We start from the raw sequence: 57,671 nt of genomic DNA on the forward strand, positions 1-57,671 counted from the left end.
CCGAATGGGTGCGCGAACAGCTCTCCCCTTCAGCGTGATCAGAAACCACGACCTACCGGAGAGGCTGTCCTGTGCCACTGAGCCTTTTCCAACCTCCTGTGCGGGCTGGGCAGTTGGCCTGACAAACGGATGAAGCCCCTGGTAGATGGGCTTTCGACCGAGAGACCGTCTCCACCAGAGGCTTCGAATGCTTGTCTACCCGTCGTTGAGCGTGCCTTCGACTACAACGCCTCGATGGGCGCACTGGTTCTACTGACCGGATACCAGGCCCCCGCTGCCCTGCGGCGAATCGGGAAGAGCCGTCTTGCCGGCTGGCTCGCCAACCGCAGCGTGCGCAATGCCGCGGTGATCGCGGCTACTGCGGTCGAGGCTGCCCACGCCCAGCACACCCAGGTCCCCGGCGAGAAGACCGCGGCCGCCATGACGCACACACTGGCCCGCGCGGTCATGGACCTGGACGCCGAGATCGCGCGCGTTGACGCGCTCATCGAGGACCGGGTCCGCCAGCAGCACGCCAAGACCATCGTGAGCATGCCCGGCATCGGCACCCTTCTGGGCGCCGAGCTGATCGCCTGCACTGGTGGCGACCTGGCCGCATTCAGCACCCCAGCCCGCCTGGCCGGCGTCGCGGGCCTCGCCCCGGTTCCCAAGGACTCGGGCCGGATCAGCGCCAACATGCGCCGTCCGCACCGCTAGCACCGGCGCCTACTGCGGGTCTTCTACCTCTCCGCACGGGTCGCTGCCCGCTGCTGCCCCACCTCCCAGGCCTTCTACCAGCGCAAACGCAGCGAGGGGAAGACGCACAAGCAAGCCGTCCTCGCTCTGGCCCGACGCCGCCTCGACGTCCTATGGGCCCTTATCCGCGACCAACGGACCTTCACCACCGAGCCGCCCGCACCCCGCCACGCAGCGGCCTGACCACACCACAGAACGGCAACTCACGCCTTGACAAACCACATTGGGAATCACTGTGCCCTGCAGGGCACGCGGCCCCCGACTCGCGTCGGTCTCCGTCCTGGATACGAGACGGCCCGTACCGGTGCCGTGAACATCGGAACGGGCCTTGATGCGAAACACCTTCCGATCAAGGAGTCCAGATCATGAGCAGCACCGCACCCATCCCGGAGCAGTTGACGCCCGCGCAGGCGGACGACCGCGCCTGTCTCGTCTGCGGTAGCGAGGCAGCGGTCATGCGCCCGGTGGGCGACCGCGCCGGCGTTCAGCTGTTCGCGTGCGTCCCATGCATCGACCGCGCCAGGACACCCCACGACTCACGGCGGCCGACGGCCGTCGGTACTGTCCATTCGGACTCGTGACCTGCTTGCCGGTGGCATCGGTGTCCGACGGGGCCGAGCCGGGCGTGTGACGCGTCAGGGCCCATCCGCCGGACGCGGGGTGAGCCCTGTTATACGTGCAGGCCAGGGAGGGGAATGCGATGGGCACACGCGAGGACATTGCGCGGGCAGCGAGCATTTTTGCATCTCACGTTGGCGAGGTGCGCTGCCCGGCCGACCGGGTGCAGCTCAGGCGAGGGCATCGAGACGGTGTGACAGGAACCCCGCCATCGCGCGGACCCCGATACCGATCGCGTGCTCGTCGGCAGCGAAGTTCGGGGAGTGGGGGACCCCGTTGATGCCCGCTTCCGGGTTGGCGACACCGAGGTAGAACATCGCTCCGGACACCTGGTGCAGGAAGTACGCGAAGTCCTCGCCGTTGAACGGATACGCCGCGTGCAACACCATGACCGCGTCCGCACCCAGGGCGCCTCGCAGGTACGAGGCTGCCGCCGCGTTGAGCTCCGGCGAGCACACCATGGCGGGCAACGCAGGCTCGGTGAACTCCACCCGCCCACGGGGCAGCGCATCCACCCAGCGCCGCACCTCCTCACGGATCTCGGCGTACCGGCTCTCAGGCCAGGCCCGCAGATAGGCGTGCACTCGCGCGCCATCATCGCCCGAGCTCGAATGGGACAGGGCGTAGACAAAGCGCGCCAGCGGGCCGTCCGGGGTCTGCATGTCGTCCATGAGCTGCTGGAGCTGTCCGGGCGTCTGCGGGCGCCCGACAGTCGACAATCCGTCGATCATGGCGACGAGCCGCTTGGCGTCGTCGGCGGCGCCCGGCCCCGCCAGCTCGATCCGGAAGCGGTCTTGCCCCGGCTGACCCGGCCCGACCGCGAGCGTGCCGACTGGATTGGAGCCGCAGTGCAGCGCGTAGATCTCCCGTGGCGCGGTCCGCTCCAGAACCCCGTCCACGATCATCGCCCGGGCGCCCTCGCACGTCTCCTCGGCCGGCTGGAAGACGAAGTCGACCCGGCCGTTCAGCTGCTTCCGCAGCCGTGCGAGGACCAAGGCGATACCCACCCCGATCGCCGTGTGCAGGTCGTGGCCGCACAGGTGGGCCGCCCCCGGGACCTGCGAGGCGAAGGCACAGTCGAACAGTTCGTCGTCGTCGACCGCGTCCATGTCGGCCCGGTAGGCGACGGTCGGGCCCTCACCCGCACCGTCGAGCACCGCCACCACACCATGGCCGCCCACGCCGGTTACGACGGCCAGACCCGCGGCGCGAAGCCGCTCGGCGACCAGTGCTGATGTGCGCCGCTCCTCACCGGCAAGATCGGGATGCCGGTGGATGTCGCGGCGCATCCCGATCAGCTCATCGTCGATCTCGGCCGCAATCTTGTCGATCATCGCGTGGTCCAGCGCGGAAGACATGCGCCGGAGGCTACATGAGCCGATCTCCAACCCAGCCTTGAAGTTGAAAAAGGCTCAGTAGCTGCATAAGACTGAACAAGGCGTGGCGTCAGTCGGCGGAGGCGACGTCGTGCAGCCAGACGTTCAGGTCGGGATGATCGGCGTGTGGGGTCCGTCCGCCGTGCACCATGGTCCTGAGCCGGTTGTGCAGGCTGACTCACGTGGTCGGTTGATCGAGTTCGGTGTCGGTACAGGCGGTGAGGTCCCATCGCCAGGCGGAAGGCGAGGGTGGTGGTGCGGCCCGTGGTGTGGTCGGTGGCTGCGCCGATGTGACAGCCCACCGGTTCCGGTGGCGCCAGCAGCCCGGTCCAGCGCTGGATGACCTGTCGCCCAAGCCGGTCGTTCGTGTCGGATACCCACACCCGGTCCGTGCGCTCCAGGATTCCGTGGTCGATCCGCGCGCCGCCTGAAGAGCAGGACTCGATCTCCAACGCGGGATGCCGTGAGCGGAGTCCGTCGATGAGCCGGTAGCCAGCATCTGGGCGTGTGTTCCGGCGCTCCTGGCATGGACCGCTTCCCGTAGATCGCGGTTGTGGTCCCATTTCTGGCAGTCGAGGTCGTACTCGTCGACCAGTGCGTCCAAGCGGGCCAGGATGTGGGCGTACGCCTCGGGCCTGGCCAGGTCGAGCACTTGCTGGGGCGGTGTGGTGGGGCCGTACGTCCTGGCGCGGTCAGCACCCAGTCGGGTGGGCGCGGGCGAGATCGGAATGCGGATTCACCCTTTCCGGCTCGACCCATAGCCCGACCTGCATGCCGAGTGATCTGACGTCTTTGACCAGCGGGCGCAGCCCGTCGGGCCACGGTCGCGTCGACCGTCCAGTCGCCGAGCCCTGCCGCGTCGCGGCGCCCGCTGACCAGCCGTCGTCCAGAACGAGCATCTCCACACCGACGCGAGCCGCGCTCGGCGAGATCGACGATCCTGTCGAGCCGGTGGTCGAAATTGGACCGCCTCCCAGGTGTTCAGGGTCACCGGCCGAGGCGTCGTGGGATGGGTGTGCCTGCCACGCAATCGGCGATAGGGAAGCCAGCCGTGCCAGGGAGGCTCGGCAGCCGGTGCCGCCGTCAGTGTTGCAACGGTGGGCCATCCGCGGGTACGGGTGTTGCCGCCGCACAGTGCCCGCGGGCCGCTGCTGTTCACTTCCACTTGCGACAGCCGCCGCGGTTCCTTCCCCGGCAGAGACATCACGTGGGAGAGCCCGACGAGTGGCCGCGGTCACAAGAACCTAGGAGAATGAGGACACTTCTCCTTCTAGGAGGTCCAGCCATGCCTCGCTCGGAGGGCCGCCGCGGCTGGTCTGCCGGGCCAGTGCCGTTCGACTTGATGCCAACGGCTTCGGCAATGGTGGACGACAGTGGTATGGTTGTAGGCTGGTCGTCTGCGGCAGAGCAGCTGACGGGCTATGCCGCCTCCGATGTGCTGGGCCTGCCGATCGCCCGCTTCGTCGAGTCCATCGCCGATCTAGAGTCTGTCGATAGGGCGCTCGCATCTCCCGGAGCTTCGAGTGCGGTGCTGAGGGTCCACTCACAGGTCGGCAGAACGCTGACCCTCGGTGTTCAGGCGACGCCCCACGTCGGCGCTGCCGGGGTACGTCTGTGGCATTTGGCAGCGGTGGACCTGTCCAGGGCACCGTGGTGGGATGCCAGCCATGCGGTTCTGGGAGCCTTCCTGACTCGCTCCCCGTATGGCATTGCCGTCCTGGACACCGAGCTGCGCTATGTCTGGCTCAACGAGACCCTGGAGCGCATGGCGGGCGTGCCCCTGTCCCGGCGACTCGGCCGCCGTATGTCCGAGGTTCTGCCCCAGCTCGCGCCGAGAGGCGTGGAGCAGCAAATGCGGCAGGTTCTGGAAACCGGTGTTCCGGTGCTGGGGTTCGAGTACCAGGGGTACGTCCCCGCCGACCCAGGGCGTGAACACGCATACTCGACGTCCTTTCTGCGTCTGGACGACGGGGCGGGCAGAGTGCTCGGGATCTGCTACATGGGGGTGGACATCACCGAGAAGTGGCGCACCCGGCAGAGGCTGACGCTGCTGACTGACTCCGGCGCGAGGATCGGTACCACGCTGGACTTGTCGGTCACCGCCGCCGAGCTGGTGGAGGTCGCCGTCCCGGCCTTCGCTGACTTCGCCGCCGTCGACCTGCTTGAGACCGTGATCGACGGAGCGGCCTCCACTGCCGGTCCCGGCCTTCCACTTGCGTCGTCGGCGCTTCGGCGGGTAGCCCATCATTCCGCTCATGGGGGCGTGCCGGAAGCGGCCGCTGAAATCGGTGAACCCCCTGAGTATCCGGAGTCCTCCCCGATGGCGCAGTGTCTGTTGGAGGAGTCCGCGATCCTGGTGCCGGAGCTGGATGCCGACCGGGCCGACTGGCTGGCTGAGGATCCTCTGCGGGCCGAGCGAGTGAAGCGCTGGGGGATGCGCTCCCTGATGGCGGTCCCGTTGCGGGCGCGCGGAACCGTCCTGGGGATCGCGGTGTTTGTCCGTGCGGCATTCTCGGATGCCTTCGAAGACGACGACCTGGCCCTGGCCGAGGAACTGGCGTCCCGGGCAGCGCTCTGCCTGGACAACGCCCGCCGTTATGCCCGGGAGCGAGAGACCGCGCTGACCCTGCAGCGCAGCCTCCTGCCCGGCGAGTTCGGAGGATCAACATCGGTCGATATCGCCGTCCGGTACCTTCCGGCAGGCGCGGCCGGAGGCGTGGGTGGCGACTGGTTTGACGTGATTCCGTTGTCCGGCGCCCGGGTCGCCTTGGTCGTGGGGGATCCGGTAGGGCACGGGATCTCCGCCGCTGCAGCGATGGGGCGACTACGCGCCGCAGTCCATACGCTCGCTGATATGGACCTTCCGCCGGAGGAGCTGCTGGCACATCTGGACGACCTGGTCCTGCGTCTGGTCGATGAAGAGTCCTCCGGCCTCGCGGACCATGGGCCGGCCTCGAATGTGCAGGGAGCGCGGTGTCTGTACGCGGTGTACGACCCGGTGACGGTCTCATGCACAGTGGCGCGGGCCGGTCATGTGCCCCCCCTCGTCGTCACACCTGGTCGAACTGTTCTGACTCCTGAGTTGCCGGCCGGGCCGCCGCTCGGTGTCGGCACGTTTCCTTTCGAGGCAGCGGAATTCGACGTCGAGGAGGGCACGGTCCTTGTGCTGTTCACCGATGGGCTGCTCCGCGGTTCCGACCCCGCGCGTTCCTTGGAGACCGACCGTCTTGCAGCGGCGCTGTCATCCCTGAACGGCGATCTGGAAAGGGCCGCTGACGATCTTCTCGCGGCGATGCTCGACGGCAGTCCAGTGGACGACATCGCCCTCGTGCTCGCACGCACGCACGCGCTCGGAAGGGACCACGTCGCCACGTGCGATGTGCCGAACGAACCTGAACAAGTTGCCCGCGCCCGTGCCTTTGCCATGGAGCAGCTTTCCACGTGGGGGCTCGATGACCTCGCCTGGACTACCGAACTCATCGTCAGCGAACTCGTGACCAACGCCATCCGGTACGGGACCCCGCCGGTGCGGCTGCGGCTCATTCGCCACGCGGCGCTGATCTGTGAAGTAACCGACGGTTCCAGCACCTCGCCACGCCTGCATCATGCCCGGACCACGGATGAGGGCGGGCGCGGGCTGTTCATGGTCGCTCAGGTGGCCCATCGCTGGGGTACTCGTTACACCGCGCACGGGAAGATCATTTGGGCGGAGCAACCGCTTGACGGACGGTGAGAGGCCAGCCAAGTGACGTGTCGAAGTCACGGTTGTTGTGTCGCCGACGGTTACGGCGGAGTCAAGCGTTGCAGGTCGCGCCGCAGGCCGGAAGCCGCCTGGCGCCCGTATAGGCGAACTGCCGCGAACACGAAACGGAACACTGCAGGACGGCACGATTAAGTCCCTCGCTACGGGCCGGTAACCGATCAAAGCATGCCTAGCCTCCGGCCCCATGAACCTCATACGCAACGTGAGCGCGTTTGCCATCGCGCTGTTGCTTCTCGTGCTGGGCTTCGGTGCTCAGACCGCCTCGGCGCATGTCTCACCCCAGCACGCGGAACTCGCGATCACGTCCGGTGACCACGTAACGAGCGGCCGCCTCATCGTGAACCACACAGTGGTGACGCCCCAACAGGCCGGACACTGGGCGGCCGAGTTGCTCTCGGCTCCCTGCCCGGCCACCGGAACCGGCGTGCCCGGCGACGCCGGCGGCGTGCCCGGTGGTGTCGTCATCGAGCTGGCATGGCGCTGCCATATCGCCGCACTCGACCTGAGCTCGCTGATCGACAAGGCCGGCTTGACGCAGGTCGTGGTCGAGTTCGACGGCACGGTCGCCGACGCCTCCGCGGCCACGCCGCTCGTCGACATCCGGGGCGCGCACGCCCCGCCCTCGTTCCCCTGGCTGCCCGTCACGCTCCTCACCGTGGTCGCTGCCGCGCTACTGCTCGCAGCCTGGCGACTGCCGGCGCTCCTGCGCGCATCGCTCCGTACCCGGCGACGGTTGCAGTTGGCGACCGTCGGCGCGGTCGCGGCATCCGTCCTCGCGCCCCACCCAGCCTTCGCCGACGCCGGCGCGGCTTCAGCCGCCCCCGTGACCGTCCAGGGCACCGTCTTCGAAGACCGCAACGGCAACGGCAGCCGGGACTCCGATGACAAGCCACTGCCCGGCGTCGACGTCACCGACGGCGCCGTATGGACCACGACCGGCTCGGACGGCACGTACAGCCTGCCGGTTGACCCGCAGCGGCGAGAGACCGACCTCGTCAGCATCGTCTCGCCCGACGGATACACGCCCGTGCTGCGCGACGACTACGTCCCGCAGTTCTTCCGCAAGGTCCCTGAAGCCGGCGGCACGGGCGTTGACTTCGCTCTTGTATCTGACCACAACGCCTCGAACCCCACCGAGACGTGGATCATGAACTCGGACGTCGAGGTCTACAGCGGCAGCGATGGCGACCGGGCCCGGTGGACGAGCGAGGTCCAGGCGATGTCCGAGGTCGACGGTGCGACGATGCAGATCGCGACCGGTGACCTCACCGTCACGGACCAGATGGCCGAGCCGCGCCGTCAGGGCGGCTTCGACCTGTTCAGCGAGGGTCTCAAGGAAGGGCGGCTCGGCCACCCCTTCTATCCGGTGATGGGCAACCACGATTTCGGCGGCACGGCCACATCCCAGGGCTACGGCGGCAGCATGGAGTACTACCGTCGCAACCTTGGACCCGAGTGGTACAGCTTCGACCGCAACGGCCGCCACATCGTCGTACTTGAGGACAACTACGATTCCAGCGGGCTGGCACCGCAGCTGGAGTGGCTGCGTGAGGACCTGGCCCGCAACGCGGTAGGCAAGCAGGTGTTCGTCTTCGCGCACCGGTCCCTGTTCACCCAGTGGGGCCCCGGCGCGGGCATGCAACCGACGATCGACCTCCTCGCGAAGTACGACGTGCGGATGGTCGCTGCGGGCCACAACCAGCAGGCAGAGTTCCGGCGCGGCGCCTTCAAACGGTCCGTCGAGATCAACAACCAGGGCACGTACGGCATCGACGGTGCTCGTCCCGACTACAAGGTTCTCGACTTCAGCGCCATCACCGACAACCCGAACACACCCGGCAACGAGGACTCGGGCCATGTGGTGGGCACCCACCGTCAATTCGCCATCGATGACGACGCCGCGCTCGTCAGTCCCGCCCAAGGCGGCGTACACGGCGCCGGGACCGGAGTGCCCGTCGAGGTGTATGCGGAGGACAACGGCCGCCGGCCCGAGCGTGCCACGCTGACCGTGCGCGACAGCGGGGGCGGGGTCGTGCGACAGGCGCAGCTGAGCTTCGGCATCCCAGCCATTTGGCCCGGCATCGAGAACTGCTACACCCCGCCCGGTGCTCAGCCCGAGCCCTGCCCCGCAGCGCGCGGCTCGTGGACCAGGGCGAGTAGCCATCTGAGCGGGCTGAAGCCCGGCACCTACACGGCCGAGTCAGTGGCCTACGACACCCGGGGCAAGCCGTTTCCCGTCGTCAGGAACACCTTCCAGATCGTCCCCGACTCCGACCTGCCCGAGCCGAGGGCCGGACAGAACTGGCTGCGGCAGGGCCGCGACGAGACCGGGCGTTCTGCCAGTGGCGACAATCCGGGCGCGCTGCTCGCCCTTCGCTGGGCACGGCAGACCGGCGAGCAGTTCCATCTCAACGGCTCCGTCGTAGCGGACGGCAAACTTATCGTCTCAGCCCGCGCATTCGATTCGCCGAACAGCATGGTGCTCGCTTACGACATCCCCACAGGGCGGGAGATCTGGCGCACCTACCTCGATGGGGACGCAGAGTCCGCGCCGACGATCCACGGGGGCAAGGTCTACCTGACGACCGGTGTGGGCCGGATCTACGCGCTGGACCTGGCGAACGGCCGTGTCGCCTGGCAGGCCATCGACCGCGAGGAGACGCACGGCGACACCGTACGCCGCTACGGTCGCGCGGGCGGGCCGGTCAGTGTCTTCTCCCTCCAGGGCAGTGACGACCGCCCGGTCGCCGTCTACCAGGACGCGAACGTGATCCGCTGTCGTGACGGCAGGACCGGAGCGGTGCTCCCCGGAGGCTTCGGGGCAGCGCTCTCCTGGGGCCAGGCACATAGCACGGCGATCCGTCAGCCCGGCTCCAACACCGTCTACCTGCACTCCATGTCGAGCAACACCCTCATCGCGATGGACCTCAGCACCTGCACTCAGCTGTGGGTGAAGGACACCGGCGGCGGCATTGACAGCCACTCGTCACCCGCGCTGACCGACCTCGAGTCGGGCGATCCGAAGCTGGTGACCTTCACGGCGTCCGGCGTTCGCGGGCACGACCCGAAGACGGGCGCGGAAACCTGGAAGTCCGACCTTGGCACCAGTAGCGCGGGAGGCAACACGTGCGAGCCGGGACCTGCCCCGATCACCAGCCCGGCCGTGTGGGGGGACATGGCGTACGTCGCTGGCCGGGACGGTGTCGTACGCGCCTACAACACGAGTGCCGCAGATCCGTCGAAGCCGGTGTGGGAGTTCAAGGCCGGCTACCTGGCCGGGGAGAGCCCGGCGGACGACCCATCGCGGGTCGCCCGGGGCTGCACGGCTGGAGCGGGTTCGCCGACGATGCATCCGCTGGTGACGAACTCCCGTGTCTACGTAGGGACGTGGGACGGACGGCTGCTCGTCCTGAACCGGGCGACCGGCGCGTCGTCCGCCTCGTACGACCTCGGCGGGGGAGTGGCTTCGGCCCTCTCGGTGAGCGGTGACTGGGTCTTTGCCCTCACGGACGACGGCGCGGTCCATGCGCTCACCGCACGTCGGCGCTGAGGGGGGAAGCAGCACCGTGCGAGTACTACACATCAGGGTGTTGCTCCTGCTGATCGCCGTGTCCGCGCTGCTCTTCTGCAGCGCGGGCACGGCGCAGGCGCACCCATTCGGAACCCCGCCCGTCGTGAGCGTCGCGGCGAAGGGCACTGCCGTGGACGTGACGTGGTCCGCGCAGCAGGACGACGTTGCCGTCCTCAGGGAGGAGTCCGGCGGCGACGAGGCGGGCTATTTGCGCTCCCACATCGTCGTACGGCAGGACGCGCGCCCATGCCGTGCCGAGCCGGTTAACGATCCCGAACTGGGCCTGCACTTCGTCTGCCCGAAGCCGGTAGACCGCATCGCGCTGACTGTCACGGCACTGACGGACGTCAATCCGGCGTACCGGACGCTGTCGGTGACGGACAGCGGCAGCGGTGCTCTGCACACGGCCGAGGAACCGACGCGGTCGCTCGCGCTCACGTCAGCGGACGCTGACAGCGGTCCGGACGCGGAGATATGGTCGTGGTCCACCGACCTGACGTCACTGCTGGACCATGGGGCGGCTCTGCCGGTTGCGCTGCTTGTGGCGGCGGCAGTGGGCGCACTCCACGCCTGTGCGCCCGGGCACGGCAAGTCGGTGGCGGCCGGGTATCTTGTGGCCGGTCGGGGCAGACCGCGCGACGCGGTGTGGCTGGGCGGGATCGTCGCCCTCATGCACACGTTCTCGGTAGCCGCCCTGGCGGTCGGCTGGTGGCTGGCGGCGGATAGCTTTCCTGACATCGCAGCACTGACGCGATGGCTTCAGCTGACCGCGGCGCTGGTGGTGGTGGCGGTGGGGACGATCTTGCTTCAGCGGCATGTGCGCCATCGGAAGCACCACGACCACGGGCATGGACACACCCGTCGCATACCGAACGCCTCGTCTCTGCTGACATGGCGAGGCCTCCTGCTACTGGGTGTCTCGGGCGGCCTGCTGCCCTCGCCGTCCGCCTTCCTTGTGCTGGTCACCGGCCTGCTGACCGGCAAGGCTGCCGTCGCCTTGGCGTTGGTGGCCGCCTTCGGTCTGGGCATGGCCCTGACGCTCACCGGTGTCGGCCTGATCGTGCTGCGTGGACGGGACGCCTTGTTGGACCGGCTCTCGCACTCGCGGGTGCTGCGAACGTGGAGCCAGAGGACTCCGCTGTTTGCAGCCTCAGCCGTGGTGACCGCGGGGACCGTCGCCTCGGCCCTGGCAGCGGCGCGACTCACGGGCCCCTGACGCCAGTCCAGCAGACTACGTCCCTGGACAACTACCAATGGGGGCAGCTTCCGGACCACCTTCATCCTCAACACTATCGACCGCCTGACCTGTGCCCATACCTCCACAAGCCGAGTGCCCACTGGCTCGGCCAGGTCGCCGCATCCGGCCGGCACGCCACTGCTCTCCGGAGCCGGTGGCTTCGCAGGCGCCCGGACTTTCCAGACCCCGCTGTCCGGGCGCCGCCGTTGCCACCGGCTCCGACGCCGTCACACAGACCGAGGTCCCGAGGGGCACCGCCCCCACTGGCCGATGACGATTCCGGTGCGCCGTGGTGGCGCGACGACCCGCTCTCGATATCGTCCAGTGGGGGCGGTGCCCGCGAGCACCCATGGTTCTTCCGCGAGGCAGTTGAAGCGGGACCGGCGAGCGCCGCCCGTGCGAGGTTCCATTCTCGCCGATAGGCACGGCTCGAAGGGGAGTTGCCGCCGAACACTGGCGGGCCCTGTTCGGCGGCACACCTGTAGGCCACAGGTCCTTCGACGACGTACTGCGGTTCTGGCTGACCCTTGCGATGACGGCAAACTCGCGGCCAACAGCGCGGCGGCCCGGTGGCTGATGGAAGCCTCCCGGACTGACTTTCACGATTTCTGTTATGCCCTCCCGAGGCCAAGGTCCCCCTTGCACCGGGCGATCCGACTTCCGTACTCGGGCCGGTGCACGCGGCACACCCGCCGGGGCGGCACAGCCGCCGTCACCCGAGACGAATACCTCAGCGAAGCCGCACTACCGGCGTAGCCGCCGTAGTTGCCGTGCTGGTCACGGGAGGCGCTGTCGCATGCATGACCGTGTCGTCGGACGGAGAAGGGGACATGGTCCGCTCCGCGGCCGCTCTCTGGCCGAGACGCCCCCCGCCGCACACTCCTCCTCCCCGTCACCCACTGCCCCGGCGTCCGCCTCCCTTGGTAGGTACGTGCCTGTGGGTCCGACAGCATTCGGCTCACCTGGGCTCACCCAGGAGCGCGCTGTCCATGGCGCCGTGGCGCCTGCCCGCGAAGTGCCGCCTGTCTCACTGGTCGCAGCCCGGGGCGTTTTCAAGGGCCGTCAGCGGCCTAGGAAGCCGCCGCACTCCTCTGGCGATGCCTCACCCGCTACCTGCTCGGCCAGATAGGCCGCGCGCAGCCCTTGGCGGGCGCGGGCAACCAGGGACGTGACGCCGCTGGGACTGAGACCGAGCAGCGGAGCCATGGTGCCGGGGGCCTGGCCCTCTACGGCCGACTGCCACAAGGCGATCTGCCAGCGCTCAGGGAGTCTCCGGAATGCTCGGCGCACCAAATCCGCGTCCTCCTGCACCAACATCAGCTCCTCTCCGCTCGCTGCCATCGGAGCGTCGGGCAGTCGAGTCTCGAGGTCGGCGGCGAGTTCGGTCCGGCGCGCGGTTGTGGCCCAGTCAGCAGCTGTGCGACGAATGGTGGCAATGAGGTAGGGCCGCCAGGGGCCCGTGGGGCCTGTCCCACCTCGTACGGCCCGCAGTGTGCGGGCGAATGCTTCCGCGGCGAGGTCTTCTGCGGTGTGCGAGTCCTGGGTGCAGCTGCGTGCGTAGATCAGAACCGAGGTGCGGTAACGCCGGTACAGCTCCTCCAACGCAGCCGCGGCGGCAGCTGGCGGACCGCTGCGGATACGCGCGGTCAAGTCAGGGTCTGCGAGGGGTATTCGAGGGGCGATGTAGGCGGTGGCGCTTTCGGACATGGTGATCACCTGGTGGTGGTGCGGTCGGATGGGGCCGCGGGGAGGGAGCCGGCACCTATGCCGTCCGCTCGTGCGGTGTCCCCGAGACTCCAAGGGCAAGTGCGACTTCGGCCCTGGGATCGCCCTGCCGCGCGATAGTGGATCAGTCAGCCCGGTTCATCAAAACCGTCGGCCTTGTCGGCGACGGCGCAGCCGGTCGGCACGCCCCTGCATGCGGCGATGGTGGCAGCCGGTGTCGCGGTCCGCCATGAATGCCAACGGGCTTTCGATGTGCCGGTCCTGCGACGGGACATGTGCGTCGCCTCTCCGTGACGGTGTGCGTGGAGGAATGGTGGATTCGGTGCGCTTCGCGGGCTCGATGTGCACCGACGAATGGTGAGGCTCCGTCATGGCGTCTGGTTCGAAGTTTCGGACAAGAGCCTGCAACACATCGGGTCTATGAGCAAGACCTGGAGTTGAATTCCCGTGAGATTGAGGGAAAGAGTGGCGTATCATCGGATCTATCGCTCCGCGTGACGCCCGCCTGCCATGCGCTGAGGGCCCAACGGATTTCGGTCGGGTCAACGTGACGGCGCGCCCGGCACGTTGACCCGACCGGTGTCTTCCGATGTGCTGCCATCCGAGCGAGAGAACTGGGGCTGGAGAGTCATTCATCGGGCAAATCTTTCGGGATCACTCTCAACTATCGGGATATTCATGACGAATGTGACGACCCAAACCTCCGTGTGTGAGAAGTATTGATCCGATGTCTCGTCGACTCTATGGTGTCACCGCCACGAGCCTCCTAGAGCCGAGGAGATGCGCACGCGATGATCAGAAGATCTGGAACGCGGAAGTGGGGGCTTCTCCCCCCGCTTGCTGTGGTCGGGGTGCTGTGCGCAGCGTCGGTCACGAGTGCGGCCATGGCTGCACCTGAAACCGGGGCCATAGCCGCAGCAGCCGACCCCTTCACCCTGTGGTACGCCAATCCCGCCGCCGACTGGCACAAGGAAGCACTGCCCATCGGCAACGGAGCCATGGGGGCCACGGTGTACGGGGGAGTGGGCATAGAGAAGCTTCAGTTCAACGAAAAGACACTGTGGACAGGGGGGCCGGGGGCCGCCGGATACAACTCGGGCAACTGGACCTCGCCCCGTCCGGCGGCGCTACAGGAAGTCGTCGACACCATCAACCGCGACGGACAGGCCGGTCCGCCCTGGGTCGCCGGCAAGCTCGGCCAAGCCAAGACCGGCTTCGGTGACTATCAGACCTTCGGCGACCTGAACCTGTCGATGTCCGGAGGAGAGCCCTCGTACACGAACTACCGCCGCTCCCTGGACATTCGCAACGCGGTCGCCGGTGTCAGGTACGACGCGGGCGGCGCCATCTTTGAGCGGGAGTACTTCGCCAGCCACCCGGACAAGGTCATCGCCGGGCGACTCGGCGCGAACCAGGCCGGCAAGGTCTCGTTCACGCTCGGATACTCCTCGCCGCGAAGTGACTTCACCGCCACGGCGAACGGCGGGCGGCTCACCATTCGTGGCAAGCTCGCCGACAACGGTCTCGTCTTCGAGTCGCAGATCCAGGTCAAGACCCAAGGCGGCGCGGTCACCGACAGTGGTGGTCAGGTGACGGTCACGGGTGCCGACAGCGCGACCTTCGTGATGAGCGCGGGAACCAACTACGCTCAGAAATACCCAAGTTATCGAGGCGCAGACCCGCATGAAAGCGTGTCAAGGGCCGTCGACGCGGCGTCCGCCAAGTCGTACGACAGCCTCAAGAGCGCCCATACCGCCGATCAGCAGGGCCTGTTCGACCGGGTGAGACTCGACATCGGCCAGTCGATGCCCGGTCAGCCCACCGATCAGCTTCGCGCCAGCTACTCGGGTGGGGCGTCCGCGCAGGACCGGGCCTTAGAAGCGCTCTTCTATCAGTACGGCCGGTACCTGCTGATCGCCTCTTCGCGGCCTGGGTCGCTGCCCGCGAATCTGCAGGGGGTGTGGAACAACTCGACGTCTCCGCCATGGAGCGCCGACTATCACACCAACATCAACCTCCAGATGAACTACTGGCCCGCCGCCCAGACCAACCTGGCCGAGACCGCCGAGCCGTTCACCGCGTTCGTCGAGGACCTGAAGAACGCGGGCACTAGGTCCGCGACGGACATGTTCGGTTCGCCCGGTTGGGTTGTGCACAACGAGACCAACCCGTACGGCTTCACCGGCGTCCACAACTACGCCACTTCGTTCTGGTTCCCCGAGGCCAACGGCTGGCTCGCCTCGCAAGTCTATGACCAGTACCTCTTCAGCAAGGATACGGCGTTCCTGCGTGACCGCGCCTATCCGCTGCTGAAGGGCGCCTCGCAGTTCTGGCTGCAGAACCTGCGCACCGATCCGAGGGACGGCAAGCTGGTGGTGACGCCCAGCCTCTCGCCCGAACACGGGGACTTCACCGCCGGTGCTTCTATGGCCCAGCAGATTGTGTGGGGGCTGCTGACCGACACGCTCGCCGCGGCCAAGGAACTGAACGTCAGCTCTTCCTTCCAGGGCGACCTCCAGGCGGCACTGGGCAAGCTCGACCCCGGTCTGCGCGTGGGCAATTGGGGTCAACTGCAGGAGTGGAAGGCTGACAGGGACAGGAGTGACAACACCCACCGCCACGTCTCCCACTTGTATGCCCTTCACCCGGGCCACCAGATCTCCCCGGACACGACGCCCAGGTTCGCCGACGCGGCCGAGGTGTCACTGGACGCGCGCGGAGATGGCGGAACCGGGTTTGACTCCCCCGGCTGGAGCAGGGCATGGAAGACGAACTTCTGGGCGCGGCTGCTCGATGGTGATCGCGCGCACAAGTTGCTCGCCGAGCAGCTTAAGTCAAACACCTATCCCAACCTGTTTGACTTGCACCCCCTGGGCAACGACTCCACCTTTCAGATCGACGGCAACTTCGGCGCCACCTCGGGGATGACCGAGATGCTGCTGCAGAGCCAGAGCGGCGACATCCGCCCCCTGCCGGCGCTGCCGGGCACCTGGAAGAACGGATCGTTCACTGGTCTGAAGGCGCGCGGCAACGTCACGGTGGGCGCCTCGTGGAAGGAGCACGGGGCCGCCGAGTTCACTTTGGCACCGGCCAAGAACGGCCCGGTCGCCGTACGCAGCTCCATGTTCCTCGGGGCGTTCAGCGTGGTCGACACCACCACCGGCCGGGCCATCACCCCGACACGCGATGGGCAGCGCATCAGCTTCGACGGGGAAGCCGGTCACGTCTACAAGACCACCGGTGCCCTGTCCACGGCGATCGTCGGTGTCGCCAGCAGCAAGTGCGTGGACGTCCCCGCGGCCAATTCGCAGGACGGCAACGATCTACAGCTCTACACCTGCAATGGCACTGCTGCTCAGAAGTGGACCTTCTCCGCCCCGAGCGGTGAGATCCGGGCCCTCGGCAAGTGCATGGACGTCGAGGCGGCGCGGACGGACGACGGCACACCGGTGCAGCTGTACACCTGCAACGGCACCGCCGCCCAGAAGTGGATGTATGACCAACAGAATCAGGAGCTAGAGGCCTTCGGTAAGTGCCTGGACGCCAACGCAGCCGGAACTGCCGACGGCACCAAGCTGATCCTCTACGCCTGCCACGGCAAGACCAACCAGAAGTGGCGGCTCGCCGGCTGACCGGCTCCCGGTCGACGGCCGCCAAGGAACGGTCGCCGACAAGGGGAGAACTCTTGGCGGCACACGCCACTTGTGAGGGGCGTCCTGCTTCACGATGCCCACGACCACAGGGAGGTACTGCACATGTCCATGATGTTCACACGCGACAGGGCCATCGCCTTGACCGTCACGCTCGTCGGCTTGCTGACGCTCGCCCCCACGACGTCGTCCGCCCAACCGGACCAGGGAGCTGTGGCCGCCGCCCCTGGTCCCGGAACGAACTACGCGACCGACGACCCGTTCACGGCCGAACGCACGGCGTGGTTCCGCGACAACAGGTTCGGCATGTTCATCCACTTCGGCGCCTACTCCAATCTCGAGGGCGAATACACGCGTCCCGATGGCTCGACCTGCCAGTACTCGGGAGGCGCTGAATGGCTGCAGTACCTCTGCAGCATTCCGAAGGACGAGTACGAGAAGCAGGCGGCGACCTTCAACCCGAAGGAGTTCGACGCGAAGGCCATCGTCGCGGCGGCCAAGAGCGCTGGCCAGAAGTACATTGTGATCACCACCAAGCACCATGACGGTTACGCGATGTGGCCGACCAAGCAGAACACCTGGAACCTGCGCGACCACTCGTCCTTCGACAAGAACCGCGACATCCTCGCCGAGCTGAAGCAGGCCGCCGACGCCGAAGGCATCAAGCTCGGCTTCTACTACTCGATCTGGGACTGGCACGACCCCAATTTCACCGGCGACTTCCCCCAGTACAAGGAGCGGATGCGGGCGCAGCTCAAGGAGTTGATCGACGGCTACGACCCGGACCTGATGTGGTTCGACGGGGAGTGGACCGTCGCCTCGGACCGGCCGGTGAATCCGTGGTCCGCACGCGACGGCGAGGAGTTGGAGTCCTACCTGCGTGACCTGGATCCCTCAATGGTGATCAACAACCGGGTCGGCAAGCGGCGGGTCTCCGATGGCGACTACGGCACACCGGAGCAGGAGATCCCGGAGGCACCGGTGGACGGGCAGCTCTGGGAGAGCTGCATGACCATGAACAACACATGGGGCTACTCACGTCGGGACAACAATTGGAAGTCGGGTGCAGAGCTCACCCGGAACCTGCTGAACACCACGAGTAGGAGCGGCAACTACCTCCTCAACATCGGCCCCGACAAGCTCGGACGCGTGCCCGCTCCATCCATCGCCGCGCTCAAGGAGATCGGTGACTGGCTGGACCGGTCAGGGCAGGGCGCCGCGATCTACAAGGCGGGCTTCCCCGGCGTCGTCGCCGAACCCGACTGGGGTGTGGTCAGCCGGTCGGGCAACGACCTGTACGCCTCGGTCTACCACTGGCCCGGTGCGGGCAAGCCGCTGCACCTCACCACCACCACCACCGGGTTCACCGTCGGCAGCGCGAGCGTCCTGGGTAGCGGCCAGAAGGTCACGGTCACCAAGGCGGGCGACGGATACGACATCATTCCATCCGGCGACGACACGAACCCGGCCGCCACGGTGATCAAGCTGTCGATCACCCCGCCCGCTCCTACGGCCGAGGGAACCGGCACCGGCCTCAAGGCCGAGATCTTCGACAACGACCAGCTGTCGGGGAGCCCAAGGGCCACGCGCACCGATCCGACCATCAACTACGCCTGGCGGTTTGGTGGTTCACCGGCTGAGAGTATCCCCTCGGATCACTTCGGCACCCGATGGACCGGAACGATCGAGCCGCGCTACAGCGAGAAGTACGTGTTCACGACCGTGTCCGACGACACTGTCCGGGTCTGGGTCGACGGCAGACTCATCATTGACAACACCCGGCCGCACGCGCCGACTGTCGACAAGGGCGCCGTCGATCTCCAAGCTGGCAAGAAGTACGCCATCAGGGTCGAGCACACGGAGCAGACCGGGGAGGCGCACATGAAGTTGCTCTGGTCGAGTCCGAACACGCCCCAGCAGATCGTGCCGAGTAGCCAGCTTTCGCCGAACTGAGCCAGATCAGGCGTGTCTCACTGAAGTGCCTGGCGGCAGGGCCGCGGGAACTGATCCTCTCCGTGAGGGCGGGCAGCGTGCGGCGCGGCCTCGGTGAGATCGCGCCGAGGCCGCACTGCTCTGGTCAAACGGTGCTGTCAGGCGAGGACCTTCCAGGTAAGAGTCGTGCTGAGGGTCTTGGCGATGGCCTGGTCGCGGACGGAGTCGGTCGGGTCGATGACCACTGCACTCAGGCGATGGCGCTGCGCGTGGCCTGCCTCGAGTCGCAGCTCGGAGACCAGAAGGACATTATCCGCGAACAGGCCGCAGCTCTCCAGGAGATCGTCAGACAGGGCACATAGACCCCGGAGCCGTGCCGCGCCTCCAGGACGCCGAGGATGCTGCTGGCGTCCGCCGGCGGAAACCGGGTCCCGGTGATCGCGCAGCTGGTCCAGGCCGACGAGGACACGGCGCGGGAGGTGATCCACCGGTTCAACGAGATCGGTCTGGCCTGTCTGGACCCTCGATGGGCGGGAGGCCGTCCCCGACCTGCGCCGCGTGCACGGACGCGTCATCCGCATCGGCCGGGAAGCCTTACGGTGCCTGCTCCTGCGCCGCGGCATCACCTTCCAGCGCACCAAGACCTGGAAGGAATCGCCCGACCCCGGCCCCGACGCCAAGCTCTACCGCATCGAGCAGGTGCTGGACCGCTTCCCCGACCGCATCTTCGCCTTCGACGAGTTGTGGCCGCTGGGGATCAGACCCACCGCGGGCTCCTGCTGGGCGAAGCAGGGCAGGCCCAACCGGCTGCCGGCGACCTACCGCCGCACCCACGGCGTCACCTACTTCCACGGCTGCTACTCCGTCGGCGACGACCGCCTATGGGGCGTCAACCACCGCCGCAAAGGCACCGCCAACAGCCTGGCCGCGCTGAAGTCGATCCGCGCCGCCCGACCCGACGGCGCCCCGACCTACATCCTCCTGGACAACCTCTCCGCCCACACCGGCGCGACGATTCGCCGCTGGGCGAAGAAGAACAAGGTCGAGCTGTGATTCACCCCGACCTACGCCTCCTGGGCCAACCCCATCGAGGCGCACTCCGGCCCGCTGCGCCAGTTCACCCTGGCCAACTCCAACCACCGCAGCCATCCTGCGCAGACCTGGGCCCTGCGCGCCTACCTGCGCTGGCGCAAGCCAACGCCCGCCACCCCGACGTACTCGCTGCCCAGGGGAAGGAACGAGCCCGCATCCGCAGCGAGAAGGGCATCCGCTAGGGCGGACGTCCCAGATCCGTGACGGCGTGAATGAACGACAACCGGCACAGCCAGTCGCACAGCATGAACCGTAAGGAGGGTGCTGCATTGATCAACGGGACGTTGACGCCGCCGTGGCAGAGATGCTGCAGGTGCTCAGCCCTCATACCGCCGAGGACTGGACGGTGCCAGCGGGACCGCTTGAATGGACCTGCTGGCAAACCGCAGCGCACATCGGCCACGACTTGTTGGCCTACGCAGGGCAGCTGGCAGCCCAGCCCGCCGACGCCTACCTTCCCTTTGACCTGAACGTCCGCCCCACTGCCTCACCGGCTGAGGTACTCCAGGCCATCACCGCCTGCGGCGGGCTGCTCAGCAGCGCGTTGGCTGCAGCCAGCCCGACCCTGCGTGCCTGGCACTGGGGGCAGTGCGACCCCGAAAGGTTCGCCGCGATGGGCGTCGCCGAAACTCTGCTGTCGCCTTGACGGAGATAGCGACTGCCACGATGCCTCTATCGGATGACCGATGTCGGGTAGTGCACTCAGCAGGGCTTAGGGCAAGTCGTCGCATGCACTGGGTGCGCGGGCCGACGGCGCCGTACCCGGCTAGTGGCCGGTCACCGGGGCGCTGTGAAACGGGTTGGCGGGTGCGGTCCCACCAGCTGGAGGACCGCACCCGCTTTGGACTGTGAGCGCTACGGGTGACGAAACCGTTGGGGTGGGTACAGAGGACGGACAACTAGGTGGTCTCGATGGTGTTGGAGAAGACCTCGGGGGTCACCCAAGGACCTGGACTTCGCTGAGGGAGAGTGGTCGGTCGGAGCCGACGAGCTGTACGCGGATGTAGCGGGCCTTGGTGCCGACGGGGAGTGTCAGGGATGTGCCGACCGCTTCGCTCCGGTGGGTGTGCCATACGCCGGTTTGTGCCTTGGTTGTTGCAGGGTCGTTTGACGTGAATGGTGTGTCGGAGGCGAAGACGTAGAAGTCGCGGAGGCGGTTGGAGCAGCAGTCGGTGCGGTTCCACAATTTGATCTGGCCGACTGTTTGTGAGGTGCCCAGGTCGACCTGCCACCAGGGGTTGTTGTCGAGCGGGGTGTCGGACGTGTGGGTGACCGAACCGGCGAAGAAGATTCCGTCGGCCTTGCCGTCCACAGCCCGATCCGCGCTGGATCCGAGATGGTGGGTGCTGGACTGGGTCGCCGGGCGGTTGAGCGCCATGTTGGCGAATACCTCTACTTCGCTGAGGGAGAGTGGTCGGTCGGAGCCGACGAGCTGTACGCGGATGTAGCGGGCCTTGGTGCCGACGGGGAGTGTCAGGGATGTGCCGACCGCTTCGCTCCGGTGGGTGTGCCATACGCCGGTTTGTGCCTTGGTTGTTGCAGGGTCGTTTGACGTGAATGGTGTGTCGGAGGCGAAGACGTAGAAGTCGCGGAGGCGGTTGGAGCAGCAGTCGGTGCGGTTCCACAATTTGATCTGGCCGACTGTTTGTGAGGTGCCCAGGTCGACCTGCCACCAGGGGTTGTTGTCGAGCGGGGTTTCGGACGTGTGGGTGACCGAACCGGCCGGGAAGGAGCCGTCGGCGTTCCCGTCAGCAGCACGGCTGGCCTGCCCGCTTCCTGTGAGGGTGCTGGACTGCGTGGCGGACTTGCCGAAGGCCATATTCGTGTCGATCGCGCCGTCGGAGTGCAGGGAAAAGGTCGCGATCGCCGGGGACAGCGCCCTAGACGTGTTGATCCTCAACCGGACCTTGGTGGTGGTGACGGCGTTCGGTAGGTGCAATAGGCGCTTGTACCCGATGGTTGTGGCCTTGCCGGCCTCCTGCCAGCCGTTGCCGTCCCAGACGTCGAAGGCGAAGCTGGACACGCGCTGCCCGACCTGGATGTTTTCCTGGAGTTTCACCACATTGAAGGTCTTGGCAGGCCCGAGGTCCATGACGAGGTTTCCGGTGGTTCCGTTGGGCTGCCAGGCCGTCGAGCCGTCACCGTCCAGCACGTTGCTCGGAACGTTGCCGCTGGTGTTGGAGGTGCCGGTGTCGTTGGCGGCGGAGGCACCGGAGGAGACCTTTACATTCAGGGATCGAACCCAGCTGCCGAACTGCCTCATGCGGTCCACTGCTTCGGCCGGCATCCGTCCGGTGTTGTCAGGGGCGACGTTCAGCAGGAGCTGGCAGTTCTTGCCCACCGAGTTCATATACATGTGCTGGAGGGTGGCCAGCGAGACCGGCTTGGCTCCCGGGTCCCAGAACCAGGACGGAGCCTGCAACATGCCGTCGCACTCGGCCGGCTGCCATCGGACCATGTCCCACTTGCTGGTGCCATCTGCATTGCGCTGTGACAGCAGGGCGTCACTTCCCAGATCGCTCGCAGAGTTGCTGCCGCCAGGCACGGGTATCACGGAGTCCGCCGCGGTGGCGGGATCGCCGATGTTGGGAACCGCCGACCACTCCGACACGCGATGAGTCAGCCCCTCCTCAGTGCCGACAAATCGTGCGTCGGGGCCGCCGTCCTGGAAGACCACCGCGGTCGGCTGGAGCGTACGGATCATGGTGATCCAGTCAGAAAAGTTGTAGCGCTGGGGGGCGTCCGGCCACGGGTTGGCTCCGTCCAGCCAGATCTCATCGAGCTTGCCGTACTTGGTGAGCACCTCGTAGAAGGTGTTCATGTAGTAGCGGTTGTAGTCGTCGACCGCGGGGAAGTCGAAGCCCCTGTCCGTGCCGTCACTGATGGTCGGGATGTGCGTGGGCTTCGGCGTGCTGCCGTTGCCGAACCTGCCGGCGTGGTACTCGTGACCGTCCGACGGCGAGAGATAGACGCCGACCTTGAGGCCGTGATTGCGGAACGAGTCGGTGAACGACTTCAGCACGTTGCCTTTGCCACTCATCCAGTTGCTGGAGGCCACGCCGTGGCTGGAGTAGGCCGAGGGGAACAGCAGCATGCCGTCATGGTGCTTGGCGGTGAGGATGACCTTCTTGAAGCCCGCCTCCTTGAACATCTCAGCCCACTGGTCGGTGTCCAGATTGGTTGGATTGAAGACGTCGGGGTCCTCGGTCCCCGTCCCCCATTCCTTGAAGGTGAATGTGTTCGGGCCGAAGTGGATGAACCCGGTCAGCTCTTCCAGCTGCCAGTCCAGTTGCCGCTGACTCGGCGTCAGGGACGCTGCCTTCTCCAGGATTTGTGCGGGCGTGTCGTGGTCGTTGACGGCGACGACGGGGTTCGGTGCCGCGGCGGCGGGGCCGGCCGTCACGACCGTGGTGCACAAGGCCATGAGTGTGCCAACGGACGCGACCACGGACCGTCCTACCCCCTTTCGCTTTCGGGAGCCGGCTCGGTTGATCTGAACCCTTGACATGGGTCCTCCTCCTTGCGTTCGGGTAGCGCAGAGTGACGACGGTCACCGGGGCCCGGCAGGTGGAAGGCTAGGGCAGGCCATACATCGGAGCAACACCTTTTTCACAGGGTTCAGTTGTTAAGTTGAGGCACTTTGTGACGCACATTCATCCGATCCATGGATCGTGCGGGATGCCACCCTGCGTTGGGTGTCCACGGCTGCAGTCCAGTCGCGCTCGACGCCTGAGGCCGGCGCGGCCGCCTCGGCGGGATTACTGCGATGTTGCGACAGACATCGGTTGAATACTGGCCACAGTGAATGGATGCGTGGCGCCCAGGTTGCCCAAACTTGGGAATGACTGCAGGAGGGAGGCAGTCTCCGGCAGCTGGCGAAACTTGCCCAGATCGCATGGTGCACCTACGATGAATTAAACATCGGATGTATTGCGTGCACGGCGCACACATCGGGAGGTCGAAGTGCAACACTGGCAAGTAACCTTTGGAACCCGCAGTGCCGACGGATTGCAAGGAACGCAGACGTTCATCGTTGTCGCTCCGTCGCCAGCCGTGGCACGAGACGCAGCGGGTGTGCTCGCCGAGTCCACGGGTGCGATGTATCACCGCCGGGGCGCGCGCATCGAGGTGCGCGGCGCTGCCATCGTCGAGTTGTGGCGCAGTGGTTCGTTGCACGTACGATGACGCCGTCCCTGACGACCGGTCATCTGTCATGTTTCGCGCCCTGCCTGTATCAATGGCCGGGCTGGTCCGCGGTGGGTGGCGCTTGGCCGTCGCCGTGACGTGGTGACGTCAGATGTAGGCCGACACCCTAAGGAGGGAAGGCCCCCTGACCGGAGAATTCCCGGGAGATTCCGTTCGTCAGCCAGTCCTCGACGGCGGCGACATGCACAGAGCTGGCGTCCGCGGCGAGCGAGGCGTCGCGGACGGCCAAGGCCCGGCAGATGGCCTCGTGTTTGCGATGGGCCTGCTCGCGCGTCGGCGCGTGGGTGCCGCGCACGATGCGGAGCCGCTGGGTGTGGGTGGAAAGAATGCCGAGCAATGCTGGCCTGCCAGTCGCACTCGTTGGGCAATCGAGCACCGGGTCTCAAGGCGCTGGAAACGATCATCTCTTTCGATGGCCTGGTTGGTCACTGTCATGGTGTGCCCCTCCTGCGTGGGCCGAAGCGGCGCGCGCCTGACTCTCCCCAGATGGGCGGCGCCGCTCGGCTGCTCTCAGTTGGTCACTGGAGCCGGCTACTCCTGCTTCTCGCCGGACGCGAAGCGGGAGATGATGAGCGCGACGATGATGATCGCGCCGTTGAGGAACTGGTTCCAGAGAGGCGGCACACCTGCCAGGGTCATGACGTTGACTACGAGTTGCAGAGTGAGCACACCCGTGAGCGCACCGAACAGAGTGCCCCGGCCGCCGTTGAGGCTCACACCGCCGATGACCGTGGCGGCGAAGACCTGGAAGATCCAACCGCTGCCCTGATCTGCGGAGATGGAGCCGTAGTGGCCGGTGTAGAGGATTCCGGCAAACGCGGCGAGAAGACTGCCGATGATCAGTACGGCCCACACGAGCCGGTCGACGCGGATGCCCGCGGCGCGGGCGGCCTCGGCGTTGCCGCCGATCGCATAGAGCGCGCGGCCATGACGCAGCCAGGCGAGGGTGCTGCCCCCGATGGCGAAGAGCACCGTGCAGATCCAGACCGCGGCTGGGACGCCGAGCCAGGTGGCGCTGCCGAGGTAGCTGAACGAGCGGGGCACGTTGACGATGGACTGACCCTCGGAGATAGCGATCTGCAAGCCGCGCAGCAGCGTGAGCCCACCCAGTGTGACGATGAAACCGTTGAGCCGTAGCTTGAGGATCAGGAACCCGTTGATCAGGCCGATAATGGCGCCGACCAGCAGGCAAAGCGGTATGGACGTCCACTCCGGGAGCAGGCCGAGGCCGTTGAATCTCGCACCGTGGTCGGGGAGTACGAGCCAGACGGCGACAACGGGGGCGAGGCCGATCGTCGACTCCAGAGAGAGATCCATCCGGCCGACGATGAGGACGAGCGCCTGAGCCAATACGAGCAGACTCAGCTCCGTCGACTGCTGGCCGACGCCGAGCAGATTGTCCGAGGTGAGGAACGCGGGCGAGACGATGAAGCCGATGAGGCACAGGACGAGCAGCACCGGGACCAGCGACAGATCGCGGAGCCGTGCCAGTTTGAGGCGGCGGCCTTCGGGCTCGGTGGTGCCGGTCTCCGGCAGCGCACGCAGCTCAGTGGCGGGAGGCATGCTGTTCCTTTTCGGTGGGGTCGGTTATGCCTTCCATGGCAGCGACCAGTTGTTCGTCACTCCATCCGTGCTCGAACTCGGCGATAACGCGTCCGTGGAACATCGTCACGACACGGTCGCAGACGCGCAGGTCGTCGAGTTCGTCGGAGACGATCAGTGCGGTCTTTCCATCGTCGGCGACCTGCCGGACGGTGCTCAGTAGGGACTCCTTGGACTTGATGTCGACGCCGTTGGTGGGCCTGATCGCGACCAGGACATGGGGCTCGATGGCGAGAGCGCGCGCGATGACGACCTTCTGCTGATTGCCTCCGGACAGCGCGGAGACGGGAGCGGAGGGCCCGGGAGTCTTGATGTCGAGAGCGGCGATCATGCGCGCCGCGAAGGACCGGATGCGCGAGGGCAGTACGACGCCGCACGGACCCAGCTGACTGGTGACCGTCAATGTGGCGTTCTCGGCGACGCTCCGCTGAGGGACAAGGCCCTGGATGTGCCGGTCCTCGGGGACGAAGCCGACGCCGGCAGCGAGTGCGGCGGGCACCTGCCCGGTGCGGACTTTGCAGCCGGCCACCGTGATGGTTCCGCTGTCGGGCCGACGTAGACCGGCGATGGTCTCACCGAGCTGTACGTTGCCGCTGGCGGCGGCGCCGGCGAGTCCCACCACTTCGCTGGGGCGCGCGGTCAGAGAGACCTCTTGGTAGTTGCCCTCAAGGCACAGGCCATCGATGTCGAGCAGAGGGGCACCGTCCGCACGCATCCGGCCACTGACCGACCAACTGGGCTCGGTTCCCAGAGACTGCTCTCCGGTCATCGCCTCCACCAGGGCTTGCTTGCTCAGCTCCGCGACGGGGGCGGTGACGATATGGCGGGCGTCCCGGTAGACCGTGACCGTGGTGCACAGGTCGTAGACCTCCTGCAGGTGGTGCGAGATGAACAGGAAGGCGACGCCCTGCTGCTGCAGTGAGCGCAGCTTTTCGAAGAGCCGGTCGATACCGCGTGCGTCCAGTTTCGCGGTGGGCTCGTCGAGGATGATGAACCGGGCGCCGAATGACAATGCGCGGCCGATCTCCACGAACTGGCGCTGCTCGACGGTCAGGTCTTGCGCACGGGCGGTGGGGTCGACGTCCACGCCGTACTCGGTGAGGAGGTCCTTGGCGCGATGGCGCAGCCCCTTCCAGCTGATGGCGCGCAGCGCGCCGCTGCTCTGCCGGTCCAGAAAGAGGTTCTCGGCGACGGTCAGTGCGGGAATGATGGTGGAGCGCTGATAGACGCATGCGACGCGGGAGCGCCAGGCGTCGGTGTCGCCGATGACCGGGGCAGGCTCGCCGTTGAAACGCAGGGTGCCGGTGTCCGGGCGCTGCAGCCCGGTGAGAACGTTGACGAGCGTGGACTTGCCGGCGCCGTTGCGGCCTACGAGCGCGTGAGACTCGCCGGATGCGACAGAGATGCGGGCGCCGCTGAGAGCGACTGTGGCGCCGTAGCGCTTGCTGATCCCGTCGGCCTCGACGACGGGGCCCCGTATGGGGTGGGAGTCCGCCATGGCGGAGGTGTCCTTTCCAAGGATTCCATGAGAGGCGGGTGGCCGGGGGAAGTGCCCGCCCGCCGCTCACGGGCACGGGGACTGCTAGCTGATGGAGTTGCCCCAGAGGGCCGTGTCGTCGACGTTTTCCTTGGTGACCAGGGGAGCGGGGAGCTGATCCTCAAGCCCGTTGGGCAGCTTGACGATGGTCGAGTTGTGGTCGGTTGGGCCGGGCTTGAAGGTCTTGCCCTCGGCGGCCGCCTTGGCGTAGTAGACGGCGTACCGGGCGTAGAGGTCGGCAGGTTGGGAGATGGTGGCGTCGATCTGTCCCTTACGGATCGCGTCGAGCTCCTGCGGGATGCCGTCGTTGGAGATGATGGTGATGTGCCCGGGCTTTCCGGCGGGCTTGAGCAGGCCCTTTTGCTTCAGCAGGGTGAGGGTCGGCTGCAGGAAGACCCCACCGGCCTGCATGTAGATACCGTTCAGATCCGGATGAGCCGACAGGGTCGACTGGAGCTTCGCCGAGGCGACGTCGCCCTTCCAGTCGGTGGCCAGCTCGATCACCTTGATGCCGGGAAACTTCTCCTTCATGCAGGAGGCGAAGGCCTCGGAGCGGTCACGGCCATTGATGGAGTCGAGGGCCCCCTGCAGTTCCGCGACCTTGCCCATGCCGCCGAGCTGCTCCCCGAGGTATTCGCATGCCTTGGTGCCGTACGCCCGGTTGTCGGCGCGGACGACCATGTAGACGTCACCCTTGTCGGGGCGTGTGTCGACGCTGACGACGGGGATCTTCTTCGTGGCGAGCTGGTCGAGCGTGGAGGCGATGGCACCAGTGTCCTGCGGCGCCATGACGACAGCCTTCGCTCCGGTGTTCTGTAAGACCTGGACGTTGGCAACCAGTTTGGTCACGTCGTTCTGGGAGTTGCTCACCGGCAGGGTCTTAACCCGCTGGTGCTTGGTCTCCTGGTCGATGTACTGGGCGTAGGAGTTCCAGAAGTCGGAGTCCGACCGCGGCAGGTCGATGCCGACCGAGGCGTCGCTGCTGGAGACGGAGTCGGTGTTGTCGCGGTTGCAGGCCGTGGCGAAGCCGGCGACGAGGGCCACGGCGGCGGCGGCCGCGATTCTGGAGGAGCGAGGCTTCATCGTGCTGTTCTCCTTGGCTGGGTTGCCGACGCGTTCTGTCTGGCATGACAGGGGGATCGAGGCCCATACCGAGAGGTGACCCGGCCTTGGTCATGCCCTCGTCCAGGGAGAGCGGCCGGTTGATGCCCCGTGTGATCCGCGGCGGGAGGCGGATCTAGCCCCACAGTCATCGGATGGCTTGTGATAATGAGGACCATACGAGTCGGGAAACGGCCTGACAAGAGGACAACCCTGATCATTCGTACCCGTGGCGTCGTCAACCTGAGATCGCTCCCGCGGAGCTTTCTAGATCGCCTCTGACCTGCACATTTGTGCAGTCCTCCGCATGTGATCGTCCGCAGTCATCGGATGACTTCTTGCGGACGGGTGATGTCGGCCGTATGATCGCGCTAGACGGATTCATCCGATGTGTTGATCTGCGAGGCGCTGTCGTCCAGCGCATCGAACGGGAGACGAGCATGAAGCTACTGCGCATCGGTGCGCCAGAGGCGGAGATTCCGGCAGTTCTTGGAGAGAACGGCACCGTGCACGACCTGCGGAGCCTGACTGCCGACATCGACGCGAGTTTCCTCGCCTCTGGAGGGATCGGCCAGGTGCGGCAGGCGCTTGCCGACGGCGCGTTGCCGCCCCTCGTCTCGGTCGGTCAGCGGATAGGCGCGCCTGTCGTTCGCCCCGGCAAGGTGGTGTGCGTCGGTCTCAACTACCGCGACCACGCAGAGGAGACCGGCGCGGCCGTCCCGGAGCGGCCGGTCGTCTTCATGAAGGACCCGGCCACCGTGGTGGGCCCCTATGACCAGGTCCTCATCCCGCGCGGTTCGGTGAAAACCGACTGGGAGGTCGAACTAGCGGTCGTCATCGGACGCGAGGCCCGCTACCTGGCGAGCCCGGACGAGGCCGCCGAGCACATCGCCGGTTACGCGGTCAGTCACGATGTCTCCGAGCGCGAGTACCAGCTCGAACTCTCCCCCCAGTGGGACCTCGGCAAGTCTTGCGAGACGTTCAACCCGATGGGCCCCTGGCTGGTCACAGCCGACGAGGTCAGCGACCCTCAAGCACTGGGATTGCGCCTCACAGTGAACGGCACCACACGCCAGGACGGCACCACCAAGAACATGATCTTCAACGTTGCCCATCTGGTCTGGTACCTGAGCCAGTACATGGTGCTGCGCCCGGGCGACGTCATCAACACCGGCACTCCGGCCGGCGTGGCCCTTGGCCTGCCGGGTACCCCTTACCTGCGCAAAGGCGATGTCGTCGAGCTGTCCATCGATGGCCTCGGTACCCAGCGCCAGACCTTCATCAACGCGTGAAAGGCATCGAGTTGTCCGCAACCACAGCGCGGATCACCGCCGTCGACACCTACGACATCCGCTTCCCCACCTCGCGGGGGTTGGACGGGTCCGACGCGATGAACCCCGACCCCGACTACTCCGCCGCGTACGTCATCCTGCGTACCTCGTCCGGCGGCCATGAGGGACACGGCTTCACCTTCACCATCGGCCGTGGCAACGATGTTCAGGTTGCTGCCATCAACGCGTTGAGTGACCATATCGTCGGACGTTCCGTCGCCGCGCTGTGCGCCGACCCCGGCTCCTTGTATCGCGACCTCATCGGGGACAGTCAGCTGCGCTGGCTGGGCCCGGAGAAGGGCGTGATACACATGGCGATCGGGGCCGTCGTCAACGCCGTCTGGGACCTCGCAGCCAAGCATGAGGGCAAGCCGTTGTGGCAGCTCCTGGCCGACGCCGATCCGGCATGGCTGGTGGACCAGGTCGACTTCCGCTACATCAGCGACGCCCTGACCCCCGACGAGGCCTTGGAACTGCTCAGCAAGGGCAGGCAGGGGGCTAGCGAGCGCGCCGCCCAGCTTCTGAAACACGGCTACCCCGCGTACACCACCTCCCCTGGCTGGCTCGGCTACTCCGACGAGAAGCTGACCCGCCTGGCCAGGCAGGCCGTCGCGGAAGGCTTCACTCAGATCAAGCTGAAGGTCGGGGCCGACCTGGAGGACGACATCCGTCGATGCCGCGCGGCCCGCGAGACGCTGGGACCGAAAATTCGGATCGCCATCGACGCCAACCAGCGCTGGGACGTCGCGGCGGCCATCGCATGGACGACAGCCCTCGCGGAGTTCGACCCGTACTGGGTGGAGGAGCCCACCAGCCCGGACGACATCCTCGGCCACGCCGCCATCCGCCGCGGTGTCCACCCCATCAAGGTCGCGACCGGCGAGCACGTGCAGAACCGTATCGTCTTCAAGCAGCTCCTCCAGGCTGGCGCTATCGACGTCCTCCAGATGGACTCGGCCCGGGTGGCCGGAGTCAACGAGAACCTCGCCATCCTGCTGCTGGCGGCGAAGTTCGGCGTCCCGGTGTGCCCGCACGCCGGAGGCGTGGGCCTGTGCGAACTCGTCCAGCACCTGTCGATGTTCGACTACGTGTCCTTGTCAGGCAGCACCGAGGACCGGGTCATCGAGTTCGTCGACCATCTCCACGAGCACTTCGTCGACCCAGTGGTGATCAGCGACGGCCACTACCAGGCACCCACCAGGCCCGGCTTCTCCGCCGACATGCATCAAAGCAGCATCGACGCCTTCACCTACCCCCACGGCGCGTTCTGGGTCTCCGACGCGGCCCGCACCGAGCCCGCCACGGACCCAGAGGACCAGGAATGACCACCGACCTCTACGGACACAGGGCACTGGTCACCGGCGGTGCATCAGGTATCGGCCTCGCCACCGCCATGCTGCTGAGCGAGCGCGGAGCGGACGTCGCCGTACTCGACGTCGACCCCAGCGGCATCGGCACATCGCTGCGCGGCTTCACCGCGGATGTCGCCGACGATGAATCCGTCCGCGCGGCCGTCGAAGGGGCGGCCGAAGCCCTCGGCGGGATCGACATCCTGGTCAACAACGCCGGCATGGGGGCGGTCGGAACGGTGGAGGACAACCCGGACGAGCAGTGGCTCCGCGTCCTGGACGTCAACGTGCTGGGCATCGTGCGCACCACCCGTGCCGCCCTGCCATACCTGCGCCGCTCCTCCCGTGCCTCGGTGATCAACACCTGTTCCATCGCCGCCACCGCCGGCCTGCCCCAGCGGGCCCTGTACTCCGCGAGCAAGGGTGCGGTCCTCTCGCTCACCCTCGCCATGGCCGCAGACCACGTTCGCGAGGGCATCCGCGTCAACTGCGTCAACCCCGGCACCGTGGACACCCCGTGGGTGGGGCGGCTGCTGGAGGCCACCGACGACCCGGCCGCGGAGCGGGCCGCACTCAACGGCCGTCAGCCGAACGGCCGGCTTGTCACCGCCGAGGAAGTGGCTGCCGCCATTGCCTACCTCGCTTCCCCCGCAGCCGCCAGCACCACCGGGACGGCCCTCGCGGTCGACGGCGGCATGGCGGGCCTGCGCCTGCGACCGGAGCCAAAGCCGTGATGCTGCGTCAGAACCGACTCGGGAACAGCACGGTGCGGGTGAGTGAACTCGCCCTTGGTGCGGCCGGCATCGGCAACCTGTTCACGCCGGTGAGCGACGTACAGGCCGAGCAGACCTTGGCCACCGCCTGGGCCTGTGGAATCCGATACTTCGACACCGCCCCCCACTACGGACTGGGCCTGTCGGAACGGCGACTGGGCGATGCGCTTCGCCGCATGCCTCGGCACGAGTACGTGCTGTCCACCAAGGTGGGACGCATCCTCGACCCGGCGCCGGATGGCATCGGCAACGACCTCGCCAATGGCTTCGCCGTGCCCGCCACACACCGCAGGCGCTGGGACTTCAGCGCCAAGGGCGTGCGCCAGTCCATCGAGGACAGCCTGAACCGCCTAGGCCTCGACCGGATCGACATCGCCTACTTGCACGACCCGGACGACCACGCCGAGCAGGCCCTGGACGAGGCATACCCGGAACTGGAACGCATGCGGGGCGAAGGTATCCTCGGCGCCATCGGCGTCGGCATGAATCAAACCGAGTTGCTCGTCCGATTCATCCGGGACACCGACATCGACGCCGTCCTGCTGGCCGGCCGCTACAGCCTCCTCGACCAGCGCGGACTCGACGAACTGCTGCCACTCGCCCTTCAGCAGGACGTGGGCGTCGTCATCGGCGGCGTTTTCAACTCCGGCCTTCTCGCCGACCCCCGTCCAGGTGCGACCTTCGACTATGCCCCTGCCCCCAGTGACCTGGTGGCACGCGCGCTCGACCTCAAAACAGTCTGCGAGTCGCACGGCGTGCCCCTACGTGCCGCCGCCCTGCGATTTCCGTTCGGGCACCCTGCCGTCTCCGGAGTCCTGGTCGGTGTCCGCAACTCCCCCGAGATCGAGGACGCCGTCGCCATGCTCCACTTCCCCATCCCGGTCGCGCTCTGGGCCGAGCTCAAGGAGCGCGGGTTGCTCGCCGCCGACGTGCCGACCCCCCAAGAGCAGGGCTGATGCGCATCGCGCTGTTCATCACCTGCTTCAACGACATCATGTGCCGTCGAGGCCAAGCGTGCTGCCAAGCGCTTGCCCAGCCCCGAGGCCATGGTGATGAAGGCGGCGGCTTCCGTCCTCGACCACCCCAGGGTGCTGGCCGGCCCAGAAGGCTGCGGCGGTCGGCGGACGTCTCCTCGCCAGGGGCGGGCACATCGGGCGGCTTCCCAGCCCGCTGCACGGCTGGTCAGACATCCGCGACACACCGGCGCCGCCGGCCGAGTCCTTCCGCAGCTGGTGGCGCAGGAACCGGGAAGGTGACCATGAGCAGCCGTGAGGCCATCCTCGGACGCGTTCACGCCGCCCTCACCGACGTCCCGCTGGGCGAGCGGCCCGATGACGTCCCCGTCCCTCGGGACTACCGGAAAACCCATACCGAACCGGACGAGGACACCGTGGCCCTCCTTGCCGAACGGGTCGCCGACTACCGTGCCGCCGTCTCCCGTACCGATCGTGCAGGACTGCGCGATGCCATAGCCACCGCGTTGAGCCTGCGCGGCGCCACACGACTGGCGCCGCCGGACGGGTTCCCTGGCGAGTTGCTACCGCCGGGCGACTGGGAGTGGCATCCCGAACCAATGGACGTGCCCGCCCTGGACACCATGGATGGAGCGATCACGCTCGCCTCCGCCGGGATCCCTGTCACCGGCACCATCGTCTCGGACGCCGACGCCGACCAAAACCGCCGCGCCCTGACGCTCATTCCGGACTACCACCTCTGCATCATCCGTGCCGAGCAGATCGCCGACGACGTCCCCGGTGCCCTCGCGCGACTTGACCCGCGGATGCCCCTGACCTTCCTCTCGGGACCGTCCGCCACCAGTGACATCGAGCTCGACCGGGTCGAAGGCGTACACGGCCCCCGAACCCTAGACGTCATCGTCGTCGACCCCACGTCCTCGGAGCAGCCATGAGAATCGCCCTGCACACCCGCGTCCGCGCGGACCGGATCGAGGAGTACGAGGCTGCCCACCGCGCCGTGCCCGAGGAACTCACTGCCGCCATCCGGGCCGCCGGAGTCACGTCCTGGACCATCTGGCGCAGCGACCGCGAACTCTTCCACCTCCTCGAGTGCGACGACTATCCGCGCCTGCTCGCCGAGCTGGAGCACCTTCCGGTCAACATCGTCTGGCAGGCCAGAATGGCCGAGTTCCTCGACGTCGTCCACGACTACTCCGAGGCCGGCGCGGCGGCGGGGCTCCCGGTGGTGTGGCAGCTGTGACGGATCGGCCGATCATTGATGCGCACCATCACGTCTGGGACCTCACGGTACGCCCGCAGCCGTGGATCGCGGGCGAGGAGCTTGCGCCGCTGGCACGCTCCTTCTCCGCTGCGGACCTCGCCACCGAGGCGCGTGCAGCCGACGTGGTCGGCACCGTGGTCGTCCAGACCGTCTGCGTGCCTGAGGAGACACCTGAGCTCTTGGCTCTCGCGGCTCGCAGCGACCTCGTCGCAGGTGTCGTCGGCTGGACCGATCTGACGGCCCCGGATGTTGCCGATGCAATCGCCGCCCTGCGCGAACAACCCGGCGGGGAACACCTTGTCGGCATCCGTCACCAAGTTCAGGCGGAGCCCGATCCGCATTGGCTGCTCCGTCCTGATGTGCAGCGCGGCCTCACCGCTGTCGCCGAGGCCGGTCTCGCCTACGACCTTGTCGTCAAGCCGCACCAGCTGGCCGCGGCGGCGGCCGCCGCGGCTCAGATCATCGGCCTGACCTTCGTCGTCGACCACCTCGGTAAACCGTTGATCGCGAGCGGCTGGCTCGACCCCTGGGCAACCGACCTGCGACGCCTGGCGGCCCTGCCCAACACCGTGTGCAAGCTCTCCGGGATGGTCACTGAGGCCGCTCCGGGTTCCTGGCGAACCCAGGATCTCAAGCCCTATGCCGAGACGGCACTGGATGCCTTCGGCCCGCGACGTCTGCTGTTCGGTTCCGACTGGCCCGTGTGCACCCTGCAAGCCTCATATAGCACCGTCGTCGAAGTCGCCGACGAGCTCACAGATTCACTCGGCGTAGAGGAGAAGGCAGCGGTGTTCCACGGCAACGCGACCCGGGTCTATCGGCTGTAGCGCATCAGGTGCCAGAGCCTGATGTGATCGACGCATTCCGACCCGGCTGGGCCGCCGCAGTCAGGCCGCGTCCTGCCCGGTCGCGCTGGGACTATGCTTCAGAGAACAGGAACCTGGGAGGCTTAGCAGTGCCAGTCACCGATGAGGCGATCGAGAAGATCAAGGCCATGATCGTCAGCGGTGAGCTCCGTCCCGGCTCGAAGCTTCCCAAGGAGGCCGTCCTCGCCGAGCGGCTCGGCCTGTCACGCAATTCCCTGCGCGAGGCGGTCAAAGCACTCTCACTCATCCGCGTCCTGGACGTACGGCAGGGCGACGGCACGTACGTTACGAGCCTGGAGCCGAACCTGCTCCTGGACGCGCTGGGTTTCGTGGTCGAATTCCACCAGGACGACACTGTCCTGGAGTTCTTGGAGGTTCGCCGCATCCTGGAACCTGCGGCGGCGGCGATGGCCGCTCGGGTGATGTCCGACAAGGACATCGCTGCTCTGCGGGAGGTACTCGACGGCCTCAGCGAGGATGCCGCGCTGGAGGAGCTGATCGACAACGACCTCGAGTTCCACCGCAGGATCGCGTCCGGCTCGGGGAACACCGTGCTCTGCTCGCTGATCGATGGGCTGTCCGGCCCGACAGCACGGGCACGGATATGGCGCGGTATGACGGAGGAGGGTGCCGTCGAGCGGACTCGTCAACAGCACCGAGCCATCATGGAGGCCATCGCAGACCGCAATCCCGATCTCGCGTCAGCGTGGGCGACGGTCCATGTGGCGGGGGTCGAGCAGTGGCTGCGCGGCATGCTGGGCACCTCCGAGTCACCGCTGGGCTGAACGGAGCCCGGGGCGCTTCCAGCAGCCTTCCCGTGCCCGGGCTCGCCGGTTCGGGCTCAGCGGACGGCTGATCAACTACCGGTCCCACCGACGATGTGGTCCTCCGTCAGCTCGTGCTGCGCGGCTCGATCCAGTTCCAAGACGGCCACCGCCTCCTGGACCCCGCACCACATCGCGGTCACACCGCTACCCGGAACCCCCGCCCGTAACCTCGCGCAACTACAAACCCACCTACCATCACGCGACGACACCTGCGCAGATCAACCCTGGCAGTTATTCAGACGCGAGCCCCGGCGGTGCCCGAGTACTGGCGCTGCACGCCCTGCGGAGGTGGTGCCTTTCTTGGCGAAGCCGCTGTCGTCGAGGATGAGGACCCCGTCGGCTTCGCCGAGCTTGTCAGCGACGTATGTCTGCAGGTCATCGCGGACGTCGTCGGCGTTCCAGGTGGCTCCGTTCAGCAGCCGTCGCAGGCCGTCGGGGGTGCGGTGACCTGCGTGTTCTGCCAGTTGCCAGCCGCCTCTTGCGGCCGACCGAGCCGAGCAGGGCACGTCGATCGCCCGGGGAGGCTGCCCTCACCACAGCTCGGACCGTGCTCGATGCCACTCCTTGGAGGGCAGCATCCGGCAAGACCGCCTCTGACCCACCATCAGCCCACTTCACTCCCGACGACGCCTCTGACCAGGCCAGATAGCGAACCGCTGCTGGAGGGCTAGTGTCCTGAGCCAGTAGTTGGCTTACAGTTTCTCGTATGACTCGTCCTGGTCCGAAGCTTGCGCCGCTGGACCTGACTGATGCTGAACGAGCCGAGTGGAACGGGTGGGGGCGGCGGCGTAAGGGGGCTCAGGACACGGCCCTCAGGGCTCGGTTGATTCTGGCGTGCGAACGCCGCGGCCCTCGCTGACCGACTACTTTGGTCGCGCGCCGGGATCCTTTCGGCCGATACCAGCCGCCCCGCAGTCTAGGCTCGGCCCAAGAAGACAGCCCTCGGGTTCATCGCTTTCGTGCTCGTCGCGGCGGGGGCTACGGGCTCATCGGTGAGCGGTCGACGGATGCCGGCCCTCTTCGGCTTCTCCCGGCTCATCGCTCCCGACGGTCACGAGCGGGCGAGAGTGGCAAGGGCCCTGGCGGACGGTGAGTTCGGCTCGGCGGTGTAGAGGCCGAGCAACTGGTCCGGGTCGTCGGTCGGGGTCAGTGCCTCGTAGTCCAGGGTGAGGTCGCCGACCACGGGGTGGTGGTAGCGCTTGGTGCCGTGGCTGCGGCGCAGTACGTCGTGGTCAGCCCACCAGCGGCGGAAGTCCGGGTCACACAGGGACAGTTCACCGACCAGTTCCTCGAGCCGCAGGTCGTTGGGGTGGCGTCCGGCGTACAGACGGAGGCCCGCGACCGTTCCCCGCGCCGCCGACGGCCAGTCGAGGTACAGTTCCCGGGCGGCCGGGTCGAGGAACAGGTACCGGACCAGGTTCCGCTCCCGGTGCGGCAGCGCGTCGAAGTCCGTGTACAGGGCGCGGGCGAGCCGGTTGGCGGCGAGGACGTCCATTCGGTGGCCGATGACCAGCGCCGGGCTGTCGGCGAGCGTGTCCAGCAGCCGGTGGAGCCCCTGTCGTACCCGCTGCGGCGTCTCCGGGCGGCGGCGGGCGCGGGCGGGGCGCGCGAGATCGAAGAGGTGGCCCCGCTCCGTCTCGTCGAGACGCAGGGCGCGGGCGACGGAGTCGAGCACGGTCTGCGAGACGTTGACGTTCCGGCCGCGCTCCAGCCGTACGTAGTAGTCGACGCTCACCCCTGCCAACAGCGCCACCTCCTCGCGCCGCAGCCCGGGCACCCGCCGGGCTCCCGGCTGCGGGGGCAGGCCGGCCCGCTCAGGGGTGATCCGGGCCCGCCGCGAGCGCAGAAACTCCCGCAGGTCCGTGCTGCCGCCGGTACTGGGAGAGGTGTCATCCATGGTCTCCAGGCTAAGGCCTGTCCTCAATCGACGGACGGAACCGGTGAGACCAACAGGGGGCCTGGTGAACCCCCGGTCGGCTGGACCCCAGGTGGAGCCGGGCTCCTCCGCCTCCTCTGAATGCCCCCGCCAGGTGGTTGGCTTGACGGGTGCCGACCGGGATGTTCGAAAAGCCGTGACATCCGACGGGCCCGGCTTCCGCGAGTACGACGTAGAGAGGCAGACCGCCCCCATGACCACCGACTCCACCGGCCCGATCACCACCCCCTTCAACGCCGAGTCCACCGCGGCCGAGGTCGTCGCCGGTATCGACCTCACCGGCCGGCGCGCCGTCGTGACCGGCGGTTCCTCCGGCATTGGCGTCGAGACCGCTCGCGCGCTCGCCGGCGCGGGCGCCGAGGTGACCCTCGCCGTACGCGACGTCCAGGCTGGTGAGCGCACCGCCCAGGACATCACCGGCACCACCGGCAACAAGCAGGTGCTCGTGGCGCCGCTCGACCTCGCCGACCAGCGGTCCGTCGCCGCGTTCACCGCCGCGTGGGACGGCCCGCTGGACATCCTGATCAACAACGCTGGTGTGATGTACACACCCGAGCTGCGGACATCGGAGGGCTGGGAGCTCCAGTTCGCCACGAATCACCTCGGCCACTTCGCGCTCGCCACCGGCCTGTACCCGGCACTCACCGCCGCTGACCGGGCGCGGATCGTCGCGCTCAGCTCGGTCGGGCATCTGCGACAGCCGGTGGACTTCGACGACATCGACTTCCGCCGCACGCCGTTCGACACCGAGCTCGCGTACGGCCAGTCCAAGACGGCGAACGCGCTCTTCGCGGTCGAGGCGAACCGGCGCTGGGCCGGTGACGGCGTCACCGCCAACGCCGTCCACCCCGGCGCGATCCTGTCGAACCTGACACGCCACATGAGCCAGGACGAACTCGACAAGGCGATCGCCTCTGGCTACGTCTTCAAGACGCCCGAGCAGGGCGCGGCCACCTCCGTGCTGGTGGCAACGTGGCCGGGGCTCGAAGGCATCGGCGGACGGTACTTCGAGGACTGCCAGGAGGCGCATCCCCATCACGAGGGTGACCCGGGCGGAGTCGCCGCCCACGCCCTGGACCCCGTAGCGGCCGAGCGGCTATGGCAGGTGTCGCTCGACATGCTGGCTGCCGCACGGACCTGACGGGGCGGGCTCCCAGGATCAGCTCGCCGCGCCCGCCTCCTCCAGCAGCTGCACCGTCTGTGGATACGGTCCGGTCCGCGCCCATTCCAGCGGCGAGTGTCCGTTGCCACCGTCCTCGGGAGCGTGCGGCCGCAGTCGAGACGCGCGGACCGCTGCCCGAGGCCGCGGTGGAACAGCTGACTGCAACCGCTGACTTCAGTGCTTTGTCTTCCTCGTCATGACATCCAGGAGAAGGCCACGATCACTGAATGAACGGGAGCTGCGGTTGTGGAAGGTCGGCCGTGCGTTGGCCCTCACCTTCGTCGCTGCGGTCCTGGTCGCGGGCGGCGTCTTCTACGGCCTGGTAGACCTACTGGACTTCCAGGAGATCGATACCACCGCGAAGCTCGACGCGAAGACGCTCTTCGACCTAGTGAAACTCTCCTTCGGAGTGGTCGCCGGGGCCGGTGCGCTCGTCGCCCTAGTCGTCGCCTACCGCCGCCAGCGCGTCGACGAGGCCGGCGCCCACCGCGAAGCCACCCGGCTCCACACCGAACGCTTCTCCCAGGCCGTCGACAAACTCGGCTCGGACTCCCCGGCCGTCCGGCTCGGCGGAGTCCACGCCCTGGCCGGCCTCGCCGACGACGCCCCCGACGACAACCTTCGCCAGACCTGCATCGACGTCCTCTGCGCCTACCTCCAGCTCCCCTTTACCCCCGACCCTGGCAACGACCCCACCCATCAGGAGGAACACCACCGCTACCTGGCCTTTCGCAAGGTCCGGCACACAATCCTGCGGCTCATCGGGGACCATTTCCGTCGCCCCCAGGAAACCCACCGCTCCTGGCAAGGCTGCGACCTCGACCTCACCGGCGTCACTATCGACGGCGACATGAACTTCGGCGGTGCGGTGTTCTCTGGCGGCACGGTGCGCTTCAACAGAGCGGTGTTCTCCGGCGGCACGGTGACCTTCAGCGCAGCCAGGTTCTCCGGCAGCGTAGTGATCTTCAACGGAGCGGTTGTCTCCGACGGCACGGTGCGCTTCAGCGGTGCAACGTTTTCTGGCGGCTTGATGGAGTTCCGCGGAGCCACGTTCTCCAGCGGCACGGTGCGCTTCAACTCCGCCACGTTCTCCGGCGGAACGGTGACCTTGGGCGGAGCGGTGTTCTCCGGCGGCCTCGTGGACTTTGGCTCAGCGGCATTCTCCGGCGGCCTGATGGACTTTGGCGCAGCGGCGTTCTCCGGTGGCACGGTGAACTTCGACAGAGCCGCGTTCTCCGGTGGCACGGTGACCTTCGACGGAGCGGCGTTCTCCCGCGGAACAGTGACCTTCGACGGGGCGGCGTTCTCCGGCACCACGGTGGACTTCAATTGTGCTGTGGGTCCGGCTCCCGACGGGCTTCTCGTTGCTGTCGGCACGCCTGTTCCTTCGGCCGTCAGACTTTCTGTCATCTGGTAGCTCCAAATCCCAGAGACAGTGATGCCGATCCGATCCAGCCCGGGGGCGGAAACGGTCGTCTACGCCCCCGTCCGCCGCAGTCGACTTCACCGGCAGGTGGCCGAACCTTGACCGTCTGGGTCGGCCAACCAGACGGGTGAATTAGTGCGCGCCGGAAGTCGGTGACCGTGGTTGCCGCGGTAGTTCAGATGGCTCCACGGCCGGGGCGGCGTCGGGCCCTTGGAAGGCGCTAAGCCGGAGGCTGCGGCCCAGCAGCACGTCGCCTCTCAGGTTGTGCCGTGCTCCAGAGCGCTGGCGGCGTCGCCGGCAAGTCCGTAGCCCGGGGCTGTTGTCCTGCACTACGCCGAGCAGCTCACGCACGGGAACGTCCGAGACCTGGAGGCGTTCTGCTACCAGCAGCTGGAGCGGCTTCACGAACACGTCGGCGAGACCGACGAGCTCTCTTTCGCAGCCTCTACGTTTCCAACGCTGTCGGACTGCTGGAGCACCTGCTGAAGACGGACCCGGCCGACCGCACCGAGTGGCAGAAGGTGGCCATCGTGCGCGAGTGGCAGCAGCTGCGCCCCCTCGCACACCCCTTCAACCACAGCGACGGCTTCGACTGGGACCGCTGGTGGACACACCTGGAGCACCACGACGCCGCCGGCGAGGCAGTCTTCCGCGCCCGGATCGCCGCCGGGGACGAGGAGGCGATCCGGCCGTGACCGGTCAGCCCCAGGCGTACGAGAACCACGTCACCGCCGAGCTCATGGGCCCGCGCGCCCCCCGGCGGCGCCGGCCCGGCACCGACGAGTCGGCTGGGATACCAGTCGAACAGGGTCTTCGTGAACTGGGGCCTGGACCACCGTGCTCCGAGCGGTGAGCTCTGCGTCAAGCCGGTCGCGGGCGCCGGGCAGGAGGTCGGGGTCGACGCTCAGCAGATACTTCCAATAGGTTTGCATCTCACCGACATCGCTGTGCGGACAAGTCAGCCCTTCGACGTCCGACAGAATGGCCGACAACTCGTCCGCCATCGTGATCCGCGACTCGACGAAGCCCGTGAGTTTGCGCAGCTGTGCGAGCGCGACCGCTCCCTGAAGTTCGGTCATCCGTGCGTTCACGCCCGCCAGCGGATGGTCCTCCGTGCGCGAACGAACTCCGTTCTCCACACCCTTGTTGATCCAGGACCGGATGCGCACGGCCAGGCTTCGATCGTTCACCAGGATGAGGCCACCCTCTCCGGCGGAGATGTGCTTCGTCTGCTGGGTGCTGAAGCAGCCGGCAGAGCCGAAGGTGCCGACCGGGAGATCCGCGTGCGTGCATCGTAGGCTTGGGCGGAGTCTTCGATGACGGCCAGGCCATGGCGCTGCGCGATCGCGGTCAAGCGGGTCATGTTGCAGGGCTTGCCGACGAGATGGGTCACGATGATCGCTTCGGTGCGGCTACCGACGGCCGCGGCGACCGAATCCGGATCGAGGTTGCCGGTGAGCGGGTCGACATCGGCGAAGACCGGCGTCAAACGCTCCTGGACGATCGGTGACACGCCGCCGATGTCAGTCATCGGGGTGGTGATGACCTCGGCACCGGCCGAAAGGCCCAGGGCCACGAGCGTGGCTTGGACCGCCGAGGTGCCGGAGGAGCACGCCACGGCCTCCGGCACGCCGTACCGGTGGGCGAACTCGGCCTCCAACTGGCCGACGAAGCCGTCGGAGGCGGCGAGCAGCCGGCCCGAGGCGAGGACTTCAGCCAGCAGAGCCGCTTCCTCCGGCCCGAAGCTGTGTCCGGAAGCATCCTCCTCGCATGGAACCCACCGTCGGGCCCCGGCCGGTGCAATCGGCTCGCCGCTCATGCCCCATCCTCCTCGTCCAGTGCGGAGTTCTTGACCACGGCGATCGTCTCGTCGATCAGAGCGATGACCCCATTCCGTTGAGCCCTGACGTCGGCCGATCCACCCGGCGGGTACAGGACGGCGGCGATGCGGGACACGAGCTGTTCGGGAGCGGTATGGAAGGCCGCCGCCTGACGAAGGTTGTTGCCGTCGCCGGGGTAGTAGACCCGGTTGACTGCCGCCAACACCTGAAGGATGTGGTGGATGAGCTTTGCGGTCAGACTGCTGAGGAAGGTGAGATCGGCGCGTTCCACCTTGTTCCGGTAGTGGTAGTCGTCCCGCCAGTACCGCAGCGCGGGCAGGAACTTCTGGATCGTCGCGTGCCGCACCGTGTCCGGATATGGCTCCAATCGGTCGCGCCACCGGCTGACGAGGCCGTCGGGGTCGTGGACGGGGATCTGGCACGCCAGGTCGGCCAGCGGATGGTAGCCCCAGACGGTCCAGACCAGGTCATCGGGCGTGCCGTGGCCGCCGAGCCAGGAGTCCACGACCGCGTCCACCTCGGCTACGGTGCGGAACCAGGGTTCGTCGAGTACCACGCCCTTCTCCGCCCAGCGCCGCCGTACCGCCTGCCAGTCGGCGTCCCACTCCGGGCCCGGGTCCGGACGCGGCGTGTCCGAGTAGAAGCGGAAGTCGGTGTCAGACAGCTCGTCGGACGTCCCCTTGCTCATGGAGCCGCTCAGTGTCAGTGCGAAGCGGCCGGTGTCGTAGTGCTTGAACAGCCGCAGCGCGTCGTCTGCGGCTGCCGTCATTTCGGCCGTCAGAGCTGCCGATTCAGAGGTCGGATGCACTGTTCCTCCTAGATGTTCCAGAAGACTCGGTCGACGTTCGTCGCACACGACGCGCCGCCGATGACCAGAACGGGGCTGGAGCGCCGCGCGATCTGGCACTCGTCCATTGCCTTGACGACTTCGAGCCTGTTGCCGGCATCTTGTTCTCCTCGCCTCCGGGGAGCCGGAGGATCCGGTGCGGAGCCTGGGCGAGGAACGCTCCGACGTCATGGCCTCAGCGCTGCCACACTTCTTCGTCCACGACGACGAGCGCTTCGCCGTCGTACCCGGATAACACGGTTCGCAACGGTCCTGACGACGACAGAACCTGGCTCTCGACAACGACCGAATACCGGTGGTTCCGGTCCTGTGAGACGGCGATCGACATTGCCACCCTTCCCCCGGTGATCTCGGCCAGTAGTCCACCGTAAAGATCCTATGTCTGTCTCTGGTATATCGTCTCACTGGCCAGTAGGCCATGCGTGATCAGAGATCAACATCAGCCATCTTGATCACCTTCGTGGATCACTGTTGCGGCGACTCCATCAGATTTCTCCCAGCAAGTGGGCGGAAGTTGATGTGGCAGAGCTCTGCGCCGTCAGGATTCGTGATGGCCATGCCTGGATGCGAAGCTCGACGTTCCCCCTTGACTGATCCGATGATATTGTCTGTATCATGTGAATAGATCGGATGTCTGGGTCAGTGTTCGAGCGAAGGAGTGTGTTGTGCCGATAGCAGTGATCACCGGCGCGGAGCGCGGACTCGGGCTGGAGACCGCGCGGCTGCTCCTCGACCGCGGCTACGTCGTCGAGTTGGCGGTCCATGACCACGACGAGGGGCGGAACATGGGGGAGCTGTCGGCGTACGAGAGGAAGGGCTGTGTACCGCTCGACCTCACGGACGACCGGAGCATCGCAACTGCCTTCGCAGCACTCGGTGCGCGGTACGGGGTGCTCGACGTACTGATCAACAACGCCGGTGTCACCGGCACCGGGTCCGCCGTGGAGGTGACCCGGGAACGTCCAAGCCGGTGATAGAGCGGCCTGGGGCGATGGGGCGGGAACGGTCGGTCGGCAGTGTGGGCACCGAGGTGGTTGAGGGGTTGGATCGACGTGCCCGAAACCTCGGCATCTCCTGGCAGAACCTGGTCCGTGCGTTCTTCTTCCGCGCCGAGGAGATCGTGCAGGCGCATGATTCGGCACTGCTGGTCGAGACCCATCGGCAGCCCGACGACGAGCGCGAGCCCTGTGTCGCTCAGATGTCGGTCGACGTCCCGATCGCCTTGGCCCTCGGGGACGCCCGGACCTGCGAACCGGCTGACTGGGCTGTGGGCTTCGACCGAAATCATCGGGATGCATTGAGGCACCTCCCCGCCGATCCGACCCGGATCGGCGGGCTTGCAACAGCGTATGGCGCAACGCTCAGGCCCTATCCGCACCGGCTGCCCCGGTACGAGATCGAGTTCCGAAACCGAAGCCGGACAGCTGATCAGCCGGACACGACAGGCATGGGTCTGGTCATCGAGCGCGATACCGAAGGCATCGGGTTCATCTTGACCGAGGACAGCTCACGCTGCGGCCCGGGTTCGCTGGAGCTGCTGTCGACCTGCCTGATCGGAGCACTCGAAGCCACCCTGGGAATCACCGGCTCGCCGGCTGTTCGCGTCCTGGAAGAGTCCGAACGCCTCCGCGGCATGGTAGGGCGGTGGCCCTACCTGGAACTGCGCGACGGAGCGCTGGCGACCTACTCCCCGTCTAGGCCCACGCCTGTCACCCCGAACGTCAGAGGATGAGGAGCTATGGCCAAAACCACCGAGCCGACACCGGCCGCCAAGTCAGTCATCGAGTCCATCCCGATGTTCTCCGAAACGGGGCCGATTCTCATCGAGTCCTTGGAAGGCGTGCAGAGCCTCAACAACAATCTCTGGGTCGTGCGTTGCGAATCGGGTGAGCGGTTCGTGGTCAGGCAGGCCGACCCCGTCAGTGCGACGCGCCTCGGGGTGAATCACCCTGACGAGGCGGCTGTGGCACGAGCCGCGGCAACGATCGGCATCGCGCCGGAGGTGCTGTACTGCGACCCCTCGATCGGCCTGATCGTCACGCCGTGGGTGGAACCGCTGCCGCCCCAGCAGCGGGGCGGCCTCGGGAGTCCGGGGACGATGAAGCGGCTGGTCGAAGTCCTTCACCGGATGCATGGCCTCACCGACGTGCCGGGGCGCCCGGGTGCGATCTACGACCGGATCCGACATCTTGTCGGCCAGTCGCGCGACATGGGTCTGTCACTTCCGCCGGGCGTCGGGGATGCTTTGCTTCGGCTGGACGACTTCGAGGCACACCGAGCCGCCCAAGCTGGGGCGCCACCGGGGCTGAACCACAATGATCTGTGGGAGAACAACATATTGGACTCGGGGGACCAGCTCTTTCTCGTCGACTGGGAGTTCGCGGGATTGGGCGATGGACTCTACGACCTCGCGACCATTTCCATGGCCGGCGCATTCGATGCTGACCTCGATCGGCGCCTGCTGGGCGAATACGGATCGGACGCGAGGCAGGACCTCGTGGAACTGCAATCCATGAAGTGGGTCGTGCGGTTCTTCGAGGCCACCTGGTCGCTGGTGATGCATGGCATGAACGGTCATACGACCGGATCCGGCTTCGACTATTCAGGCCATGCTCGGGTGATGTTCTCGGCGATGGAGGAGGAACCTCCGGCCGTCAGGCTGTGAGCCCGCTTGCCCCCTGGGTCTTGATCAGCTCCAGGACCCGGCGGGGAGTGCCTGCGTCGAGTAGCTCCTGGCGTGCTGGCAACCGTGAGAGCCTCGATCACACCAGCGAGCACTTCCGCCTGACGAAGTGCCCAGTCGGCCTCAGCCCCGACACCTCATCCCCACCAGTCATCCTCGGTCTCCGCCCGGGGGCGCACCGTCGCTGACGACCGGGACCTGACGCCGGGGGAGCGGGCCGGCACAGCCGGCGCAGGGGTCGATGTCCCAGGGTTGGCAGCCGTGGAGGGCGGCGGCGGCTGCCGATCGGGCCGACTGGGCCGGTGACCAGGACGTCGCCAGGCCGGTGCTGTGTTCCAGCTTCCCGATCGGCAGCCAGGTGGCGGTCACACCCGGCATCCGTCGCGGGAGTCTCGCGGGAGGGGAGCGTGCGGCGCGTAAGCATGATGTGTTCCTGGCCCGGCGGCCTGCAGAATCGGTGCCTCAGCATGCCGGGACGAAATCAGTGCGTAAGTACGAATTACGGATCTGGCTGCGACCGTCACTGCCCTGCTTGCTGTCGCCGACCGCCAGGACAAGGTCAGCCGCTACCCCGGAGCGCTTCGGCTCGACCCCGTCAAACCACGTGTGGGAGACCGACCACATGCAGGCCTCTGTGTTGGTCGATGCGGAGGAGAGCGACAAGCACAAAGCCATGAAAGAACGGATCGTCAAAGCGCCGCTCACGCCTGCCCCGCCTGCCGCCACAGGTGGGGGCGGGCTTCCTGAGGATGTCGGGCAGCGCTGGGTAGGCGGAGAGATGCGTTGCCCTGGGCCGAGAGGAAACCAAGTGTGTAACGGTCTCCCCCCAGCTGTTGCTGCTTCCGAAAAAGGAGAGATATTCTGAAGTAAGAAGGGAGGAGGGTTGCCATGCTTCAGACGCTGGAACGTGAGAAAGAGCAGGTCAAGGGGCTTTTTGACCGTGTTGAGGAGGTCGAGGAGGTTGCAGAGGCCATCGCGGAGACCTCGCCGGAACAGGCCGACAAGCTTCGTAAGGTCGCCTTGAGTGCTCTGCATGACGCCGCCCCGGTCCGCCTCAGCATCGCAGCCGCACTCCTGGACCTGAGCAGTCGCACCGTGCACTCATGGGTCAGCGAGGGTCTGCTTCCCCTGAGGACAGAGAGTCCCAAACGAGTCGACCCCGAGACCTTGCACCGGGTGCTGCACCTCGTCAGGGAGCTGCGCGCTGCAGGCAAGCAAAGAGGCCTCCTCGACGCGGTCTGGTACCGCCTTCAGGACGCGACGCTCCTGGAGAGCGCTGAACTGCAAACGAGCCTGAAGCAACTCCGGAGAGGAGAGCTCAAGCCGGCTCTCACTCGAGCTGAGGAAGCCTCGGCGAAAACAGACAAAGGCGTCCTTGCGTCGAAGTAGGCTCTAGATGTGCCAACTTCCGTACAAGTGACGCTACTTGCAGAACAACAGACCAAGCGGTTGCGGCGCGTTGACCACACCGCCTACGAGGCCTTCCTGCAGGAGCTGCGCAGCCAGGGCTGCAAAGCGCTCAAGTATCGGCTGACGGGCGATGTGGTCGAGCATCTATGCGTCAAGCACCTGCGCAACTCCATGCGGGTGGTCACAGCCTTTCTCGCGCGCAATCAGGCCGTCGTCCTACTCGTCGGACCACACCGGGACGATGATCCTGCAACGGACGTCTACGCCCTGCTCTACAAGCTTGCCAGGGTGGAACAGCCGTCCAAGGAGCGGCGTACCAAGCCGCCCTGCTGCAGCAAGGGCGACGGCCTCCCGCCGAACATCAGTACGGAGCTCTTCGACAGCCTGGTGGACCAAGCCCGAGCGCTGAGGGGCAACAGCCATGGCCGTTCGCGCTGACCGGCACCTGCCTGGGCGCCGCTCCAGAGGTGCCGACGAAAATCTGCACCCGAGGTGCCTCTCGGCGGGCAGCCGCGGTCCAGGCCTGCAGGCAGGCGGCGTCCCTGCAGGGTTATGACCACCACCGCATACTGTCGTCGGCGCTCATGCATCTCGAGCGGTGGGCCGACAGCGGCCTCTTGCGCGTTCCTGCGGGCTCGGGCGGAGGCTGGCCAGCTCTAGCTGTTACCGAGAAGCTGACTCGCCGCCCTTCAGCCCACTGCCGGGCCCGAGACGTCATGGAGCGCTTGAACGGTCGCTGCCGATCAAGATGGCGTGCTCACTGCGGTGGCTTCCACTTGCTGCGGGAAAGCTTCCCTGCCTGCTGGTCGGTCAGGCGCTGGTTGGCGGCCACGGGAGTGTGTCCAGGTCCTCAATCATGGCTGTGCTGAAGAGGGTTGAGGCCATGAGCGGGCTGTCGAGAGGGCCATCTAGTCGAACTACGACACGGCGAAACTTCCACGGCGCCTCGATTTTCCTCAGTTGAACTGATGCCTCAAGCCAGACGCCTTGATCGTCTTCGTGGAAGTTCAGGGAATTGAGGGTGCCGTATTTTTCTGAGGTCAAAGAATCGTTGATTCCTTGCCGGACGTCGAATTCGAGTTCCCTCAGGTATTCCGTGTACTGCCTCTGAAGTGACATGTTCCCCCGTTAGCGAAAGCAGCCGCAGATGGAGTAGTAGGCGGTGATTATACCTACAGGGCGGCCATCCCTGGAGTCCGAGTCGACTCGGTGCGCGAAGACCACCTTCATTTGGCGTGCTCGTGTGTTGTAGAAGGTGTTGCTGTTCAGGATGCATGTGGTCTTGCGGTTGCCCGAAGTGCCGGTGGTGCTGCAGGTGCCCCTGTCCAGCGTCTTGTCGATGTCTCTCTTCATGACGGACCAGCTGGCCATTTGGCTCGCGTGCTTGTCTTCGATGTGCAGCTTCCCGAAGCCTGCGGAGCCCGCCACGTCGCCGCGGCCGTAGCGGAGGGGGGCATCCTCCCCGTTTGGACCAAAATGTGTCGAATAGACATTCCAGTTCGTCAGAGCTGAGATGGCTGTGGTCTGCGCTTGCGCGGTCGATGTGATTCCGGCCGCGAGCGCAATGCTCATAGCGGCGACTAATGCTCCGCGTAGACGCGTGACAGTGGTCCTGGGCACGTTCCCCACCTTTGCTGTACATGAATTTTCGATGCTGGGTCAGGTGCAACAATCAAACGGGTAGGCATAAGGAGGCGTCAATTGAATTCTAAACTTGATTGCCCAGAACTGTCGATTCCGCAACCCGTCCAAGCCATCTTCGAGCCGAGTCGAAGAAGAGAGAAGTGCTGCTGCCTGACGTTCTCTCCCAGGTGCCGCTTAAATCAGCCGTTCTTCATTGAGCCCTGCACGACCGGACGTGGAGCTTCGTCCGGGTGCGCCCGGCGCCTCGCGCGCACGCCCGTAACGAGTAGCCATGCAGCCACGTGCCCGGACGTCCGCTGCTTGCCCTGAGCACGTGAGATGGGATCGCTCGTCCGGTCAGTAGTTCCCGCCGCCCACGACGTACGGGGACTGGAACATGTCGTCCGACAGTTCGACCTGTTTGGTGGCAACGAATGCGGCGATGGGAGTACTTCTGCGAAAGGCACCTTCGGGAGCGGATGTCAGACACGTCGTGTGGTCGCCGGTCAAGGCTTCGGCTGCCTTGAAGTCGTGGGGGACGCAGCCGGGGAGATTCTTGAATCCGCACGCGGGATTCGTCTCACTGTCACCCCGGAAGGACTGATGGATGCCCACGGCAACGATGGCTGCCGGGGCTCCCTCCAGGAGCGAGTGGGCCTCAAAGTAGCTGCCGGAGTGGACCCCGCAGTCGCCGAAAAGGACGGATGGCTCGCCGATCTCGTCGTATAGCGTGCGGTTGAGCGTCAGCTGATGCTTGCGTCCGAGCGGGAACGAGGGGCGGAAGTCTGTGCTGTCCGCAAAGACCCCCACAGACAGCACGCTGATGTTATCCGGGTCCACCAAGAGCTGGATGCGCTCCCATTTCCGGTTGTACTGATAGACCCTGTTGCCGGATGCCAGCCGTTGAGTGTAGTGCGGCTTGTCGTCCATGATCTCGGCCGCACGATCCAAGGTCAGCCCCGGCATCAGCTGCTCGACCAGATTCTGCTCCTTCTCCACAGGCGAGTCCTCGGCCGCCCACTGGAACACCCACAGGGCGCCACCGATCACCGCGATTAGTGCTGCTAGCGCCCCCAACAACCGCTCAACCGTCTTCCACTTCCGTCCGTGCCGCCCGGACTCTGAGGGATTTGCCTCTACGTCGTCGCCGGTGTCCATCGGTGTGCCGCGCCTCCTCATCCCTCCGGGGCCCCTGCGCTCATCGTCACAGCGAGGTAGAGGCTCAACATGGAGGACGAGGCCAGAATGGGGACCCTGCACCCGGTTCGCGCAGCATCCCGACAACCCGTTACGCCAGCGGTGGCGGCACGGTGCTAACGGGTCGGGCACCGCACGACCCGGTGAAGCGGACCTGCTCGGCCGGCCGGTCGCCAAGACGCTGCCAGGGACGGACTCGCCGAGTGTCAGCCCACGATCACGCCCAGCGCATCCCGACCTTGGACAACTGCTCGATCCGGTCGGGGGTCAACGACGCTGCCCTCAGGCGCTGGTTCGCGATCCATGCACCGAGCTTCAGGGAACGCTCCTCTTCTCGGTCGGCACCGGGCCCGGGGAGGCTGATCGTCTCGACGTGCTTCCTCGGAACCTTCAGATGTCCCTCGCGCTCGAAGAACTGCCTCGCGGCGGTGAGGTGCATCGCCCACTTCTGGGCCTGGCTCATCGAGGGCTTCGGCTTCTCCGCCTCTTCTGCGGGTTCGATACCGAGGACCTGCTCGCACCTCCACTGCTGGGCACCGGTGAGCTTGTCCCACCCGGTGCGCACCGTCTGGACCCAGCGTCCGAGGTCCTCGCCCTGGGCCAGGGCCTGGCCCAGGGCGGCCAGGGCCTGGCCGGGCCGGGTGGGCAGGGGTGCGCCGGCTTCGAGGTGGAGGCGGGTGAGGTGGAAGGCGCGCTGCCAGGTGACAGCCCAGGACGGGCACCACGAGGCGTCGATCTCCTCCAGCTGCACCCTCCGCTCCTCCGACAGGGCCCAGCCCGCGGCTTCGGCGGGGAGGCCTTTGGCCTGGCGATGGGTGTTGTCGTCGGCGCGGCGGGCGGCGGCCCGGGCGTTCTTCAGGAAGATCCCGACGTTCGCCCCCTGATAGGTGGCATCCAAGGGAGCGAGCAGATGGCCGTGCAGAGCGGCCCAGGCACGGGCTGCGGACAGGCCTTCTTCCCAGGCGACGTCGACGGTGGACCAGATCATGCCGAGTTCCTCGAGCTGGTCGATGCGGTCGTTCGGCATGGTGCCGCAGGCGTACTGCCGGCGGGCGTCGGCGATCCACTGCCCGAGCGGGAACCCGGCCAGCGACGCCGGCCATTGGGTCCCCTCAGCACCGTCCTCCGCAGGGCCGGGGGTGTCATCCGTCGTCGTGCCGGGGGCGCGGTAGGTGAAGGGCACCTGCAGATCGGCGTGCTCGCTGTTGTAGAGGACGGAGGCCTCGATCCCGCGTCGCCAGTGCTCGCGTTCGGGGTCCAGGATCCGCAGTTTGATGAACGCGGCAAGCACGGCCGGGTCCCTGGGAGTGCTGAACTTCAGCAGCTCTCGCGCCGGGGCACTCGGTCCGTGCACCTCCTGGCCGTCCTTGTACTCCAGGTCGGCGTCGGCTTCGTCGATGGTCTCGGCGGGCTCGGTGCGGGTGGGGGAGGGTCGCCTGTGGATGACATCACGCCCCTGTACGCCCCCTCAGTCGAGACAAATCACTGCCCGTATGTCTTTCCTCGGGGGCTTAACGCAAGGTTCTCAAGCCTCTGACCAGAACGTTCTTGATGTCCGTAGGTATTGGGTGGCTGAGGTCTTCGGGTTAGGCGGCCAGCCGTCGGGTGTTTTGAGGCCCTCTGAAGCAACGTCAGGGGGCGCGAGGGCTCCGTTGTCGGCGCCGGAGCCCCGGCCAGTCGCTGCGATGGGGGACTGCAGAAAGACCCCGTGGATGCCGAAGGTGCATGAAACAGTCGAGCACCGTGCTCGCGGCGACCGCCGTGCGCCCTACAGCAGGTTGGAATAGGCTCAATGACTCGACGTGCGTCGGCGGTTGGGGGAAAGCATGCTCACAGGGCCAGAGGCAACCATCATTACCCGCGCGGGCGGTGCGGTCGTGCGAGGTGTAAGGCAACAGGCAACCGCATCGCCGGAATGGCCCTCGCTACATGCCAGCCTAATGGAGTTGCATGCGATTCTTGATCAGTGGTGCACCGCAGCTGAGCAGACTACGCGCTTGATCGAGATGAAGCTCGACGGCGAGATCGGGCCGGCAAGGCGGACTTGGTTCAGGAGGCGGTACGACTACGGCGAGTCGGTGAATAGGATCTGTGGCGGGTCTAACGGCGGCCCGATGGCAGGCACAGTTCACGCGGTCCAAATGCAACGAAGCATCGTCAATCAGCTGACACCGAAGGTGTCCTTGTTCAAGCGACTGATCCGCGAGCATAGGCGCAAAGCTGCCAGGCGCACGCTGCGCAACATGATGCGTGTGTACTGCCCAGACCTGCTCTCCGAATTCGAGAACGCGGCAGATCGTCGGCTTGCCTGGGTCGTGGACAACGAATCAGCGTTGATGAAAGCTCTGGCCGCTGAGTCGGCCCACCGAGATTCTCTTTTGGCCTGGGCAGCGGAGGCCCGTAGGACGAGGCAGGCGTTGCTCACCGTACTGGGTGAGCTTGGCCTCCTGATTCGTGAGAGATACCCGATGGGTCAGCAGGGGCCCATGGGTTAGCAGTAGCCGAGTGGCTCGAATCCCAGGTTCTCGCACAGATCCTCACCCTCACCACGCCAGGGCAGCCGCCTTGACGGTCAGGTGCGCCGTGTTGTCGGCGATGATGACCGGGTGTTCGCTAGGCCGCACGGGACAGCCAGCGCTGAGCCCTGGTTCACCTGTACGTCGGCCCACTGTGAAGAGTCGTTGCGGTGCCATCAAGAGGATGTCATTACTGAGCCAGTGTCAGGTCTCGTATTTGGGTGGTCTGGCCTGGGGGAGGGAAATCCCTGGTGGCGGCTGGTGACATCACGTGGTGACATCGTGTGACATTGCTGCTGGGCAAGTTGATGGCACTTCCTATGTGCACCCAGCCCACGCGATCAGGGGGACCTTAGATGCCAGCGGAGCTTCTACGTCTGGGATATTCTAGTCGGGGCGCCCTGCGCTGGCAGGTCACTCCCTTCAACCGCCGATAGCCGATCCAGAGGCACGGTGCGATGTGCTGCAGTTACGTCAGCTGCTAGGGCTTGTAGGCCGTGCCGGACAGACAGTCCCGGGCCCACGCATCGCATCGATCGCGATGCGCCTCGTGCCGATCAGCCGCAGCTGTTCCTTCTGCGAGTGCGGTGAGGCTGGACAGGAGTGCTCCTCCGGCTAGTTGGTGCACGACCGGGGCGACGCTGGCTGCGGCGGCGGCGGCGGTGACTGGGCCGCCGTGGGCGAGGGCGTTGCGGACCAGCCGCAGCCGGCCCAGGGTTCGCATCCACCTGTTCTCCAGGTCCGTGTACCAGGCGCGTACGCCTTCAGGGGTCGAGATCCGGTGGGCCGCGGCAGCGGTCCGGCGATGCTGCAGCGTGTGTTCCGGGAGAGCTGCTGCCAAGGCGGGAAGTTCGGCAACCACCTGGGCCATGTCAGCGTGGGATTCCCAGCGTCGATGACGCAGCAGCTTGTCATGGATCGTAGTGACCGCTTCCTGTTCCTGCGCGCTCCACCGGTGAAGGTCATCGCGCGCATGCCACACCACATGGAACAGCTCGGATGTCATGGAGCGCCGGATCCATGCGTTCTTGTGATAGGCGTCGAGATACCCGTACCAGGTCTGTCCATGCCCGCACACCATCCCTGCCACGGTCTCCAGGATGCGCACATCCAGCAGTACTGAGGCGTGCGGGGGCTGCACTCCCGAGGCCTTCCACCAGCCGATGGCGTCGACCACACCAGACAGGTCAGCAAGCCCGGATGCCAAGTGCGGAGCTACACGCGGTGCCATCTCCGACAGGCGTCTCGCAGTGATGTCCATCGGCCCGTAAGGCATCCGGGCGTCGATGTCCTCGTCGAGCAGACTGAACACCTTCCAGCCGCAGTCACCATTGGCGGCATGGATGTAGCCCTCGTAGAGCTCCCAGCCATGCCGGTCCGCGGGGAATGTGGCCGCCAGAATCAAGGACTGCACCAGGACACGGGAGTCGGCCGGCGCATCGGCCCGGGCTTTGGAACCCAAATCGACTCTGGCTATCACCACATCCTTCCCCTCGGGCAGCATCTCAGCGGGAAAGAAGCCGTCGTCGGCCGTTGCCTCGGCAGGCAGATCCCTCTTGAACGGCCCGTCATTGAGCAGGTTCCCGCGCAACCACTCGCTGTCGTATAACGTGACGGGCCCATACTCCTCGACCATCTTGGTGGTCGCCGCCCGTCTGAATGCGTGCCACACCACATGATGGGCCGTGAGGGGCTGAGCCACCACCAGCCGCTCGCACAGATCGGCGCGCGCCTGCGGGCTCCACCCGGCCGCAGAACCCACTATGTCTCTCGATGGTGCAATGACATCGAGATCACCCAGCCGCACCTGGGCCCGCTGCACGGACACTGCGTCATCGCGCATCACCGCGGACAACTGGTGGCACAACCGCTCGGCCTGATGCTGTGAGCGCCGCAACAACACGTACAGCAGTTTCCGGCACCCGTCGAGTGCGTCGAAGCCGACACCGTCGCGCGCCGAGCCCAACAAGTCCTGCCACGCCGCGGGCAGCAACTGCCCACTACTAGCCTGCCTGAGCAGCTCATCGGCCAGCCGCGCCGCCGTGGCGATACGGTCCGCGGCGCTGGCGTTCGGCGGCGGCGATAGTGCGGCAAGGAGATCGGTGAGACGAGGCTCCAGCTGGTGGCGTACCGCTGGACCCAATCGGCCGGCACCATGCGTGAGATCGGAAATCGTTGCTTCCCAAGGCTGCCGCTGACGCCCTGTGTAGGGTCCGTCGCCAGCCCGTGCACGCAACTGCTCCAGCGCCTCCGGCCAGGTCAGCTCCCCCTCCGCCGAGTCAATTCTGTTGCCCCGCAGGGCCTGCGCCACCTCATCAGTCCACGTCAGTGCAGCACGCACCTCACCCTCACCCATGGACTGCAGTCTGCCACCGCTGTTCACCAGACGGCCACCGCCGTCTCTGGCAGCTAGCGCCCTTGGAGACGCTTGGCCAGGCACCGCCGAGGCGTCGACCTGCTCCCACGCCCCGCCTACCTCTGCCTGCCCCTGCTTCGTGGGCAGTGTGACGGCCGTGCCTGGCCAACCGGCGATGCGGTAAGGCCAGCGCTGCGGGCGGGTTGCCGGTACATCCGGGTACCTGAGATCACTGCCTGCCGTAGCCTTGCATGTGATCTGACACCTACGTGGAGAGGTCCGCGAGTTGCTGTATGGCTGTGGCGGAGACATCACCGAGCACTTCGTTTTCTGCCCGCACTGCGGGATCGAGCTTCGCTGGCCCGCCAAGGCGCGCCGCACTGTTTCTACTTCGGCCGACTCCCTTTGCCGAACGCTGCGTTCCTGCGCGACGAGGACCTTTGAGCGCCTGGCTGATGATCATTTCCACGGGCCGGTGCCAGACGAAGAGGCCCGCGACCTGGCGGCGGTGGCCTCGCCGCAGTGGTGAGGCACCGGCAAGCGGCTCCTGACCGTGCTCACGATGCGAGCTGCAGAACACCGTCGCGAGGCGACCGTGGCGAGCGGTAGATGTGCGGCCCGGCCATGCAGCACAACGGCCACTCCCAGCCGGCACCGTCTCGTGCGCAAGGAGACCCAGAAGCAGTGCCACCTCGAGCGGCAGGCCCGCGTGTGGAAGCCTCGCGCGGCCGGGCGATGGACGACGACAGGAAGAGGACCAAGAACGCGTAGGTGCGCAACTTCCCGGGCCACATGTGCGAGCTCTTCGCCGAGTCCGACCGTCCGCGCCCCGCGAGCAGCTGGCGACGGCGCGCTAGCTGGGCTCCACGACGGTCTCGAAGTTCTCGCACGCCTCGTTACGGCACTTGAAGATTCCGCGCTCCTGCTCGCGGTTCTGATGTCCCATTGCCGTCTTGTCCACATGACCCGAGTAGCTGAGGGCTTCGCCGCACCTGGTGCAGGCGGGCGGTTCGCGGCTGCTTGTGGCGTTCATGAATGAACGGTAGGCCGCGCCGGTCAGCGGCGCCTGCTGGGGCAGCGCGCTCAGTCTTTTATGCCCGCCAGGAGCGGATCACTCACAAGCCCTGGAGCGCACCCATGAATGCGAAGCCCCTTGCCCGCCGCGGCCTCGCTGCGTGCGCTGGCTGGTCCCCCTTACGGCCACAGCCTTCCCCCGTTCCTGTACTCGGACGGCGACGGCTCTGGCAGCGGCGGGCACGGGGACGGAGCCCGTGGGCCAGGCGATGGGTGTCTCCGGCGGGACCGGGGACACCTATGCAGGAACGGGCGGCAAGGACGGTGGCACTGATGTCAGCGCGGGCCACGGTCACCCGGCTGGAGAAGGAGCTGACGCCGCCCACAGGCCACCGTCAGCAGTGGTCGATGGCTGCGCTCCTGAAGGGCTCAGGGAGAGAGCCCTTCAGGAGCGGCCGTCACTACACGGACGTCCAGGACGAGCAGGACGTCCACGTGTCACCGACGTATTCGCATGCCCGGAACTCCACAACGTCCCCGAAGACATTTTCCGAGTAGGACTCGGAGGTCGCTTCGTTGTGTGCGCCGTTCCCGTCACAGATGGCGATGTCGTTGACCTTCTGGAAGTTGAGCAGCAGGCAAACGCCGCGTTGGTCGGCCATCTCGTCATTGACCCAGGCCCACGAGGCGCCAGTTCCAGGGCTGTTGTCGATTGCGATCCTGTTCCCGGACCACGTCCATACCCGCTGTTGTGCGCTGGCCGGGCCCGCCAGCGTGAGGATCAGGCCAACGGCGGATGCTCCGACTGCAAGGGCCCTCAAAGCGTTCTTGGCCAAGAAGACTCCGGCCTTGGGGTGCTTCACGTCTTTTCCTCTTTCAGTCAACCGTGACGGTTCAGACTCCCGCTACGGACGCAGCAGAAACAGGCGCTCCTCGGAAGCGCCCAGCGTGAGCGGGAACGAATCCAACTAGAGCAGTCGGCACTGCAGTTCGTCCACGAAAGACAACTGTTACCTGCAGCTCTGTGTCGGCGAGACAGCTGACAGACACCACGACAGCTGATGCGGCAGAATCGGCGGACCCTCAACTGGCCATCAACCTCGGAAGGGTGAGTATGGGCACGAGACCCACCCCGCAGCAGCAAGAGGCAGCACAGCACGTCGCGCGACTTCTCCGTGGAGCCCAGGCGCTCGCCAAGGACCATGGCACCGCCCCCACTCTTCGCGGGCGCGCCGAATCCACGCGCCACATCCTGCAGGTCATCAAGAGGCACCGGCTGTATCCAGACACCACATCCGAAAACCCGCAACTGCTGACCATCTCGCTTGAAGGAGCATCCCCGCACAACTACGTGGCCAAGGCGTTCAAGGGCGACCTGCCCCGGGTCAAAGACGCAGCCTGGGTCCTTGCTGTCGCCACTGCCTGTTACCAGATTGCTGACATCGATTTCGGTGACGAGCAGAAGCGGGAACTCCTGCAGGCCGTCAAGGCTGTCACGGACGCGGACGCGGACACGGTCGCGGTCGCGGAAGTGGATGAGGATCCGCCCGTCCCAGACCCCAAGCTGCGCAACTGGTGGCCCGGCCGACGATTCCTCACCATGACCGCAGGCGCCCTTGTCGCTGTGGCGGCCGCAACAGCGTGGTTTACCTCCAGCGACGAGGCCGACGGGAAGAACCCTCAGACTGTCAGCAAGAACCGCATTCTCAGCTGCCTGGACGGCACTAAGAAGGGTGAGATCATCAGAGAGCCAGCCAAGGTCTTCACCGATGACCAAGCCACGATGATCACACCAACTCTGGACTTTGACATCATGAATGGCTCCGCCCGCTACCTCAGCCACAAGGGCCCCAAGTACTACTGGGGCAGGGCTGGATCGGACGACAATGACCCTCACTCGGGCGGCATCCGACTGCGTTGGACGGACAACGGCGGTGACGACTGGCACGAGTGCCGCACTCCACTGCCAGTCGACCAGCGTGACTACGTCCGCACCCCTGCGGTCCCGACCGTCATCGGCGGTCGGGACGTCACCGTCAAGATCTGTCTCTGGCGCGACGAGCCGTATACCGAGAAGTGCACCGTAGAACTTGGCTGACGCCACCCGCCGTGCTGGTTCGGGTCAACGCGG

46 protein-coding genes and 5 pseudogenes (1 of these 51 running past the window's edge) are annotated in these 57,671 nt (G+C 66.6%); 30 read left to right on the plus strand and 21 right to left on the minus strand.

All coding sequences use genetic code 11. The features are described 5' to 3' along the window. The 3 genes and pseudogenes from OG844_RS45100 to OG844_RS45110 all read left to right on the plus strand — a co-directional run. Positions 1 to 38, plus strand: a pseudogene (locus OG844_RS45100) (glutaredoxin domain-containing protein); its annotated part reaches 174 nt to the left of the window's first position; the annotation flags it as partial. Between the two features lie 196 nt (positions 39 to 234). Continuing rightward, on the plus strand, positions 235 to 696 hold the full coding sequence (locus OG844_RS45105) for a transposase (protein ID WP_406387336.1): 462 nt from the start codon (positions 235 to 237) through the stop codon (positions 694 to 696). A 404-nt stretch (positions 697 to 1,100) separates the two neighbouring features. Next, complete coding sequence (locus OG844_RS45110) at positions 1,101 to 1,316, plus strand: hypothetical protein (RefSeq protein ID WP_406387335.1); 216 nt, start codon at positions 1,101 to 1,103, stop codon at positions 1,314 to 1,316. A gap of 207 nt (positions 1,317 to 1,523) precedes the next feature. Here OG844_RS45110 and OG844_RS45115 read toward each other — a convergent pair whose 3' ends face one another. From OG844_RS45115 to OG844_RS45130, 4 genes and pseudogenes are all read right to left on the minus strand, one after another. Then, positions 1,524 to 2,711, minus strand: coding sequence for a M20 family metallopeptidase (locus tag OG844_RS45115; RefSeq protein ID WP_406387333.1), 1,188 nt, complete (start codon positions 2,709 to 2,711; stop codon positions 1,524 to 1,526). Next, on the minus strand, positions 2,684 to 3,292 hold the full coding sequence (locus tag OG844_RS45120) for an alpha-galactosidase (protein WP_406395941.1): 609 nt from the start codon (positions 3,290 to 3,292) through the stop codon (positions 2,684 to 2,686). The genes OG844_RS45115 and OG844_RS45120 overlap by 28 nt, the downstream gene beginning before the upstream one ends. Further along, a pseudogene (locus tag OG844_RS45125) lies at positions 3,241 to 3,381 on the minus strand (alpha-galactosidase); the annotation flags it as partial. The pseudogene OG844_RS45125 and the gene OG844_RS45120, both read right to left, overlap by 52 nt. Positions 3,382 to 3,421: 40 nt before the next feature. After that, entirely contained in the window at positions 3,422 to 3,835 is a 414-nt protein-coding gene (locus OG844_RS45130) for an alpha-galactosidase (protein ID WP_406395927.1), read from the minus strand. Positions 3,836 to 4,071: 236 nt separating this feature from the next. Between OG844_RS45130 and OG844_RS45135 the strand changes: the two genes are divergently transcribed. From OG844_RS45135 to OG844_RS45145, 3 genes are all read left to right on the plus strand, one after another. After that, the gene (locus OG844_RS45135) at positions 4,072 to 6,462 is read left to right on the plus strand and encodes a SpoIIE family protein phosphatase (protein WP_406396384.1); all 2,391 of its coding nucleotides are present in this window, start codon (positions 4,072 to 4,074) and stop codon (positions 6,460 to 6,462) included. A 214-nt stretch (positions 6,463 to 6,676) separates the two neighbouring features. After that, positions 6,677 to 10,042, plus strand: coding sequence for a PQQ-binding-like beta-propeller repeat protein (locus OG844_RS45140; protein WP_406387329.1), 3,366 nt, complete (start codon positions 6,677 to 6,679; stop codon positions 10,040 to 10,042). 16 nt (positions 10,043 to 10,058) lie between these two features. After that, a complete protein-coding gene (locus tag OG844_RS45145; RefSeq protein WP_406387328.1) occupies positions 10,059 to 11,279 on the plus strand; it encodes a sulfite exporter TauE/SafE family protein in 1,221 nt (406 codons plus the stop codon). Positions 11,280 to 12,362: 1,083 nt separating this feature from the next. Here the strand turns inward: OG844_RS45145 and OG844_RS45150 are convergent. After that, positions 12,363 to 13,007, minus strand: a complete 645-nt coding sequence (locus OG844_RS45150) for an RNA polymerase sigma factor (RefSeq protein WP_406387326.1) — start codon at positions 13,005 to 13,007, stop codon at positions 12,363 to 12,365. Between the two features lie 902 nt (positions 13,008 to 13,909). On the opposite strand from OG844_RS45150, the gene OG844_RS45155 reads away from it, so the two are divergent. Then, the gene (locus OG844_RS45155) at positions 13,910 to 16,657 is read left to right on the plus strand and encodes a glycosyl hydrolase family 95 catalytic domain-containing protein (RefSeq protein WP_406387324.1); all 2,748 of its coding nucleotides are present in this window, start codon (positions 13,910 to 13,912) and stop codon (positions 16,655 to 16,657) included. Positions 16,658 to 16,786: 129 nt separating this feature from the next. After that, positions 16,787 to 18,628, plus strand: a complete 1,842-nt coding sequence (locus tag OG844_RS45160; protein WP_406395939.1) for an alpha-L-fucosidase — start codon at positions 16,787 to 16,789, stop codon at positions 18,626 to 18,628. Positions 18,629 to 18,765: 137 nt separating this feature from the next. Here the strand turns inward: OG844_RS45160 and OG844_RS45165 are convergent, their stop codons facing one another. Beyond that, on the minus strand, positions 18,766 to 19,095 hold the full coding sequence (locus OG844_RS45165; protein ID WP_406396387.1) for a hypothetical protein: 330 nt from the start codon (positions 19,093 to 19,095) through the stop codon (positions 18,766 to 18,768). Here OG844_RS45165 and OG844_RS45170 point away from each other — a divergent pair. Continuing rightward, positions 19,006 to 19,881: pseudogene (locus OG844_RS45170) on the plus strand (transposase). The gene OG844_RS45165 and the pseudogene OG844_RS45170 overlap by 90 nt on opposite strands. A gap of 113 nt (positions 19,882 to 19,994) precedes the next feature. Next, complete coding sequence (locus OG844_RS45175; RefSeq protein ID WP_406387323.1) at positions 19,995 to 20,345, plus strand: DinB family protein; 351 nt, start codon at positions 19,995 to 19,997, stop codon at positions 20,343 to 20,345. Between the two features lie 291 nt (positions 20,346 to 20,636). Here OG844_RS45175 and OG844_RS45180 read toward each other — a convergent pair whose 3' ends face one another. Continuing rightward, positions 20,637 to 23,117 carry a discoidin domain-containing protein gene (locus tag OG844_RS45180; RefSeq protein ID WP_406387322.1) on the minus strand — a complete coding sequence of 827 codons (2,481 nt, stop codon included), beginning with the start codon at positions 23,115 to 23,117 and terminating at the stop codon, positions 20,637 to 20,639. A gap of 635 nt (positions 23,118 to 23,752) precedes the next feature. Between OG844_RS45180 and OG844_RS45185 the strand changes: the two genes are divergently transcribed. Further along, the gene (locus tag OG844_RS45185) at positions 23,753 to 23,884 is read left to right on the plus strand and encodes a hypothetical protein (protein ID WP_406387321.1); all 132 of its coding nucleotides are present in this window, start codon (positions 23,753 to 23,755) and stop codon (positions 23,882 to 23,884) included. 127 nt (positions 23,885 to 24,011) lie between these two features. Here the strand turns inward: OG844_RS45185 and OG844_RS45190 are convergent, their stop codons facing one another. From OG844_RS45190 to OG844_RS45205, 4 genes are all read right to left on the minus strand, one after another. Then, entirely contained in the window at positions 24,012 to 24,242 is a 231-nt protein-coding gene (locus tag OG844_RS45190) for a hypothetical protein (protein ID WP_406387320.1), read from the minus strand. A 194-nt stretch (positions 24,243 to 24,436) separates the two neighbouring features. Next, on the minus strand, positions 24,437 to 25,468 hold the full coding sequence (locus OG844_RS45195; protein WP_406387318.1) for an ABC transporter permease: 1,032 nt from the start codon (positions 25,466 to 25,468) through the stop codon (positions 24,437 to 24,439). Further along, positions 25,452 to 27,005 carry a sugar ABC transporter ATP-binding protein gene (locus OG844_RS45200; RefSeq protein WP_406387317.1) on the minus strand — a complete coding sequence of 518 codons (1,554 nt, stop codon included), beginning with the start codon at positions 27,003 to 27,005 and terminating at the stop codon, positions 25,452 to 25,454. Before OG844_RS45200 ends, OG844_RS45195 begins: the two co-directional genes overlap by 17 nt. Positions 27,006 to 27,089: 84 nt before the next feature. Further along, positions 27,090 to 28,127 (minus strand): sugar ABC transporter substrate-binding protein, encoded by a 1,038-nt coding sequence (locus tag OG844_RS45205; RefSeq protein WP_406387316.1) that lies wholly within the window; start codon positions 28,125 to 28,127, stop codon positions 27,090 to 27,092. A 458-nt stretch (positions 28,128 to 28,585) separates the two neighbouring features. Between OG844_RS45205 and OG844_RS45210 the strand changes: the two genes are divergently transcribed. The 9 genes from OG844_RS45210 to OG844_RS45250 all read left to right on the plus strand — a co-directional run bounded on the left by OG844_RS45210 (position 28,586) and on the right by OG844_RS45250 (position 35,487). Beyond that, positions 28,586 to 29,437, plus strand: a complete 852-nt coding sequence (locus OG844_RS45210; protein ID WP_406387315.1) for a fumarylacetoacetate hydrolase family protein — start codon at positions 28,586 to 28,588, stop codon at positions 29,435 to 29,437. An 11-nt stretch (positions 29,438 to 29,448) separates the two neighbouring features. Then, positions 29,449 to 30,801, plus strand: a complete 1,353-nt coding sequence (locus OG844_RS45215) for an L-fuconate dehydratase (protein WP_406387314.1) — start codon at positions 29,449 to 29,451, stop codon at positions 30,799 to 30,801. After that, complete coding sequence (locus OG844_RS45220) at positions 30,798 to 31,559, plus strand: SDR family NAD(P)-dependent oxidoreductase (RefSeq protein ID WP_406387313.1); 762 nt, start codon at positions 30,798 to 30,800, stop codon at positions 31,557 to 31,559. Before OG844_RS45215 ends, OG844_RS45220 begins: the two co-directional genes overlap by 4 nt. A 2-nt stretch (positions 31,560 to 31,561) precedes the next feature. Then, on the plus strand, positions 31,562 to 32,554 hold the full coding sequence (locus tag OG844_RS45225) for an aldo/keto reductase (protein WP_406395938.1): 993 nt from the start codon (positions 31,562 to 31,564) through the stop codon (positions 32,552 to 32,554). A 214-nt stretch (positions 32,555 to 32,768) separates the two neighbouring features. Then, complete coding sequence (locus OG844_RS45230; protein WP_406396385.1) at positions 32,769 to 32,870, plus strand: hypothetical protein; 102 nt, start codon at positions 32,769 to 32,771, stop codon at positions 32,868 to 32,870. Continuing rightward, positions 32,857 to 33,507 carry a lactate utilization protein C gene (locus OG844_RS45235; protein ID WP_406387312.1) on the plus strand — a complete coding sequence of 217 codons (651 nt, stop codon included), beginning with the start codon at positions 32,857 to 32,859 and terminating at the stop codon, positions 33,505 to 33,507. Before OG844_RS45230 ends, OG844_RS45235 begins: the two co-directional genes overlap by 14 nt. After that, positions 33,504 to 33,815, plus strand: a complete 312-nt coding sequence (locus tag OG844_RS45240) for an L-rhamnose mutarotase (protein WP_406387310.1) — start codon at positions 33,504 to 33,506, stop codon at positions 33,813 to 33,815. The genes OG844_RS45235 and OG844_RS45240 overlap by 4 nt, the downstream gene beginning before the upstream one ends. Then, positions 33,812 to 34,663, plus strand: a complete 852-nt coding sequence (locus tag OG844_RS45245) for an amidohydrolase family protein (protein ID WP_406387309.1) — start codon at positions 33,812 to 33,814, stop codon at positions 34,661 to 34,663. Before OG844_RS45240 ends, OG844_RS45245 begins: the two co-directional genes overlap by 4 nt. A 128-nt stretch (positions 34,664 to 34,791) precedes the next feature. After that, positions 34,792 to 35,487: a FadR/GntR family transcriptional regulator gene (locus OG844_RS45250; protein ID WP_406387308.1), complete on the plus strand. Its 696-nt coding sequence runs from the start codon at positions 34,792 to 34,794 to the stop codon at positions 35,485 to 35,487. A gap of 289 nt (positions 35,488 to 35,776) precedes the next feature. Here the strand turns inward: OG844_RS45250 and OG844_RS45255 are convergent. Both OG844_RS45255 and OG844_RS45260 read right to left on the minus strand, forming a co-directional pair. Further along, positions 35,777 to 36,008, minus strand: a pseudogene (locus tag OG844_RS45255) (transposase); the annotation flags it as partial. 572 nt (positions 36,009 to 36,580) lie between these two features. Next, positions 36,581 to 37,426, minus strand: a complete 846-nt coding sequence (locus OG844_RS45260) for a helix-turn-helix domain-containing protein (RefSeq protein ID WP_406387307.1) — start codon at positions 37,424 to 37,426, stop codon at positions 36,581 to 36,583. A 232-nt stretch (positions 37,427 to 37,658) separates the two neighbouring features. Between OG844_RS45260 and OG844_RS45265 the strand changes: the two genes are divergently transcribed. From OG844_RS45265 to OG844_RS45275, 3 genes are all read left to right on the plus strand, one after another. Next, positions 37,659 to 38,606 carry an SDR family NAD(P)-dependent oxidoreductase gene (locus OG844_RS45265; protein WP_406387306.1) on the plus strand — a complete coding sequence of 316 codons (948 nt, stop codon included), beginning with the start codon at positions 37,659 to 37,661 and terminating at the stop codon, positions 38,604 to 38,606. A 286-nt stretch (positions 38,607 to 38,892) separates the two neighbouring features. Further along, a complete protein-coding gene (locus tag OG844_RS45270) occupies positions 38,893 to 40,044 on the plus strand; it encodes a pentapeptide repeat-containing protein (protein ID WP_406387305.1) in 1,152 nt (383 codons plus the stop codon). 539 nt (positions 40,045 to 40,583) lie between these two features. Then, positions 40,584 to 40,748: a hypothetical protein gene (locus OG844_RS45275; protein WP_406387304.1), complete on the plus strand. Its 165-nt coding sequence runs from the start codon at positions 40,584 to 40,586 to the stop codon at positions 40,746 to 40,748. 42 nt (positions 40,749 to 40,790) lie between these two features. Here the strand turns inward: OG844_RS45275 and OG844_RS45280 are convergent. Together OG844_RS45280 and OG844_RS45285 are read right to left on the minus strand one after the other, a co-directional pair. Further along, positions 40,791 to 41,872, minus strand: a pseudogene (locus OG844_RS45280) (DegT/DnrJ/EryC1/StrS family aminotransferase). Then, positions 41,869 to 42,663, minus strand: a complete 795-nt coding sequence (locus tag OG844_RS45285; RefSeq protein ID WP_406387303.1) for a DUF4037 domain-containing protein — start codon at positions 42,661 to 42,663, stop codon at positions 41,869 to 41,871. Before OG844_RS45285 ends, OG844_RS45280 begins: the two are co-directional and overlap by 4 nt. 743 nt (positions 42,664 to 43,406) lie before the next feature. On the opposite strand from OG844_RS45285, the gene OG844_RS45290 reads away from it, so the two are divergent. The 5 genes from OG844_RS45290 to OG844_RS45310 all read left to right on the plus strand — a co-directional run bounded on the left by OG844_RS45290 (position 43,407) and on the right by OG844_RS45310 (position 47,272). Beyond that, a complete protein-coding gene (locus tag OG844_RS45290; protein ID WP_406387302.1) occupies positions 43,407 to 43,715 on the plus strand; it encodes an SDR family NAD(P)-dependent oxidoreductase in 309 nt (102 codons plus the stop codon). Between the two features lie 44 nt (positions 43,716 to 43,759). Further along, positions 43,760 to 44,473: a hypothetical protein gene (locus OG844_RS45295; protein WP_406387301.1), complete on the plus strand. Its 714-nt coding sequence runs from the start codon at positions 43,760 to 43,762 to the stop codon at positions 44,471 to 44,473. A 6-nt stretch (positions 44,474 to 44,479) separates the two neighbouring features. Beyond that, a complete protein-coding gene (locus tag OG844_RS45300; protein WP_406387300.1) occupies positions 44,480 to 45,406 on the plus strand; it encodes a phosphotransferase in 927 nt (308 codons plus the stop codon). A gap of 906 nt (positions 45,407 to 46,312) precedes the next feature. Then, complete coding sequence (locus OG844_RS45305; protein ID WP_406387299.1) at positions 46,313 to 46,813, plus strand: hypothetical protein; 501 nt, start codon at positions 46,313 to 46,315, stop codon at positions 46,811 to 46,813. A gap of 27 nt (positions 46,814 to 46,840) precedes the next feature. Beyond that, complete coding sequence (locus OG844_RS45310) at positions 46,841 to 47,272, plus strand: hypothetical protein (RefSeq protein WP_406387298.1); 432 nt, start codon at positions 46,841 to 46,843, stop codon at positions 47,270 to 47,272. A 690-nt stretch (positions 47,273 to 47,962) separates the two neighbouring features. On the opposite strand, the gene OG844_RS45315 is transcribed toward OG844_RS45310, so the two are convergent. From OG844_RS45315 to OG844_RS45325, 3 genes are all read right to left on the minus strand, one after another. Beyond that, positions 47,963 to 48,406, minus strand: a complete 444-nt coding sequence (locus tag OG844_RS45315; protein ID WP_406387297.1) for a hypothetical protein — start codon at positions 48,404 to 48,406, stop codon at positions 47,963 to 47,965. Positions 48,407 to 48,814: 408 nt separating this feature from the next. Continuing rightward, positions 48,815 to 49,615, minus strand: a complete 801-nt coding sequence (locus OG844_RS45320; RefSeq protein ID WP_406387296.1) for a hypothetical protein — start codon at positions 49,613 to 49,615, stop codon at positions 48,815 to 48,817. Between the two features lie 256 nt (positions 49,616 to 49,871). Then, positions 49,872 to 51,008, minus strand: coding sequence for a helicase associated domain-containing protein (locus OG844_RS45325; protein WP_406387295.1), 1,137 nt, complete (start codon positions 51,006 to 51,008; stop codon positions 49,872 to 49,874). Between the two features lie 643 nt (positions 51,009 to 51,651). Here OG844_RS45325 and OG844_RS45330 point away from each other — a divergent pair. Then, a complete protein-coding gene (locus tag OG844_RS45330; RefSeq protein ID WP_406387294.1) occupies positions 51,652 to 52,149 on the plus strand; it encodes a hypothetical protein in 498 nt (165 codons plus the stop codon). A 502-nt stretch (positions 52,150 to 52,651) separates the two neighbouring features. On the opposite strand, the gene OG844_RS45335 is transcribed toward OG844_RS45330, so the two are convergent. The 3 genes from OG844_RS45335 to OG844_RS45345 all read right to left on the minus strand — a co-directional run bounded on the left by OG844_RS45335 (position 52,652) and on the right by OG844_RS45345 (position 56,403). Beyond that, complete coding sequence (locus tag OG844_RS45335; RefSeq protein ID WP_406387292.1) at positions 52,652 to 54,526, minus strand: hypothetical protein; 1,875 nt, start codon at positions 54,524 to 54,526, stop codon at positions 52,652 to 52,654. Between the two features lie 853 nt (positions 54,527 to 55,379). Next, on the minus strand, positions 55,380 to 55,559 hold the full coding sequence (locus OG844_RS45340) for a hypothetical protein (protein ID WP_406387291.1): 180 nt from the start codon (positions 55,557 to 55,559) through the stop codon (positions 55,380 to 55,382). A gap of 442 nt (positions 55,560 to 56,001) precedes the next feature. Further along, positions 56,002 to 56,403: a hypothetical protein gene (locus OG844_RS45345; protein ID WP_406387290.1), complete on the minus strand. Its 402-nt coding sequence runs from the start codon at positions 56,401 to 56,403 to the stop codon at positions 56,002 to 56,004. Positions 56,404 to 56,564: 161 nt separating this feature from the next. On the opposite strand from OG844_RS45345, the gene OG844_RS45350 reads away from it, so the two are divergent. Then, complete coding sequence (locus tag OG844_RS45350) at positions 56,565 to 57,638, plus strand: hypothetical protein (RefSeq protein ID WP_406387289.1); 1,074 nt, start codon at positions 56,565 to 56,567, stop codon at positions 57,636 to 57,638. Positions 57,639 to 57,671 lie beyond the last annotated feature (33 nt).

This window comes from Streptomyces sp. NBC_00887 (assembly GCF_045207585.1).

Coding starts and splice junctions, on each gene's coding strand:
- OG844_RS45105 (WP_406387336.1), top strand. CDS start 235: ATGGGCGCACTGGTTCTACTGACCGGATACCAGGCCCCCGCTGCCCTG.
- OG844_RS45110 (WP_406387335.1), top strand. CDS start 1,101: ATGAGCAGCACCGCACCCATCCCGGAGCAGTTGACGCCCGCGCAGGCG.
- OG844_RS45115 (WP_406387333.1), bottom strand. CDS start 2,711: ATGTCTTCCGCGCTGGACCACGCGATGATCGACAAGATTGCGGCCGAG.
- OG844_RS45120 (WP_406395941.1), bottom strand. CDS start 3,292: ATGGGACCACAACCGCGATCTACGGGAAGCGGTCCATGCCAGGAGCGC.
- OG844_RS45130 (WP_406395927.1), bottom strand. CDS start 3,835: ATGGCCCACCGTTGCAACACTGACGGCGGCACCGGCTGCCGAGCCTCC.
- OG844_RS45135 (WP_406396384.1), top strand. CDS start 4,072: ATGCCAACGGCTTCGGCAATGGTGGACGACAGTGGTATGGTTGTAGGC.
- OG844_RS45140 (WP_406387329.1), top strand. CDS start 6,677: ATGAACCTCATACGCAACGTGAGCGCGTTTGCCATCGCGCTGTTGCTT.
- OG844_RS45150 (WP_406387326.1), bottom strand. CDS start 13,007: ATGTCCGAAAGCGCCACCGCCTACATCGCCCCTCGAATACCCCTCGCA.
- OG844_RS45155 (WP_406387324.1), top strand. CDS start 13,910: ATGGCTGCACCTGAAACCGGGGCCATAGCCGCAGCAGCCGACCCCTTC.
- OG844_RS45160 (WP_406395939.1), top strand. CDS start 16,787: ATGATGTTCACACGCGACAGGGCCATCGCCTTGACCGTCACGCTCGTC.
- OG844_RS45195 (WP_406387318.1), bottom strand. CDS start 25,468: ATGCCTCCCGCCACTGAGCTGCGTGCGCTGCCGGAGACCGGCACCACC.
- OG844_RS45200 (WP_406387317.1), bottom strand. CDS start 27,005: ATGGCGGACTCCCACCCCATACGGGGCCCCGTCGTCGAGGCCGACGGG.
- OG844_RS45205 (WP_406387316.1), bottom strand. CDS start 28,127: ATGAAGCCTCGCTCCTCCAGAATCGCGGCCGCCGCCGCCGTGGCCCTC.
- OG844_RS45210 (WP_406387315.1), top strand. CDS start 28,586: ATGAAGCTACTGCGCATCGGTGCGCCAGAGGCGGAGATTCCGGCAGTT.
- OG844_RS45220 (WP_406387313.1), top strand. CDS start 30,798: ATGACCACCGACCTCTACGGACACAGGGCACTGGTCACCGGCGGTGCA.
- OG844_RS45235 (WP_406387312.1), top strand. CDS start 32,857: ATGAGCAGCCGTGAGGCCATCCTCGGACGCGTTCACGCCGCCCTCACC.
- OG844_RS45240 (WP_406387310.1), top strand. CDS start 33,504: ATGAGAATCGCCCTGCACACCCGCGTCCGCGCGGACCGGATCGAGGAG.
- OG844_RS45260 (WP_406387307.1), bottom strand. CDS start 37,426: ATGGATGACACCTCTCCCAGTACCGGCGGCAGCACGGACCTGCGGGAG.
- OG844_RS45265 (WP_406387306.1), top strand. CDS start 37,659: ATGACCACCGACTCCACCGGCCCGATCACCACCCCCTTCAACGCCGAG.
- OG844_RS45285 (WP_406387303.1), bottom strand. CDS start 42,663: ATGACGGCAGCCGCAGACGACGCGCTGCGGCTGTTCAAGCACTACGAC.
- OG844_RS45300 (WP_406387300.1), top strand. CDS start 44,480: ATGGCCAAAACCACCGAGCCGACACCGGCCGCCAAGTCAGTCATCGAG.
- OG844_RS45305 (WP_406387299.1), top strand. CDS start 46,313: ATGCTTCAGACGCTGGAACGTGAGAAAGAGCAGGTCAAGGGGCTTTTT.
- OG844_RS45315 (WP_406387297.1), bottom strand. CDS start 48,406: ATGAGCATTGCGCTCGCGGCCGGAATCACATCGACCGCGCAAGCGCAG.
- OG844_RS45320 (WP_406387296.1), bottom strand. CDS start 49,615: ATGGACACCGGCGACGACGTAGAGGCAAATCCCTCAGAGTCCGGGCGG.
- OG844_RS45335 (WP_406387292.1), bottom strand. CDS start 54,526: ATGGGTGAGGGTGAGGTGCGTGCTGCACTGACGTGGACTGATGAGGTG.
- OG844_RS45340 (WP_406387291.1), bottom strand. CDS start 55,559: ATGAACGCCACAAGCAGCCGCGAACCGCCCGCCTGCACCAGGTGCGGC.